Genomic DNA, 55991 nt, shown 5'->3' on the forward strand with positions numbered 1-55991 from the left:
GTAGAGGTTCTCGCCGAGGGTGTGTTTCGCGGCCTTGCCGGTACGTCTTTCGTAGCGGGCGCGGGCCCGGTCGGCGCCCAGGTAGTGCCAGGGCGCCCACTCGTGACCGCCCCACGGGGAGAGCCAGTTGGTGAACGAGACGTAGATCAGACCGCCCGGCCTGGTGACCCTGACCAGCTCGCTCAGGAAGGTCTGGGGGTCGTCGACGTGCTCCAGGACGTTCGAGGAGAAGGTGACGTCGGCGACGCCGTCCGCGAGCGGCAGCAGATAGCCGTCCGCGACGACCGCCCCCTCGGGCGGCTTGGTGCCGTGGGCCGTCATCTCCGAGAGGTCCGGCTCGAAGAGGAAGCTCTGCGCGCCGCGCCGCCGGAACTCCTCGGTGAAGTAGCCGCCCCCGCCGCCCACGTCGACGACGACGCGGTCCTTCACGCGTCCGTACGCCTCGACCTGGTCGGCGGCGTCGCGGGCGAGCAGGGTGTAGCAGTGCTCCGGCTCCCGCTGTTCGTTCAGGAAGGCCCGGAAGAGGGTGACGGAGCGCCGCAGCGAGGGGTCCTTCACGGGGACCCCTGGGGGGCCTGCCGCAGGGCCACGGCCTCGGTCGCCACCGCCTGGAACTGCCGGACCGTGTTGGCCCAGCGGAACCCCACGGCACGCTCGCCCGCGGCCTTGCCGAACGTCTCGCGCCGCTCGGTGCTCAGCGCCAGCGTGCACCACGCGGCGGCGAAGGAGCTCTCGCCGGGGGCCAGTAAGCCGGTGACGCCGTCCTCGACGGCGTCGCGGACCCCGGGGACGTCGAAGCCGATCGCCGGGGTCGAGCGCGTCGCCGCCTCGGTGATGACGAGGCCCCAGCCCTCCACGGCCGACGGATGGAGCAGCAGCCACGCCTCGCAGAGCAGCCTGTGCTTCTCCGCCTCGGAGACATGGCCTCTGAACTCCACGCCGGGCCCCGCGAGTTGTTCGAGGCGGCCGCGCTCGGGCCCGTCTCCCACGATCACCAGGCGGCCGCCGGTGACGGGTCTGACGCGCTCCCACAGCCGCAGCAGCAGATCGATCCGCTTGTACTCGACGAGGCGTCCCATCGCGAGGAACAGCGGCTCGTCGGAGCGGGCGTGCAGCGGCCCCGGCTCCTCGACGCCGTTGTGCACGATGCGGATGCGCTCGCGCTCGACCCCGATCGTGCGCAGGGCCGTGGCCGTCGACGGCGAGACGGCCACCAGCAGATTGCCGCGCTGCGCGCCCGAGAGGGCCCAGTGTTCAAGTCTTCGGCCGAGCCTGGCCGCCGGGGCGAGCGGGCCCTGGAAGCGCATCCCCCACAGGTCGGTGTGGACGTGGTTGACCAGACAGAGGGTGGGGCCGCGGTGCCACAGCGGCGCCAGGTACGGCATGCCGTTGCAGACCTCGACCAGCAGATCGCAGTCGCCGACCTGCCGGGTGAACGCCGAGCGCGCCCGCAGGTAGTGGCCGAGGTCGCCGCCCGCGGACACCACGCGGTAGTCGCGGAAGGCGGCCGGGCCCCCGCACAGCAGGGTGACCTGGTGGCCCTGCTTGCTGAGCCCGTCGGCGAGCTTGTCGACGAGGAGTTCGGAGCCGCCCGCGGCCGGATTGCCGAGGTCGCGGTGGGCCAGGAAGACGATCCGGCGCGGCTGTGGGGGAGGCGCCGGAAGATACTCCGCGCGGCGTGGGGCGGCCGCGCGCAGCGAGGACGGTACGTGCTGGGGCATGCGTGCTCCAACTCGTCTCAGGGTGCGGAACTGTGGGGGGCGGTCGGGCGGAACGGTCCTGCGGTGGTGCGGCGGAGCGATGGTGCGGCGGAGCGGTCCTGCGATGGTGCTGCTCGTGCTGCCGTGCCGTGCTGCCGGGCCCGCCGCGCAGCCGTGGGGGCGCTGTGCGGAGGTGCTGTGCCCGGCCTGTGGGCGCTGTGCTCGGCCTGTGCGGGGGCGGTGCGCGGACTGTGCTCGGGTGGGGTGGACAGTTTTCGCCGCCCCGTTCTGCGCGGCTACTCACCGAGGTGACAATTTCCGGGCTTTTAAGAGCTGACGTCTCATCACATCGTGGTGGGTTGCAGGGCGGTTGGGGACGTATCAGGATTCGGACCGCCCGGCTCCGCCGATTCATCGCCCCTTCCACGGCCGTTCGCCCCGTCGTCGTTCCGCCCGCGCAGAACCAGTACGATTCCGGCCACCGCGAGCAGCGCGCCGAGGATTCCCGCGCTCACCGGCAGCGTCTGCCCGACCAGCTTCAACCGGCTGCTGTCGTCGTCCGCGAGCTTCACCTGGGCCTTCTGCGTGGCGGGGGTGAACGCGATCCGCTCGCTGTCGAGCAGCACCGTCGAGTCCTTGCTCGAACCCGGCGCGCGCAGCGTCTTGCGGGGCCCGATCGCGGCGTAGATGATCCGGCCCGTGCGCTGGTCGGCGACCAGCTCGATGGCGTGGTTGGCGTAGTACTCGTCGGCCATCACCTGGCTCTTCTCCGGCTGCCCGACCATCAGGCCAGGCACCTGCCGGGTACCCGTCTTGGTGGCCTTCACCGAGCCGGTGAACCGGTAACCCTCGTACCCCTGGATCTTCTTGGTGCCCCGGTAGGTGAGCGGCACCGTCGCCCCCAGCGTGCCGTCCCACCAGCGGTAGGAGCGCTTCTCCAGGTCGAAGGGGAACTTCAGGTACGCCTCGCCCTCGAAGTACGGCTCCTCGCCGCAGCAGTGCACCGGCGCGTTGGTCTTCCGGTCGGTGACCCAGCGCTCCAGGGTCCACTGGAGGGAGTCGTGCGGATCGGCCGCGGGCAGCGACTTGTCCGGATCGACGGAGGTGGACACGTCCCAGATCGCGCGCCCGCTGTCCTCGCTGTCCTCGACGTCGCCGCGGACCTGTCGGGTGATCGTGAGGTTTTTGTCGTGGACCGTCTTGACCTTCTCGGTGTCGAAGTAACTCCCCTTGCCCTTGAAGACGGTGACGACGTCGATGTCCACGGGCGTGCGTTTCGCGCGTGGCTCCACGTACCAGGCGAGCATCGGTGCAAGGACCAGAAGGAACGCGCCAAGACCGAGAAGGATCAGGGAGAGCGGTGAGGCCGTGCGGCGCATGGGGTCACTCCTGGGCTGAGGGCGGGAGAGTGTTACCGAGCCGTATGGGCCGGGAACCGTAGGCGCACCCTTGACGAGGTGTCAATGCATTGCAGAGACTGGGCACTTGCCGGACGGGGCCCGGCGCGTGGCGTGCGACCAGGACCGCGTACGGATGCGGCCGGGGCGCGCGCGAGGACCGTGTGACCAGGGTGGGGACGACCTCCGACCGAGAGGCTGACCCTCGCATGCACCGACTGCTCGCCGCTTCACTCACCGTCGCCGCCGGGGCGCTGCTCGCCGTGGCCGCCGCGCTCGGAGTCGTCGCGCTGCTCAACGCCACACCGGATCAGCCCAACACACCCCTTGTGCACTACGAGGCACCCACGCGGGGGCAGTGAGTGACCGTGGCCGCGACCGACACCGAGACCTCGCCCGCCGCCGAAGGCCAGGCCTCCGCCGGCCGCTCCGCCTGGCGCGACGTGCCCCCGATGCAGGTGCGGCAGTTCGCCGCGCTGGCCATGGAGGAGGTGCCCGCCCTCGCCCACGACATCCTGCGGGAGATCCGCGCCGAGTACCCGGGGCTGCCCGTCGTGCTCGACGACTCGGGCGAACCGATGGCGCTCATCGGCATCCGCCGTGCCCTGGAGGGCTTCGTCCAGCAGCTCGCGTCCCAGGAGGGGCGTCCCCGCTACCACCTGGAGGTCTTCCAGGAGTTCGGCCGCGGCGAGGGACTGCACGGCCGCAGCCTCGACTCGCTCCAGGCGATCTACCGGCTCGGCGTGCGCCTGGCCTGGCGCCGCCTCGCCGAGATCGGCCAGCAGATCGAGATCCCGCCGCCCGCCATGTACGAACTCGCCGAGGCGGGCTTCGAGTACCTCGACGGCCTCGTCGACCAGTCCGTACGCGGCTACGCCGAGGCCGCGGCCCGCGAGGCGGGTGAACGGCTGCGGCTGCAAAGGAAGTTGATGGAGCTGCTGCTCGCCGAGCGGCGCCCCGACGGCGGCGGCCCCGTGCACGGCACGCTCGCGGGCCCGCTGCCCGGCTCGGGCCACGGCACTGCCTCGACGGCGGGACACGCCTCCCTCGGCAACGGCCTGGGCGAACGGGCCGCCCGGGTCGGCTGGCAACTGCCCGAACGCGTCGCCGTGGGCGTCCTGTTGCGCCCCGCGCGCGAGGCCGTCGCGCCCGCCGTCGGACAGGGCGTACTGCTCGACATGGAGGCCGAACAGCCCCGCATGGTCGTGCCCGACCCCGACGCCGCGGGCCGCCCCGAACTCCTTCGCCGCGCCATGGCGGGCTGGTCGGGCGCCATCGGGCCGCCGGTGCCGCTCGCCGACGCGGCGAAGTCGCTGCGCTGGGCGGAGGCGGCGGTCCGGCTCATGGAACGCGGGCTGCTGCCCGCGGGCGAGGTCCTGCACTGCACCGAGCACACCGAGGCGCTCGTGCTGCTCCAGCCCGAGGAGCTCATCGAGGACCTGGCCCGCCGGTGCCTCGCCCCCCTCGCCCACTGCGGACCCGCCCACGGCCGCCGCCTCGCCGAGACGCTCCTCGCCTGGCTGGAGACCCGCGGCGGCGCACCGGAGGTGGCGGCCCGGCTCGGCGTCCACCCGCAGACGGTCCGCTACCGCCTGCGCCAGATCAGGGAGCTGTGGGGTGACGAGATCGACGACCCCGACCGCCGCTTCGAACTCGAACTGGTCCTGCGGGCGCGGCGGCTGCGAGGGCAGCTGGGCAGGGCATAGCGCCGGGCTGTTCGATCTCGCACACAACTTTCACAGGGGCGGCTTCCACTGTTACCGGCGCGGCACCTAGCCTCCATGCCTCATGGACTACTGCCACCCGTGCCGCAGGCACCTCAACGGCGCCCTCGCCTGCCCGGGGTGCGGAACTCCCGCCGAGTCCTGCCGGGAGTACGCGCGGTCCGTCGCCGCCGAGCGGGAGGAGCCGGCGGAGCGCGGGGACGCGTACGACGAGGAGTCCCCGCGCACGCGGGGGCGCGGTCGTGGCCGCCGGGTGCATCGGCGCCGGCGCCGCAAGGTCCTGCTCGTCACCGCGGGGCTCGCGCTCGCGGCGGGTGGGCTGAGCCTGGCGGAACTCGGTACGGAGGGGGCCGCGGAGGAGCCCGCGGTGGCCTCAGCACCGGACGAGGCCCCTCCGTCGCCCACGGCCGACGACTCGTCGCCGTCGACCCCCTCGGCGTCGCCCCCCTCCGCCGCCACCACCGCTACCGCCCCCTCCACATCCTCTGCCTCCCCCGGGCGGGAGACGAAGGATGCGAGGAAGCCCCCCGCCAAGCGCACGACACCGAGCCAGCCCGGCGACGCCCCCACCACCCCCTCCCCGCCCACCTCACCAACCACCCCCGCGCCCCACCCCACCTCACCCCCGGCCACATCACCGCCCCACACCCCGGAACCGTCCCCGTCGGAGACGTGTGACCGGTTCTTGTGGTGGTGTACATAGCGTCGACTGCATCCTGCGGGCGCGTCGTGGTTGCTCGCGCAGTTCCCCGCGCCCCTGATCGGGGCCCACCTGTCCGGCGCCGAGGGGGACATGCTTTTAGGGGCGCGGGGAACTGCGCGAAACCCCGTGTGACCCGAGCCTTACGGGGGCAGGGAGGTTAAGGGGCGCGGGGAACTGCGCGACCGGCCCCGCACGGCACGAGCCCGACGTGCAGGTCAGCCCCGGAGCGGACCCTCACGCCCCCGCACCGAGCATCCTCCGCAAAAGCCCCCGCAAGGAAACCCGCTCCTCCCGCGAAAGCTCAGCCAACGGCTCGCGCGCGAAGTCGAGGGAGTCCCGGAGCCCCCGCGCCACCCGGACCCCCTCCTCCGTCGGCGCCGCCAGCTTCACGCGGCGGTCCGCCGGGTCAGGGCGCCGTTCGACGAGGCCCCGCGCCTCCAGGCGGTCCACGATCCCCGTGATGTTGGACGGCTCGCACTTCAGTTTCTGGGCTATCCGCCGCATCGGCATCGGCTCGACGGAGAGCAGCCCGAGCACCCGCGCCTGCGCCCCGGTCAGCGCGTGCTCGCCCGCCGCCGCCTCGTACTCCTCGTAGTAGCGCGCGACGACCGTGCCGATCAGCTCGACGACTTCGAGCGTCAGCGGGTCGGCGCGGCGGTCGACGGAGGCGTCGGACTCGGCGCGTTCGGGGGAGCTGCTGGTGGCCATGGTGCAAAGGCTACCCGTTTACTTGACAACATGAAATATCTAGGAGCATGGTTGTTTCAGTACGTGAAGCATTTCTGAACGTGAAGCATTCTGAGGCAGCGAGCGGCGGCCCGAGCCGGCGCCGGCCAGTAACTGGAGGACGCCCCCATGTCCGTCACCCCCGAGCAGCTCCCCTCCGTAAGCCGCGAATGGCACCTCGTGCGCCGCCCGAACGGCTGGCCCGTGCCCGAGGACTTCGCGCTGCGCGAGGCCCCCGTGACCGCCCCCGCGGAAGGCCGCGTCCTCGTCCGGAACCTGCACTTCTCCGTGGACCCGTACATGCGGGGCCGGATGAACGACGTGAAGTCGTACGTCCCGCCGTTCCAGCTCGACCACCCCATGGAGGGCGGCGCGGTCGGCGAGGTCGTCGCCTCCAACGCCGAGGGCTTCGCGGTCGGCGACCACGTCCTGCACTTCGCGGGCTGGCGCGAGTACGCCTCGGTCCCCGCCCAGCACGCCACCAAGGTCGACGCGGCCGCGGCCCCGCTCTCCGCCTACCTCGGCGTACTAGGCATGACGGGCCTGACCGCCTACGCCGGGCTCCTGGAGGTCGCCTCCTTCAAGGAGGGCGACTCGGTCTTCGTCTCCGGCGCGGCCGGTGCCGTCGGCAGCCAGGTCGGCCAGATCGCCAGGCTCAAGGGCGCCTCGCGCGTCATCGGCTCGGCGGGCTCGGACGAGAAGGTGAAGCTGCTCGTCGAGGAGTACGGCTTCGACGCGGCCTTCAACTACAAGGACGCCAAGCCGGTCGTCGAGCAGCTCAAGGAGGCCGCCCCCGACGGCGTCGACGTCTACTTCGACAACGTCGGCGGCGAGCACCTGGAGGCCGCCATCAGCCGCATGAACGTGCACGGCCGCGCCACCATCTGCGGCATGATCGCGGGCTACAACGACACCGAGCCCACCCCGGGCCCGCGCAACCTCGCCATGGTCATCGGCAAGCGCCTGCGCCTGGAGGGCATGCTCGTGCAGGACCACAGCGCGCTCCAGCCGCAGTTCGTCAGCGAGGTCGGCGCGTGGGTGCGCTCCGGCGAGCTCAAGTACGGCGAGACGGTCGTCGAGGGCGTGGAGAACGGCGTGGACGCCTTCCTCGGCATGCTCCGCGGCCAGAACACCGGCAAGATGATCGTCTCCCTTGGCTGAGGCACCGGAGGCACCGGAGGCACCGGCGCACCGGAGGCATCGGCGGTACGACGGCACCGGCTCCGTGGACAGGTTTCCGGTATCCGATAACCTAATTCCACAAGCCGTGGTTGTGGGCGCGCACCACGTCACATCTCAGGAGGAACAGGCACCTATGTCCATCCAGAAGATCGACGTCAAGTACACCGCTGTCGCCACCGCCGAGAACGGCCGCGACGGCCGTGTGGCCAGCGACGACGGCAAGCTCGACGTCGTCGTGAACCCCCCGAAGGAGATGGGCGGCAGCGGCGCGGGCACCAACCCCGAGCAGCTCTTCGCGGCCGGCTACAGCGCCTGCTTCCAGGGCGCCCTCGGCGTGGTCGCCCGCAAGGAGAACGCCGACATCTCCGGCTCGACCGTGACCGCCAAGGTCGGCATCGGCCAGAACGAGGCCGGCGGCTTCGGCCTGGAGGTCGTGATCACCGCCTCCATCCCGAACGTGGACGCGGCCACCGCGCAGTCCCTGGTCGAGAAGGCGCACCAGGTGTGCCCCTACTCGAACGCCACGCGCGGCAACATCAAGGTCGAGGTCTCGGCTGCCTGACCGCGGTCGTACGTCACGGAGGGCCGCACCCCGGCGGGGGTGCGGCCCTCCGTCGTGCTCCGGGCCGAGCGGCGGGCCGGATCAGCCCGTCGCGAGCGCCGCCTCGTGCACCGCGCGCGCGAGCCGCGCGTTCTCGGGCGCGGGACCGCCGGGGAACGCGAACCGCCGCCGGGTGTAGCCGTACGCCAGACCGGCCCGCGGATCCGCGAACGCCTGCGAGCCGCCCGCGCCGCTGTGCCCGATCGAACCCACGCCGAGGAACGGGTACCAGACCTCCGAGGTGGCCTGGAAGCCGACCGCGAACGCCTTGTGGGTCCGCGCCACCAGGTCGTACCCGATCGACTGGACCTGCCCGAACGCGGCGAGCGTGTCCGGCTTCAGGAGCGCCTCGCGCCCTTCGGCGCCGGTGGCCGCCGCCGCGTACATCCCCGCGAGGCCGCGCGCGGAGGCCACGCCACCGGCCGAGGCGGGCCCCTTGGCGCGTACGGCACGGGAGTTGGGCAGCGACTCCAGGTCGGTGGGGTGCGCGGCGTTGCGGTTGAAGGCGATCGAGTCGAGGGTGTGCGGCCCGGTCGGCCGCGCCTCGATGAGCTCCCGCTGCTCGGGCGTCGGGACCATCGGCAGGACCGAATGGAAGCGGCCCTCGTGCTCCTCGGGCAGGCCGAGGAAGAAGTCGAGCCCGAACGGGGCGCGCACCCGCTCCTCGTACACCTCCTGCAAGGTCCGACCGGTGGCGCGGAACACCACCTCGCCGGAGAGTGCCCCGATGGAGAGCGCGTGGTAGCCGAACGCGGCGCCGGGGCGCCAGAACGGGCGCTGCGCGGCCAGGCGCGCGGCGATCACCCGGTCGTCGGCGAGCTCGTCGGGCGAGAACCCGGCGTCGGCGCCCACGACGCCCGCGCGGTGCGCGAGCAGCTCCCGCAGGGTCACGGCACCCTTGCCCTCGGCGGCGAACTCCGGCCAGTAGTGGGCGACTTCGCGGTCCAGGTCGAGCACGCCGTCCTGGACGAGCAGGGCGACGACGAGGTGGGCCGCGCCCTTGGTGGAGGAGTAGACCCCGTACAGCGTGTCGCCGTCGGTGTCGGGCCCGACCCACAGGTCGACGACCCGACGACCCCCGACGTACGCGGCCAACTGGCCCGCGTAGTGCGGCTCCTCGACCGCGAGGACGGCGGTGAACTCGTCGCGCACGCCCTCGTATCCGTCGGCGACGGTGCCCTGTACGCGGATCTCACGGGTCATGGTGATGGCCTCCAGGGTGGCGCGGCGGAATGATCTCCACCCGATCAACCGCCGCGCCACCGTGGGTATTTCCAGGCTTCAGCCGACCGTCAGCAGGGCCCTTCCGACCTGCGGGAACACGCCCTTGGGATGGTCGCGGAAGAGCGGTTCCGTGCCGAAGAGGACCACGTCCGTGCGGCCCGCGGTCCCGCTGATCACCGAGGCCCGGCCCGCGGCGGCCACGGGGCCTCCGGTGCCGTCCTCGGTGGCCCGCCAGTGCCCGGACAGCAGCGGATTGCCCGTGCCGTACTTCTGCTCCACGCGCACTCCGGGGCCGAGGTCGGTGAACCACATCGGCGCGTAGACGAAGCTGTGCTCCGGAGCACCGCCGGTGATCGCGCCGCCCGAACTGGTCACCCGCACCACGCCGTTGGCGTCGCCGTTGCCCTCCACGGGCTTGGCGGCGAGCAGCTTCGCGTCGGCGTTCAGCCCGGCGCCGGTCGCGCCCCGCCCGACCAGGCCGCCGCCCCGGGCGAGGAACCGGTCGAGCCCGGCCTTCGCCGCCGCGTTCAGCTCACCGCGGTCCAGCCCCGCCGATACGAAGAGGACATCCGCCTTCTTCCAGTCGAAGCCCACGTTCAGCACGGCGTTCGACACCGGCACCACGTCGAAGTTCATCTCCCGCAGCGCGAACAGCTCACCCGGCGTGACGGCGGCGGCGACCCGGGTGCGGTGCAGCGCGGCGCCGCCCTTGGCCTTGGTGGCGTCGAAGGACACGTCGTACTTCTTGGCCGCGGCGGTCGCGGCACGGCGCGCGGACGACGGCAGGACGGCGCTCCCGTCACGGTCGCGGCGCACAGAAACACCCTGCGACAGAAGGGAGTTGAGGGCCGCGATCTCGCGCGGGTCGTCGAGTCGCAGGCGCAGATCGCCGCGCGGGGCGACGTAGCCGACGCGGGAGGCGGCGTGCACCGGCCGGGCCCGGACGCCGTCCAGGTCACCGCCCTTGACCACGTCCACGCTCGCGCCCCACAGCCGCCCGAGGCTCCAGCCCGAGATGTCGTACATGGTCGACACCTTGTCGCTGATGTCCCGGCCGTCCGCCAGCATCACGTTCGCAAGGCCCCGCTTGGGCTGGTGCATGTCGACGACGTACGAGCCCTTCGGGTACGTGCGGCCGCCGAGCCGGAAGGAGTCCTTCGCGCGCTCCACGCGTACGTCGTTGGCGAGCAGATGGTCCACCAGGCGCGCGGCCGCCGTCGCCGAGCGCTGGCCACGGCCCTCGGCCGGAATCACGTACGCGCGCGGGAACTCGGTCGTGTAGACGTCCTCGGGACCGATCCCCGGCACGCCCGGCACGGTCTCCTCGGACACCGGCACCTGCTTCGCGCCGGTCGCGCCCCGCCGGAAGACCTCGATCTGGTCGGCGATGACCGAGCGCCGGTGCGCGGCCGTGTAGTCGAGGGTGGCGCGCATGGCGGCGCCCGCGATGTCCACGTTGATGGCGGCCCTGCGGCGCAGCTCGGCGGCCGGCTGGGTGTCGTACTCCTCGTTGTTCACCTGCATCGGGAACTCGATGGTGTGCGTGGCGACCGCGCCGTGGAACGGCATGTACTGCGGGGTGAAGATCGGCGGCCAGTCGTCCCAGCCCTCCTGCTGGTCGCGGAAGGGGATGACGGGCGGCTTCACGCCGTCCTTCTCCTCGGTGTAGCCGAGGCCCTTGATGGCGGCCTCCATGCCGAGGGCGTTGGCGTAGGAGTTCTTCAGGAAGAGGTCGTACTCGTAGTTCTCGCCGTGCGGGGGAGTGGTCGGCTCGATCAGCGTGCCGTTCACGTACCCGTGCAGGTCGATCATGACGGCGGGCTGCTTGGCGACGGCGATCCGCCGGACCGCGCGGGCCTCGGGCTGGGACGCGGTGATGAAGTCGCGGTTGAGGTCGAAGCCGTTGGCGTTGGCGCGGGTGCCCGCGATGCGCCCGTCGGGGTTGGTGGTGATGTTGAAGTAGAGGCGGTTGTGGGCGAGGAGGTCCTCGCTCTTCGCGTCCTTCGCCTTCGCGAGCTTCTCGATGAGCTTGAGGGCCGCGTCGGTGCCCTCCCACTCGTTGCCGTGGATGTTGTTGTTGATGAAGACCGGCGTCTTGTACGAGGACTTGATCGCCTTGTCCTTGGCCGCCGCGGCGGGGGAGTCCTCGATGCGCTCGCGCATCCGCTCCTGGCGGGCGGTCTCGCGCGCGGACTCGGGCGCGGTGACGGTCACGAGATAGAGCTGGTGCCCGCCCGCGGAGCGGCCCGCGATCTCCACGCTCACGCGGTCGCCCACGTGTTGCAGGGCGTTCAGCTTCGGGGCTATGCCGCGGTACGGCGTCAGCCCCAGTTTTATCGACTTGTCGGCCGGATTCTCCGGTGGCGGATCGAGCTTGCGCACGCGGGGATAGCCGCGCCCCCTGTCACCGGTGAGCTCCGGGGCCCCGGCCTCCGCGAGGGCGCGGCCCGCGGCCTCCGCCGGGGACTTGGCCGCCCGGTCGGCACCCAGCGGCGAGCCCTCGCGGGTGACCGGGCGCGGCGTCGGGTCCGCGGTCGCGCTGCCCGGGGCGAGCGCGGTGAACAGCAGCGCGCCCGTGGCGGCGGCGGTGGTGACCAGAACGGGTCTTGATGGCCGGGACATACCCATATGTACCTCCGGGAGATCGTTGAGCGAGGTCTTACCGGTTCAACTCCCGTACAACAAGAGGGCCTTGCGTCCCGGCTGTGACAGTCCTGGCACACGGCACCGCGCAAACCCCCGGCCACCTGCGGCTAAGGTGTGCCGCATGCGCGATCTGGGTGTGGGCTTCGGCTACTTGATGAAGGGGCAGCGCTGGGTCGCCCAGCACGGCAAGCAGTACGGATGGGGGCTGCTGCCCGGCCTCATCACGCTCGTCCTCTACGCGGCCGCGCTCGTCTCGCTGGCCTTGTGGGGCGTCGATCTGGTCGGCTGGGCCACGCCCTTCGCCGACGACTGGTCCTCACCCTGGCTCGGCCTCTTCCGCGGCTTCCTGACGGCGCTCCTCTTCGCCCTCGCGCTGCTGCTCTCCGTCGTCACCTTCACCGCGGTGACGCTCCTCATCGGCGAGCCCTTCTACGAGTCGCTCTCCGAACAGGTCGACATCTCCGAGCGCGGCCACGCCCCCGAGTCGGGCCTGCCGCTCTGGCGCGACCTGTGGATCTCCGCCCGCGACAGCCTGCGCATCGTCGTGCGCGCGATGGTGTGGGGCATCCTGCTCTTCGCGCTCGGCTTCATCCCGGTCGTCGGCCAGACCGTGGTCCCGGTCATCGGCTTCTGCGTGACGGGCTTCTTCCTCGTCGAGGAGCTCAGCGCGGTCGCGATGCAGCGCCGCGGCATCCAACTCCGTGAGCGCCTGGCTCTGTTGCGCGGCCGCAAGCAGCTCGCCTGGGGCTTCGGGACGCCGCTCGCCGTCGCCTTCCTGGTGCCGTTCGTCGCGGTGTTCCTGATGCCGGGCGCGGTCGCGGGAGCGACGCTGATGGCACGGGACCTGCTGGGCGAGAACGGCTCGGGCGACGACGGCGAGGGCGCCGCCGCTCAGGACGACGAGGCGGCCGCCCCGAGGATCCCGCGCACCTGAGCGACGATGTCCAGCCGGTTCCGTACGAACTCGGGATCGGTCACGGCACCCGTCGCCGGATCGGTGTTCCCCGCGCCGAACTGCAGGACCGGCGTGTGGACATGGCCGCCCGGCAGCCGGTCGTGCAGGCCGAGCCGGTCGCGCAGGAGCGTCGCCCGGTAGGCGATCTCGTTCGACAGGTAGTTCCCGCCGCCGCCCTCACGGGCCGTGGACCCCTCGGTCGGCCCTTCCGGCCTGACCACGGGCGTGGTGCCGCCCGCCGGGATCTCCGTCACCGACGTGTTGTCGTACACCGGGAAGCGCCCGGTGTCGGCGGCCACGATCTCCTTGTACGGCAGGGTCGTCGACGTCCACTGCGGCTGCGAGGCGGGATCGGACACCGGCACGGTCTCCGTGCGCGAGAGGTTCTCGTTGTCCGGGAACCCGCCCCGCCAGGCCCCGTTGGTCCGCTCGACGTCGAAGCGACCCACGCGCCCCTGGCTGATGGTGGTGAACAGGTCGACGCGCGGCAGCTGCGGCCGCAGCGCCCGCTCCACGGCACCGTCCCCGAAGTCCTGCCAGCGGACCGGGAAGGTGACGGCCTCGATGCGCGCGGGCCCCTCGGCGGTCCGGATCGTCGTGCCGTCCAGGGCGAGCGCGGCGGCGCCCGACGGATTGCTGATCCGTACGTCCCGGTCGAGCGTGAACGGGTCGAAGCCGGTGACCAGGATGCGCTTGACGTGCTTGTGCCCCCGGGGGTACGCGACGGCGTCCTGCCCGCGCGACGAGGTCTCCAACGCGCGCATCAGCCGCGCCCGTTGGGTATCCGACAGCCGGAAGCCGCTCGGCTCCCACTGCCGCAGCTCCCGCGTCATCCCGAGCCTGGCCCAGTAGAGCGGCCGGTCGTCGTCCCTGCTGAGATCCCCTCCCGCGGGCCCGCGCCCCTGCACCCGGTCCACGGCCCGCCGCCACAGCTCGCCGCCCTCGCGTACGACGAGCCGCCTGGCCTGCGCGTACGAGCGGGTCTTGGCGAGCGCGCGGGCCAACTGCGGTGCGCGCGAGTCGAATCCGCTGCGGCGCAGGATCTCCTGGGGCGCGGCGCGGTCGAGCCGTTGCTCTTCGGCGGTGGCGGCGGACGGGCCGCCCGCGGCTCCGGCGGGCGCGGCCGACGCGGGTGCGGCGGCGCCGAGCCCGACCAGCAGGGCGGCGGCGCCGAGGGTGCCTATACGAGGGAACACACGAATCCTTCCGTGGCCGGTCACCAGTGGATCAACGACTGGTGGGGTGGCGGAAGTATCGCGGGACGGAAGGGGTGAGCGCTACGGCGCCCTGCGGGTGAACCGGCGCCGCGCGGCCAGCGCGAGCAGCGCGCAGCCGAGCGCCCCGACCACCAGATCGGTCCAGGCGGGGGCGCCGGCCTCCCGCAGCAGGGCGGAGACGCCGAAGCTGGTGTCCCATCCCGACTCGGTGATCGCGGAGCCGAAGCCCTGTGCGATCAGGATGAACCCGAAGAGGGTGAGCGTCCCTTCGCCGGAGGACGTGCCGGGCCGGGCGGACTTGGGCTGTGCGGACTTGGGCCGTGCGGGCATGGCGTATCTCCCCGAGTGCGGCGCCGTGGTGACGGCGCCCTCTTTTCCGATGCGGTCGCATCAGATCATGCATCGGAGGCGGGATATGATGCAACCGCATCGAAAAGCTGGAGCCGGCTGAACCCGGCTGAACCCGGCTGGAACCGGCTGAACCCGGCTGGCACCGGCCCGAACGCCCGAAGGAAGGCCCCGCACGTGCCCAAGCAGGTCGACTACGAGGACCGGCGCCGCCGCATCGCCGAGGCGGTCCGCCTGCTGATCGCCCGTTCCGGGATGGAGTCCGTCAGCCTGCGCGACGTCGCGGCCGAGGCGGAGGTCTCCATGGGGGCGGTCCAGCGCTGCTTCCGCACGAAGGACGAGATGCTGCTCTTCGCGCTCGAAGACATCTCGCAGCGCGTCGCGGACCGGGCGAAGGCCCGCATCGAGGCATCGGACACGCCCCAGTCGGCCGCGACCCTGCTGGACCGCACGCTCTCCGCGCTCGCCCTGGTCGACCCGGAGGACAGGACGGAGGCCCAGGTCTGGGTGGCCTTCGTGGCCCACGCGACGATCAGCGAGAGCGTGGCGCCGGTACTACGCGACACCTACGCCAAGCTCCACGACCTCCTGGTCTGGCTGCTGGACTACGGCAGATCCACCGGCGAGTTCACCCCCGACGTGAACGCCCCCGCGGAGGCCCGCGCGCTGCTCGCCCTGACGGACGGTCTCACCGCGCAGGTGCTGGTGGGGCATGTGACGCCGGGGGAGGCGAGGGGGGTCTTGCGGGGGAGGACGGAGCGCCTGATGGCTGACGCCTCGCAAGGGGCGCGGGGAACTGCGCAATACCCCGTGTGACCCGGGCGGTACGGGGGGGGCAGGGGACCGTCTTCCCCCGCGGGAGCATCGTGGCCGCTCGCGCAGTTCCCCGCGCCCCTAGGCGGGGCCGGCCTGTCCGGTGCCGAGGGGGGACGTGCTTTTAGGGGCGCGGGGAACTGCGCAAAACCTCGTGTGACCCGAGCCTTACGGGGGGGCAGGGGACCGTCTTCCCGCGCGGGTGCGTCGTGGTTGCTCGCGCAGTTCCCCGCGCCCCTAGGCGGGGTCGGCCTGTCCGGTGCCGAGGGGGGACGTGCTTTTAGGGGCGCGGGGAACTGCGCAAAGCCCCGTCCCGCCCGCAGGGAACCGCGAGACCACCCACGACCACCGCCCCAAAGTAAAACCGGTTGCGGCGACAAGACCACCCCCGCGAGGCTCAGGCACATGACCACGCCCCCGCCCCCCGCCACCCCGCTCCCGCTGACGTCTCCCGAAGCCCGACCCGCACGGGGCCAGCAGCAGGCCGACCGGCACCGGAGGCCGATCCACGCGCACGCGTGAACGCGGTCCTGGTCGCCGGCCTCCTCGCCGGATACGGCATCGCCATGCCGGTCGGCGGAGTCGCGACCTACCTCGTCGCCCTCACGGCCCGCACGACCCTGCGGACCGGCGCCTGCGCCGCACTCGGCGTCGCGACGGCCGACGGCCTCTACGCCCTCGTCGCCACGGTCGGCGGCACCTCGCTCACCCACCTCCTGACACCGTTCATGACCCCGCTGCGCTGGGCCTCGGCCCTGGTGCTGCTCGCGCTCGCGGCACGCGGCGCCGTCACGGCGGTCCGCCAGTACCGGGGACGCACGGCCGTCACCGGCAGGCCGGACACCCCCGTCGGCCCCGGCCGCGCCTACGCCGCGCTGCTCGGCATCACGCTCCTGAACCCCGCCACGGTCGTCTACTTCGCCGCCCTCGTCCTCGGCAGCCCGGCCACCACCTCACTGACGGGCCCCGAACAGGCGCTGTTCGCGCTCGCCGCGTTCGCCGCCTCCGCGAGCTGGCAACTGCTCCTCGCGGGCGGCGGCGCACTCCTCGGCCGCGCGCTCACGAGCAGCGGGGGCCGCCTCCTCACGGGTCTCGCGTCGAGCGCGCTGATCGCGGGACTTGCGGGGCACCTGGCGGTGTCGGCGGGGTGAGCCGACAGAACCCTGTCAGCTCAACTCAACGTCCGGCTAAGTCAGTTCAACGTCCGGCGACGTCAGTTCACCGATCACATGCCGCGCCGTATCCGCCATCCACGGATTCGTCTCGCGGTAGTACGAGAGCTCGTTGAGGGCGATCGTCAGGGCCCAGCCACGGCCCCGCGCCCACATGGCGTCGTCCGTGGCCGGGCCGAGCGCGGTGCGGAACGCCCGGCGGGCCGCGCCGTCCATCAGGTACCACCCGGCGATCAGGTCCACCGCCGGGTCGGCCGTACCCATGCACTCGAAGTCGATGACGGCACTCAGCCGGCCCCCGGTGACCAGCACGTTCCCCGGCTGGAGATCCCCGTGCACCCACACACCGGGCCCCCGCCACGGCCCGGCGCGCAGCGCGTCCCGCCACACGGCGGTCACGGCGTCGGCGTCGACGACCCCGCGCAGCCCGGCGATCACCTCGCGCGTGCCGGCATCGCGCGACGCCAGCGGATCGCCGCGGAAGGAGACGGGCGCGCCGTCGGTGCCGACCCCGCGCAGCGCGGTGACGAACGCGGCCATGTCCGCGCCGAACAGGGCGGGTTCGGCGAGCGGCCGCCCCGCGACGGGCGTCTCGCCGTCGAGCCACCGGAAGACGGACCACGGGTACGGATAGCCCTCACCCGGCGTGCCCGTGCCGAGCGGCGCGGGCACGGGGACCGGCAGCTCCGCCGCGAGCCTGCGCAGCCACCCGTGCTCGCGCCGCACCTCGTCGAGGTCCCCCGGGTGACGCGGCAATCGCACCACCAGGTCGGTGCCGAGCCGGTACATGGTGTTGGAGGTCCCTGCGGACCCCACCAGCTCCACGGGCAGCCCGGCCCACGCGGGGAACTGGGCATCGACCAGGCGGCGTACGAGAGCGTCGTCGATGTCGGGTTCGTCGGCGTGCATCTTCGGTGCGGCGGGCATCGGTGACTCTCTGGCTCGGGGCTCGGTGGAAGCGGCGGTCGGCCGCGCGCCGATGAAAGCCGCCCGCCCCGGCGTGGGTCAACCGATTTCGCCCGCACCGTCCCCCGTCCGCCGCACGCGGGCAGGACCTCCCGCCCGTACTCCGGCCGGGCAGGCCGCCCGCAGCGCCCGCAGGAACGGCACGGCGGCGGGCGGTGCCGAGTGACCCCGTGGCGTCGCCGCGTACACCGCGCGGGCGGGGGAGCCCTCGTCGCGGAGGGGGACCAGGGCGATGTCGGGCCGTACCGACTCGGCGGCGAGCGCCGGGATCAGCGTCACGCCGAGCCCCGCCGCGACGTAGCCCTGCTTGGCTGTCCACTCCGCGACGACGTGGGCGACGCGCGGCCGGATGCCGTGGCGCGCCGCCAGGTCCAGGAGGGTCCCCTCGGTCCTGGGGCTGCCGGATATCCAGTCCTCGGCGGCGAGTTGGGCGAGCCCGAGCTCGGGCAGCGCGGCCAGCGGGTGGCGGGCGGGCAGCGCGACGTAGAGGGGTTCGTCGAGGAGATGGTGCAGTTCGTACGCGTCGGCGGGCAGCGCGCCGCCCGTGGTCGACACCACGGCGAGGTCGAGTCCGCCGTCCGCGACGCGGGCGAGGAGCGCGGGCGTCAGGCCCTCCTCGCGGACGAGGGTCACACCGGGGTGCGCGGCACGGAACTCCGCGATGGCCCGTGGCACCAGCCCCGCGTCCGCCGTCGCGAACGCGCCGACCCGCAGCAGCCCGCCCGCCGCGTCCCGCAATGCCGTCAACTCCCTTCCCAGGGAGGCGAGTCGGGCCGTGAGGTCCGTCGCGTACGGCAGCAGGGCGCGCCCGTGCGCGGTCGGCCTGACGCCGCGCGGCAGCCGGTCGAAGAGGGCCGCGCCGCCCAGCGCCGCCTCCAGCGCGGCGATCTGCCGCGAGACGGCGGACTGCGTCCAGCCGAGCTCCCGCGCCGCCACGGTGAACGACCCGTGCCTGGCCACGTCGAGGAACGTGCGGAGCCAGACGGTCGAGAGGTCGGGGGGCGTGGTGTCCGCCGGGTGTGCGGCATGCGGGTTCGGCATGGCTCACATGCTAGAGATTCGCTTGTCGCATCCCGTGGTCGGGCCTAGCGTCGAGGCATGGAAAAGATCGCATTCCTCGGACTCGGCCACATGGGTGAGCCGATGGCCCGCCAACTCCTCGCCGCCAAGCACGAGTTGACCGTCTGGAACCGCACCGCGGCGAGGGCCGACGCCCTGGTCGAGGCGGGCGCCACGCGCGCCGCGAGCCCCGCCGACGCCGTGCGCGACGCGGACGTCGTCATCACGATGCTCGCGGACCCCGCCGCCGTACGCGCGGTGGCCGAAGCCGTCGTCCCCGCGCTGCGCCCCGGCGCGTACTGGGTGGAGATGTCGACCGTGGGCCCCGACGTCGTCGCGGAGCTCGACGCGCTGGTCCCCGCCGGGATCACCCTGGTGGACGCCCCCGTGATGGGCAGCACGGACAAGGCGGCCGCCGGGCAGCTCGGCATCCTCGCGGGCGGTGAGGCGGGCGGCGTCGAGCACGTGCTCGCCCACTTCGGGCCCGTCACCCGCACCGGCGCCCTCGGCTCGGGCGCCGCCCTCAAGCTCGTCGTCAACACGGCGGTCCTCGGCGGCGTGGCCCTGGTCGCCGAGGCCATGAAGCTCGCCGACGCGCTGGGGCTCACGGAGGAGACCGCGAAGGACGCCCTGGCCAAGGGGCCGCTCGGCGGCGCCGTCACCCGGGCCTTCGCGGACGGCGTGCACTTCGGCAACGACCTCGCCGTCAAGGACGTCGCCCTGGCCACAGACGCCGCCGAACTCCCCATGATGCAAGCGGCGTTGGCCCACTACGAGGCGGCGGCCGCGATCCCCTCCCTCGCCCACGAGGACGTCGCCCGCGCCGTCCCGCACATCCGCGGCCACCACGCCACATGAACCCGTTGGCCACCACGCCCCATGAACCCGTTGGCCACCACGCCCCATGAACCCGGTGGCCACCGCGCCCCCCCCTGGCCCCCGCGGCCACCGCACGCCCCGTGACCCCGCCGAACCGCCCGGAGGAACCCGGCCCATGCAGATCACCCTCGACAACCCGGCCGGGGCGCAGCAGCCCCTCGGCCCCTACTCCCAGGTCGCCCGCGTCCAACTGCCCGACGGGGGAGCCCTGTTGTACCTCTCGGGCCAGATAGCCGAGGGCGCCGACCTCGCGACCCAGTCGCGCGGCGTCTTCGAGATGCTGACGGCCCTGCTCGACGCCCACGGCGCCACCCTGGCGGACGTGATCAACATCCGCACGTTCCTCACCGACATCGACGAGCTGCCCGCCTACGCCGCCGTGCGACGGGAGTTCCTCACCGGGACGCCGCCCACCAGCACCACCGTCGAGGTGCCGCGGCTCTTCCGGCCCGAGGCCCTAATCGAGGTCGAGGTGGTGGCCGCCGTCGCCGGTCCCGCCGGTCCGCGCCCGGCCCCCCGGCTCGCCCAGTAGCGTCAGGAAGTCCCTGAACGCCCCCGGCATGTCCACCGATTCGGGGTCGAGCAGCCACTGGTACTGGAGTCCGTCCATCACCGCGACGAGCAGCGGGGCGGCGGCTTCCGGGGTGAGCCCGCCGGGCAGCCGCTCCCCGTACTCGGCGCGCAGCACCTCGGCGAAGTTCTCGCGCACCGCCCCGTACCGCTTGGTGAAGAAGTCCCTGGCCGGATGCTCGTCCGTGACGCTCTCGCCAAGCAGCGCGGAGAAGGTCTGCACGAGCCCCCCGCGCATCGTGTTGTACTCCACGAGCGAGCCGAGCAGGTCGAGCCGCCACTGGCCGCGCGGCACCGCGTCCCACTGGTCGCGGGCCTCCAGTACGGCGACGAGCAGGGCCTCCTTGGTGGGGAAGTAGTGCAGCAGGCCCTGCTGGGTGAGCCCCACCCGCTCGGCGACCGCGCCGAGGCTCGCGCCCCGGTAGCCGCGTTCGGCGATCACTTCCAGGGCGGCACGGAGGATCTCCGCGCGCCGCTCCTCGCTCCTGGTCCTCGCCGCCATGGCTCGTACCCCTTCCCCGTTGGTCTCCGCGGACCGGCCCGTCCGGCAGGCGGGCCGCCGCATCCCTGCTCGGAGGACCGTACGACATCTCCCGATGCCCCTCTTGATAACAGCAAGATAACGAAACCTACCGCTCTACAGGTAGTCGATGCACGATGAGAGGAAGGAACGGACTTCTACGAGGAGGCACCGCCATGGCGGGACGCAAGGCCACCGAGGGCACGCAGGCGGACCAGGCGCGTGAGGCGGCCGTCGAGGCGGCGCTCGGCAAGCTCGATCTCGACACCAAGGCCAGGCTGCTCGGCGGCCGCGACATGTGGTCGCTGCACGCCCTGCCGGAGATCGGCCTGGAGCCCCTCGTGATGTCCGACGGGCCGATCGGCGTGCGCGGCATCCGCTGGACCGCCGACGACCCCTCGATCGCGCTGCCCTCCCCGACCGCGCTCGCCGCCACCTGGGACCAGGACCTGGCGCGCCGCGCGGGCGCGCTGCTCGCCCAGGAGGCCCGCCGCAAGGGCGTCCACGTCCTGCTCGCGCCCACCGTCAACCTGCACCGCTCCCCGCTCGGCGGCCGCCACTTCGAGGCGTACAGCGAGGACCCGTACCTGACCGGCGTCATCGGCACCGGCTACGTCCAGGGCGTGCAGAGCGGCGGCGTCGGCACGACCGTCAAGCACTTCGTCGGCAACGACGCGGAGACCGACCGCTTCACCGTCGACAACAAGATCGGCGCGCGGGCCCTGCACGAGCTCTACCTCGCCCCCTTCGAGGCGATCGTCGCCAACGCCCACCCCTGGGGCATCATGACCGCCTACAACCGGGTCAACGGCGTGACCATGACCGAGCACCGCTACCTGGTCAACGAGGTCCTGCGCGGCGACTGGGGCTTCGACGGCTGCAACGTCTCCGACTGGATGGCCGCCCGCTCCACCGGCGGCGACATCGAGGGCGGCATGGACGTGGCCATGCCCGGCCCGCAGACCGTCTACGGCGAACCGCTCGCCGCCGCGGTGCGCGCCGGCGAGGTCGCGGAGGAGGCCGTCGACGAGGCCGTCCGCAACGTGCTGCGGCTCGCCGCCCGCGTCGGTGTCCTCGCGGGCGCCGAACCGGTCGTCACCGAACCGCCCGCCGAGATCGACGGCGAGGCGCTGGCCCGCGAGATCGCCCGGCGCGCCTTCGTCCTCGTACGCAACGAGGGCGGCGCCCTCCCGCTCGCGCCCACCGGCAACGTGGCCCTGATCGGCGCGGCCGCCCGCGACGCGCGGATCCTCGGCGGCGGCTCCGCCACCGTCTTCCCCGCGCACATCGTCTCCCCGCTCGACGGCCTGACCGCCGCGCTGCCCGACGGCGCCCTCACCTACACCGTCGGCGCCGACCCCAGCGACGAACTCGTCCCCGCCGACAAGGGGTTCGAGCTGCGCGCCGTCTGCCGCGACGCCGAGGGCGAGCTGCTCGGCGAGGGCCGCCTGCCCACCGGCCAGGTCCAGTGGATCGGCGACGACCTGCCCGCGGGCGTCACCTACGAGACCATGGCGAGCATCGAGGTGACCGGCACCTTCACCCCGCGCGAGAGCGGCGAGCACTCCTTCGGCACGCGCGGCCTCGGCGCCTTCACCCTGACCGTCGGCGGCGAGGTCCTCTACGACGGCGTCCAGGAGATGGGCTCCGCCTCCGACCCCTTCGAGGCGTTCTTCGGCTCCCCGGTCGAGCGCGGCAAGGTCACGCTCACCGCGGGCGAGCCCGTCGAGGTCTCCCTGCTCCACCCGCTCAGCGCGGAGTTCAAGGCGCCGCTGCCCGGCGTCATGTTCTCCTTCGTCCACCTCGGCCCGCGCCGCGACGCCGACGAACTGATCGCCGAGGCCGTCGAGGCCGCCCGGCACGCCGACACCGCCGTCGTGGTCGTCGCCACCACCGAGCGCGTCGAGTCCGAGGGCTTCGACCGCCAGGACCTCGCCCTCCCCGGCCGCCAGGACGACCTGGTCCGCGCGGTCGCCGCGGTCAACCCGAACACCGTGGTCGTCGTCAACTCCGGTTCCCCGGTGGAGCTTCCGTGGCGCGACGAGGTCGCCGCGATCCTGCTCAGCTGGTTCCCCGGCCAGGAGGGCGGCGCGGCCCTCGCCGACGTCATCCTCGGCGCCGAGGAGCCCGGCGGCCGACTCCCCACCACCTGGGGCGACTTCGCCGCGGCGCCGGTCACCGACGTCACCCCGGTCGACGGTGAACTCACCTACTCCGAGGGCGTTTTCATCGGCTATCGCGCCTGGGAGCAGGCATCCGCGACCCCTTCGTACGCCTTCGGTCACGGCCTCGGCTACACCGACTGGACGTACGAGTCGCTGACGGTCGAGGGCAGCACGGCCACGGTCCGGATCCGCAACTCCGGTGCACGCGCGGGCCGCGAGGTCGTCCAGGTCTACCTGTCGCCCGTCGACAACGACGACACCCGCCCCGCCCGCTGGCTCGCCGGCTTCGCGAGCGTGGCGGCGGCCCCGGGCGAAAGCGTCGAGGTCACCGTCGAACTCCCGCGCCGCGCCTTCGAGATCTGGGACGAACGCCTCGACACCTGGGCCCACCAGATAGGCGCCTACGAGGTCCAGGCAGGCCACTCCCTCACGGACCTGCGCCTGACGGAAACGCTGGCGGCGTAGCGCTCGGTTCGTGTTTCCAGGCGCACGGGGCTGAGGGCAGTGTCTTTGGGGGCACGGGGCTGAGGTCGCTGTCTTTGGGGGCGCGGGCTGAGGGCCGCGTTTCAGGGACGTGGGGCTGAGGGGCGTGTTTCAGGGGCGCGGGGCCGAGGGGGCCTGTTTTTAGGGGCGCGGGGAACTGCGCGACCAGCCACGACGAACCCGCGCCTCCCCACCGGGCACCGGCCCCCCGCCCCCTCACCGAGCAGAAAACGCATACACACTCTCGGACGAGAAGACCTCACCCACCCGCAGCACCGCAGAGGGAAACCCCGACTGATTGGGGGAGTCGGGAAAGCGCTGCGTCTCCAGCGCGATCCCGCCCCCCGGGGCGAACGGCAGATCCCCCGCGAAGTGGTCCGCGGTGTAGAGCTGAAGCCCCGGCTCCGTCGTGGCGACGCTCAGCACCCGCCCGGACCCGGGATCACACAGCCGGGCCACCTCCACGGGCCCGGCCGTGACCCCCTTGTCGAGCACGTAGTTGTGGTCGATCCCGGCCCCCACCGCACGCGCGACGCGGAAGTCGAACCGGGTCCCGCCCACCTCCTCGTACGCCCCGGTGGGAATCCCCGTGCCGTCCACCGGCGTGAGCCGCGCCGCCGCGATCCGCACCTCGTGCCCGAGCGCGCTGCCCGTGCCCGCCCCCGCGAGGTTCCAGTACGTGTGGTTGGTGAGGTTCACGACGGTCGGCGCGTCCGTCGTCGCCTCGTACGCGATCCGCAGCGCACCCGTACCGCCCGGCGCGTCCGCCGGTTCGAGGGAGTACGTCACCGAGACCGCGAGCCGCCCCGGATAGCCCTCCTCGCCGTCGGGCGAGACCCGCGACAGCCGCACCCCGTGCGCCCCTTCCGGCTCCGCGTGCCACACGTGTTTGTCGAAGCCGCGCTCGCCGCCGTGCAGCCCGTTGGGACCGTTGTTGCGCGCGAGCCGGTACGTCCGCCCGTCCAGCGCGAAGGCGCCGCCCGCGATGCGGTTCGCGTACCGTCCCACCAGCGCTCCGAAGTACGGCCCGGGGTGCGCGAGATACCCGTCGAGCCCCTCGAACCCCAGTGCCACCTGCGCGGTTCGCCCGGAACGGTCGGGAACTTCCGCCGACTGCACGATCCCGCCGTACGTCAGGACGCGTACCCGCACCCCGTCCCTTTCCAGGGTCCAGCGGTGGACGGGCGTGCCGTCGGGGAGCGTCCCGAAGAGTTCACTGCGCATGATCGCGACCCTACGCCGGGGCCGCGGCCGCCGGGGAGCGCGGGATCTAGGCCGTGGGCTTGGCGGCCGTGACCCGGCGGTAGGCCAGCTCGGCGAGGCGCGACTGGCCGTTCTTGCTGGGGTGGAACCAGTCCCAGTGACTCAACTGGTCGCCGTCGAAGCGGTAGTCGAAGACCGCCCCGCCGTCGTACCGGCAGCGCTTGTCCTTGCCGCACACGTCCTTGAGCACCTTGTTGTACGCGACCACCCGGTCCCGCACCGCGTCGCGCCGCTCGCTCGCCGCCGCGTTCAGATCGTCCGGATCGGCCAGCATCGAGGAGCAGATGCCCAGCTTCCACACCTGCTTGCCCAGCGGGTTGGTGCGCCCCTGGGACCAGAGCCGCTTGAGGTCGGGGACGGACGCGACGTACACCTGGGTCTTGGGCAGCGAGCGGCGCAGCGTGCGCATGGCCTGCTCGAAGCCGGCCCGGAACTCGGCGACCGGCGTCATCGACGCGGCCGTCGAACGGCAGGCGTCGTTGGCGCCGACCATCACGGTCAGCAGCTCGGGCCGCTCCGTCGCGGCCTGTTCGACCTGGCCGTTGAGATCGTCCATGCGGGCGCCGGTCTTGGCGTGGTTCCAACTGTGCGAAGCGGCCCGCCGCTTCCCGAGCAGACGGGTCGCCAGGCTCCGCACCTCGCCGTCCGTGCCGGTCGCCCAGGACACCTCGGGGCAGTCGGAGAGCACCGAGCAGGCGTCGAATCCGCGCGTGATGGAGTCGCCGACCGCGGCCACCGAACGGGGCGAGGTGTCCCAGGTCGGAGTGGGTTTCGGGGACGGCCTGTCATGGGCGGCCGAGCCGCCGGGAGCGGAGGCCTCGCCGCCCTGCGCGTCACACGCCGTGAGGACGGTGGTGCCGAGAAGAGCCGCCGTCGCGACGGCGACGACGGCACGCGAGCGGTGCCTGCGATTCCGCATCCCCTGGTCCCCTCTGTCGTTCAACGTGACGTCGTGTGCGTGCCCGGGGTTGCGCCCCGCCGGGTGAAAGGTCGGAGTTTCCTGGCCCCGGGACCGACGGTACGTCACACTCCTTGCGCCGCCGCACGGTAGCCTCGGCCCGTAGCTGCCGGGCCACTGCTGTCACGGCGGCGACATGGCGGGAGATCCACCCGGTGGCGCACCGCCGCATTGGTTCCGCTAAATTACATCACGTCAGATCTGTCCCCTTTTTCTAGATTTCTCTAGTCTTTGGGAAAAATGCTCGGCACGGGCGCGAGGCCGCTGGGGAAGGCGAACCTCGACCCACACTGGAGGTCCCGGTGACGACACGTGGAGTTCTGTACGTGCACTCCGCACCGCGCGCGCTGTGCCCACACGTCGAGTGGGCCGTCGCGGGCGTGCTCGGCGCGCGTGTGAGCCTCGACTGGATCAGGCAGCCCGCGGCGCCGGGCACCTGGAGATCCGAATTCTCCTGGCAGGGCTCGGTGGGCACCGCCTCCAAGCTCGCCTCGGCGCTGCGCGGCTGGGATCTGCTGCGCTTCGAGGTCACGGCGGAGCCCTGTGCCAGCGCGGAGGGCGAGCGCTACAGCGCCACGCCCGAGCTCGGCATCTTTCACGCGGTGACCGGCATCCACGGCGACATCCTGATCCCCGAGGACCGGCTGCGCGCCGCGCTCGCCCGTTCCCAGCGGGGCGAGAGCGTCCTGGAGGCCGAGCTCGCCAAGCTGCTCGGCAAGCCCTGGGACGACGAACTGGAGCCGTTCCGGTACGCGGGCGAGGGCGCCCCGGTCCGGTGGCTGCATCAAGTGGTGTGACCTACGCGAAGGGGCCCCACCGAGCGGTGGGGCCCCTTCGCGTAGGTACGGCCGGGTCAGACGGTCCGGAACGCCAGGACGACGTTGTGGCCGCCGAAGCCGAACGAGTCGTTCAGCGCCGCGATCCTGCCCTCGGGCAGCGCGCGGGCCTTGTCGCGGATGATGTCCGCGTCGACCTCGGGGTCGAGGTTCTCGATGTTGATCGTCGGCGGGGCGATGCGGTTCTTGAGCGCGAGGACCGTGGCCACGGTCTCCACGCCGCCCGCGCCACCGAGCAGGTGACCCGTCATCGACTTGGTGCTGGCGATCGCCATGTGGTCGACGTCGTCGCCGAAGGTCTTGCGCAGCGCCTTGATCTCGGCGACGTCGCCCTGCGGGGTCGAGGTCGCGTGCGCGTTCACGTGCATGATCTCGGCCGGCTTGAGGTCGGTCGTCTCGATCAGGTTCTGCAGTGCCGCGGCGATGCCGTTGCCGGACGGCTCGGGCTGCGTGATGTGGTGCGCGTCGGCCGAGATGCCCTGGCCGACGGCCTCCGCGTAGATCTTCGCGCCGCGGGCCTTGGCGTGCTCCTCGGACTCGAGGATGATCACGCCGGCGCCCTCGCCGAGCACGAAGCCGTTGCGGTCGGCGTCGTAGGGACGCGAGGCGCCCTGCGGGTCGTCGTTGTTCTTGGACATCGCCATCATGTTGCCGAACGCGACGATCGGCAGCGGGTGGATCGCCGCCTCCGTGCCGCCCGCGACGACGACGTCGGCGCGGCCGGTGCGGATCATCTCGATCGCGTAGCCGATGGCCTCCGCGCCCGAGGCGCAGGCCGACACCGGGGTGTGGACGCCCGCGCGGGCGCCGAGCGCGATGCCGACGTTGGCGGAGGGCGAGTTGGGCATCAGCATCGGCACGGTGTGCGGGGAGACGCGGCGTACGCCCTTCTCCTTGAGCACGTCGTACTGGTCGAGCAGCGTGGTCACGCCGCCGATGCCGGAGGCGATGACCGCGCCCAGGCGGTTCGGGTCGATGGACGTGTCCTCGCCCGCCTTGGCGGTGTAGCCCGCGTCGGCCCAGGCCTCCTGGGCCGCGATCAGCGCGAACTGCGCCGAGCGGTCCAGCTTGCGGGCCTGCGGACGCGGGATGATCTCGCCGGGTTCCACGGCGATCTGACCGGCGATGCGGACCGGCAGCTCGGCTGCCCAGTCCTGCTCCAGCAGGCTGACGCCGGAGCGTCCGGCGAGCAGCCCCTCCCAGGTCGAGGCTGCGTCACCACCCAGCGGTGTGGTTGCGCCGATACCGGTGACGACCACGGTGCGATTGGTCGAGTTCACAGGAAATTTCTCCACGGTGTTGAGGGGATCAGCGGCGCCACCGCCGGGTGGCGACTGAGCATCGCCTTGATCAGGCCTGGTGCTCGAGGATGTACGTGGTCGCGTCGCCGACCGTCTTGAGGTTCTTGACGTCGTCGTCCGGGATCTTGACGTCGAAGCGCTCTTCGGCGGCGACGACGACCTCGACCATGGACAGCGAGTCGACGTCCAGGTCGTCGGTGAAGGACTTGTCCAGCTGGACGTCCTCGACCGGGATGCCGGCGATCTCGTTGACGATCTCGGCGAGACCGGCGACGATCTCTTCCTGAGTGGCGGCCATGTTGGCGCTCCTTCTTATGTATCCAGAGGGTGTGGCGCCCGCCGCGGCAGCGGCAGGTTGGTTACAGCTGCCCGGATCGGATGATCCAGACGTGATGCCTAGGGGAGGGTAACGACCGTGGCGGCGTACACGAGACCCGCCCCGAAGCCGATGACGAGCGCGGTGTCGCCGCTCTTCGCCTCGCCGGTCGCCAGGAGCCGCTCCATCGCGAGCGGGATCGAGGCGGCCGAGGTGTTGCCGGTGGTGCGCACGTCACGGGCGACCGTGACGTGTTCCGGCAGTTTCAGAGTCTTCACCATCGAGTCGATGATTCGCTCGTTGGCCTGATGCGGAATGAAGACATCCAAGTCGTCCGCGGTGATTCCGGCCGCGTCCAGCGCCTGCTGGGCGACCTTCGCCATCTCGAACACGGCCCAGCGGAACACCGCCTGGCCCTCCTGCGTGATGGCAGGGAACTTGTCGGGGGAGCCCTCGCGGTACTCCTCCCAGGAAATCGTCTGCTTGATCGTGTCGGACTTGTCGCCCTCGGAGCCCCAGACCGTCGGGCCGATCTTCGGCTCCTTGGAGGGTCCCACGATGACCGCGCCGGCCCCGTCACCGAACAGGAACGCCGTCGCGCGGTCGTGCAGGTCGGTGAGGTCGCTGAGCCGCTCCACGCCGATGACCAGGACGTACTCGGCGGAGCCCTCGACGACCATGCCCTTGGCGAGGGTGAGGCCGTAGCCGAAACCGGCACAGCCCGCGGAGATGTCGAACGCGGCGGGCTTGCCCGCGCCGATCTTGTCCGCGATCTCGGTCGCGATGGCCGGGGTCTGCTTGAAGTGCGAGACCGTCGAGACGATCACGCCACCGATCTGCTCGGGCGTGATGCCCGCGTCGGCGATCGCCTTGCCCGCCGCCTCGACGGACATCGCGGCCACGGTCTCCTCGTCGGAGGCCCAGTGGCGGGTCGCGATGCCGGAGCGGGAGCGGATCCACTCGTCGGACGAGTCGATCGTCTCGAGGATCACCTCGTTCGGCACGACGCGGGTGGGCCGGTAGCCGCCGACGCCCATGATCCGCGCGTACGGGGCGCCCTGGCTGGGCTTGATCTTCGACATGCGCTACGGCTCCTTGTCTCGCTCAGGAATGCTCGGCGACGAGCGTGCGGGCCGCGTCGAGGTCGTCGGGGGTCTTCACCGCGAGCGTCTGGACGCCCTTGAGGGCACGCTTGGCCAGACCGGTCAGGGTGCCGCCGGGGCAGACTTCGATCAGCGCGGTCACGCCGAGTTCCTGGAAGGTCTCCATGCACAGGTCCCAGCGGACCGGATTGGCGACCTGGCCGACCAGGCGGGAGATCACGTCGGCACCGGCGGAGACCGCCTTGCCGTCGCGGTTCGAGACGTAGGTGATCCGGGGGTCCGCGGGGGTCAGACCACCCGCGGCCTCCTCAAGGGCTGCCACGGCGGGGGCCATGTGCTCGGTGTGGAACGCGCCGGCCACCTTGAGGGGGACCACCTTGCGTACGCCCTCGGGCTTGTCCTCCGCGAGCGCGGCGAGCTGCTCCAGGGTGCCCGCGGCCACGATCTGGCCCGCGCCGTTCACATTGGCCGGGGTCAGACCCAGCTTCTCCAGGTGCGGGACGGTGACGTCGGGGTCGCCGCCGAGCAGCGCCGCCATGCCGGTCTCCGTGACGGCGGCCGCCTCGGCCATCGCCAGACCACGCGTGCGCACAAAACGCAGCGCCTCGTCCTCGGTGAGCACACCGGCGTACGCGGCGGCCGTGATCTCGCCGACGCTGTGTCCCGCGACGGCGCCGGGCGTGATGTCACCCAGTGCCGTGGCGGAGAGCAGACCGGCCGCGACCAGCAGGGGCTGGGCCACGGAGGTGTCGCGGATGGCGTCCGCGTCGGCCTGCGTGCCGTAGTGGGCGAGGTCGAGCCCGATGGCGTCCGACCAGGCGGCGAGCCGGTCGGCGGCACCGGGGAGGTCGAGCCAGGGGGTCAGGAAGCCGGGCGTCTGAGCGCCTTGGCCGGGAGCGACGAGTACGAGCACTCTCACACTCTCTCTTGTGGACGGTAGGGGCCGCCCGTGGGGACAGGGACGAAGAACGGCTGGGGGAATTGTAGGGGGCCGACAAAATCCTACGATTGAGGATCGCCGTCGGCCAGCCGTCCCAGGATCAGCGCGATCCGCAGCGTGAAGGCGGAGCGCACATCGGAAGGTGACCAGCCGGTGACGTCAGTCACACGTCGGAGCCGGTAGCGCACGGTATTGGGGTGCACGAAGAGCATCCGGGCCGCGCCTTCGAGGCTGCTCGCCTGCTCCAGATAGACGCTGAGCGTCTCCAGGAGCGCGGAGCCCGCTTCCTCCAGTGGTCTGTAGATCTCCTCCACCAGCTGCTCGCGGGCCGCCGGATCCCCCGCCATGGCGCGCTCCGGCAGAAGATCGTCCGCGAGGACGGGCCGGGGGGCATCCTGCCAGGCGGCGCTGGCCTTGAGTCCGGCGGCCGCGGCCTGCGCGGAGCGGGTGGCGGCGAGCAGGTCGGGCACGATGGGACCGGCCACCACGGGACCCGCGGCGTACGGCCCGATCAGCGCCTTCGCGACCGCCAGCGGATTGTCGTTGCCACCCGCGATGACGACCAGCCGGTCACCGAGCACGCCCGTGAGGACCTGCAGCTTCGCGTGCCGGGCGGCCCGGCGGATGGCCTCGACGGTGAGCTCGCTGTCGCCGTCGGGGGCGGTGCCGAGGACCACGCAGACATGTTCGGGGGAGTTCCAGCCGAGCGCGGCGGCGCGGGACACGGCCCCCTCGTCGGCCTCTCCGGAGAGCACCGCGTTGACGACGAGCGATTCGAGCCGGGCGTCCCAGGCACCGCGTGCCTCGGCGGCCTGCGCGTACACCTGCGCGGTCGCGAAGGCGATCTCGCGGGCGTACACGAGCAGCGCCTCGCGGAGGATCGACTCGTCACCGGGGGCCGCGACCTCGTCGATCGCGGACTCCATCACCTCGATCGTCGTACGCACCATCTCCACGGTCTGGCGCAGGGTGATCGCCCTGGTCAGCTCGCGGGGGGCGGTGCCGAAGACGTCGGTCGAGATGGCCTGCGGCGCGTCCGGATGCCGGAACCACTCGGTGAACGCGGCGATACCGGCCTGGGCGACCAGACCGATCCAGGACCGGTTCTCCGGCGGCATCGCCCGGTACCAGGACAGCGTCTCGTCCATGCGCGCGATGGCCTGCGCCGCGAGGCTGCCGGACGACTTCTCCAGGCGCTTCAGGGTCGCGGCGTGCGCGTGCGGGTTGCGGGCGTCCTGGCGGGACCCCGGCTCGGGCTCCTGATGGGCTGCGTTCGCTGAGGGTTCGGGCACGGGGACAAGACTGCCTTATCGGGGCGGGGAGATGCGGTGCCGGGGCTAACGTGGGGTCCGTGATTGATGTGCGGCGCTCCGGCGACCGGTACCGCGGCGGGGAGGCGGCGGCCGGTATCGAATCCTTCCACGCCTTCTCCTTCGGGCCCCACTACGACCCCGACAACCTCCGCTTCGGCGCGATCCTGGCCTGCAACGAGGAGCGGCTCGGCCCCGGCGCGGGCTTCGACGAACACCCGCACAGCCACACCGAGATCGTGACCTGGGTGGTCTCCGGCGAGCTCACCCACCGCGACTCGGCGGGCCATGTGTCGCGGGTCGCGCCCGGTGACGTGCAGCGCCTGTCCGCGGGCGGCGGCGTCCGGCACGTGGAACGCAACGACGGCACCGAACCACTGGTCTTCGTCCAGATGTGGCTCGCCCCGCTCGAACCCGGCGGCGAACCGTCCTACGAGGTGGTGCACGGCATCGCCGACTCCACCCCCTACGCGGTCCCCGCGGCGGGCGCGCTGCTCCACGTGCGCCGCCTGTCGGCGGGGGAGCGCCTCGCACTCCCGGAAGCGCCGTTCGTCTACGTCCATGTGGTGCATGGGGAAGTCGGCCTGGGGGAGTCGGAGTTGGGCCCCGGCGACTCGGCACGTCTCACCAGGGAATCGGGCCTGGAAGGGGTGGCTTCGGGCGGCGCCGCGGAACTCCTGATCTGGGAGATGGCGAGCGCCCCGTAAGGGGCGCGGGGGAGCGGCGCGATCAGGCCCCGAGAACGGCCGGTCGGCAACGAACCGTACCCCGCCACGGCGAGTGACCGCTCACCCGCTCACCGGCTCACCCGCGCAGCTCGGAAAGCACCGCGTCGGTGAACGCGGGCCACACCTCGGCCGCCCACGGGCCGAAGGGGCGGTCCGTCAGCGCCACGCAGGCGGCCCCAGCGTCCGGGTCGATCCACAGGAACGTACCGGCCTGCCCGAAGTGCCCGAAGGTCCGCGGCGAGGACGAACTCCCCGTCCAGTGCGGCGACTTGGAGTCCCTGATCTCGAACCCGAGCCCCCAGTCGTTGGGGTTCTGATGCCCGTAACCCGGCAGTACGCCCTTCAGCCCCGGGTACGTCACCGTCATCGCCTCGGCCACCGTCCGCGCGTCGAGCAGCCGCGGCGCCTGCACCTCGGCGGCGAACCTGACCAGGTCGTCGACCGTGGACACACCGTCCTTCGCGGGCGAGGCGCCGCCCGTCAGGGAGGTGGCGCTCATGCCGAGCGGTTCGAGGACCGCCTGGCGCAGATACTCCGCGAAGTCCATCTCCGTCGCCTTGGCGATGTGGTCCCCGAGCACCTCGAAGCCCGCGTTCGAGTACAGCCGCCGCGTCCCCGGTGCCGACGTCACCCGGTGCTCGTCGAAGGCGAGCCCACTGGTGTGCGCGAGCAGATGCCGCACGGTGGAACCCTCGGGCCCCGCGGGCTCGTCGAGCTCGATCGCCCCCTCCTCGTACGCGACGAGCGCCGCGTACGCCGCCAGCGGCTTGGTGACCGAGGCGAGGGCGAAGCGATGCCCGGTGGGTCCATGGGCTCCGACGATCGTGCCGTCCGCACGGACGACGGCGGCGGCAGCGGTCGGGACCGGCCAGTTCTCGATCAACGCCAGGCTCTGCATGCCCCGAGCCTAAGCGCCCGCCAGGTTCAGCCGCATCGAGGGGTCGGGCTCCGCGCACCTCACTCATCTCCGGCACGGTAATGACCAAGCAGTGAGACATCTCCCGGATTTCCTCGGTGGGCGCTTGCTTCGAGTGCACTCCAAGGTTCTAGCGTGAGGGCCATGACGGTGACGGAGACCACGCTCGCGCCAGCCCCCACCCCCTCCACGGCCGACGCGGCGGACGTCTGTCGCTCGGTACCGGCAGGACCGCCCCGCCCGGACGGCCAGGACCTCTACACGATCAGTGAGGTCGTCGACTTCACCGGCCTGACGGCGCACACCCTGCGCTGGTACGAGCGGATCGGTCTGATGCCCCACATCGACCGCTCCCACACGGGCCAGCGCCGCTACCGCAACCGCGACCTGCGTTGGCTCGCCCTCGTCGGCAAGCTCCGCCTGACCGGCATGCCCGTGGCCGACATGGTCCGCTACGCCGAACTGGTCCGCGAGGGCGAGCACACCTTCGCCGAACGCCAGGACCTCCTGGAGCGGACCCGGCGCGACGTGCGCACGCGGATCGCCGAACTGCAGGACACCCTCGCCGTCCTCGACCACAAGATCGACACGTACGCCGGTGCCCGCCGCGCGTCGGAAAGGCCCTGACACCCCATGACGACTGAGAACACGACGCCCGACAGCGGTAGGGCTGACGGTGGGACCGCCGGCAGTGGTCCCGCCGGCAGTGGGACGGCGGGCAGCGTGGCGGCCGGCCATGTGACGGCCGGGGCCATCGCACGGACGCGGCTCGGTGCCGAGGGGCCCGAGGTCGGCGTCCAGGGCCTGGGCTGCATGGGCATGAGCTTCGCCTACGGCCCCACGGACGCCGACGAGGCCCGCGCCACCCTGGAACGCTCCCTGGAACTGGGCGTCACCCTCTACGACACCGCCGACGTCTACGGCATGGGCGACAACGAGCGGTTCCTCGCCCCCTTCGTCAAGGCCCACCGCGACGAGATCGTCATCGCGACCAAGTTCGCCCTGTCCATCGATCCCGCCGACCCCACGAAGCGGACCATCGACAACACCCCCTCCTACATTCGCTCCAGCGTCGACGCCAGCCTCAGCCGCCTGGGCACCGACGTCATCGATCTCTACTACATGCACCGCCGCAACCCCGAGGTGCCCATCGAGGAGACGGTCGGCGTCCTGGCCGAACTCGTCGCCGCGGGCAAGGTCAAGCACCTGGGCCTGAGCGAGGTCACCGGCGCCGAACTGCGCGCCGCCCACACGGTCCATCCCATCGCCGCCCTTCAGTCGGAGTGGTCGCTCTTCAGCCGTGACATCGAGCGGGGCGTGGTCCCGGCCGCCGCCGACCTCGGCGTGGCCCTCGTGCCCTACTCACCGCTCGGGCGCGGCTTCCTCACCGGCTCGTTCGTCAGCGCCGACAAGGAACTCGGCGAGGACGACTTCCGCCGCCAGCAGCCCCGCTTCACCGGCGCCAACGCCTCGGCCAACGCGGCCCTCCTCGACTCGGTCCGCACCGTCGCCGACGCCCATGGCGCGAGCCTCGGTCAGATCGCCCTGGCCTGGGTGCAGCAGCGGGCCACGGTCCACGGCGTCTCCGTCGTCCCGATCCCCGGCACCCGCAGGCGCGTTCGCGTCGAGGAGAACACCGCGGCCACTCGCATCACCCTCACCGAGGCCCAACTCGCCCTGCTGGACCCGATCGCCGACGCCGTCGCGGGCGACCGCTACGCCGACATGACGTACACCTCGGCGGCCCGGGAGCGGCTGGAGTCATAGGCGGCTCGGCTTCGCGTCCCGGTACTCACGCGAGCCCCAGTGCGAAGATCGCGAACCCGGCCGCGAGGAGCCCGGCCAGCGCCCGGCGCGCATGGGTCGCACGCTGCCACGGGGCCTCGAAGGCGCGGGCGTACCGGGCTATCAGGACCAGCAGGGCCGCGAAGACCGGGAGCCAGGCCACCCGGGCGGCTATCCAACCGAGCGTGTCGGGTCCCGCGGTCAGCCCCGGCACCGTGCCGACGAACGAGCCGGGGACGGCCGCGGCGAGCAGTGCCGTCTGGTGCCAGCACAGGATCGTCATCGCCGACAGGTTGATGATCACCACCGGTGCCCACAGGGCGGGCCTGCGCAGCAGCCTGCCGATGCGGTCCCGCAGCAGGATCGCGGCGCCGCTCTGCGCGGCTGCCAGGGCCAGGACGAGCAGCGACGGCGGATGCGAGTTCGTCCTGGCCTCACCGGGGACACCGACCATCGAAGCCGGGTAGTGGAAGACGAGGAGCAGCGCGGCGAAGAGCGCCGTACCTCCGGCGAGCAGCAGCCACGCGCCGCGCCTGCCGAGCTTCTTCTCGCTCCAGCAGACGCCCAGTTGGTAGGCGAACACCCAGCCGGGCAGCAGGTTCAGCAGACTCAGCCAGGAAGGCATGGCGTCCGCGAACGGCCCGTAGCGCAGGAAGTCCACGACGGCCACCGACCCGAGCAGGGGCACCACGGCCCAGCCCTTCATCCGCTCCGCCGCGCGTATGCACCAGGGCGTGAGGGCCGTGATCACCGTATAGACGCCCACGAACCACAGGGGTTGGATGACGAGCGTCGACCCGGTGCGCAGTGTTGTGCCCGGCACTCCCAGCGCGTACAGGACCGGGATCAGCGTGGCCCACACGGCTGTCACGCCGAGCACCGGCCGTCCCAGCCGCGCCAGTCGGCCGCGCAGCCAGCCGCCCGTGGACTCCCCGCGGGCCACCGCCCTGCGATACGACAGCGCGGAGGCATAGCCGCCGACCAGGAAGAAGATGCCCAGCATCTGGAGCCCCCAGCTGATGGGTGCGAAGAAGCCGAACGAGGCCAGCGGGCTCGCGTTGTGCAGTGCGCCCTGGGAGTCGAGGGTGAAGCCGCCCAGGAGCCAGTGCCCGGTCGGCACGGCGAGCAGGGCCAGGGCCCGCAGCCCGTCTATGGCCCGGTCGCGGTGGGCGGGGGTCTTGGCGTCGACGGCGGCCGCGGCCGTGCGCAGTCCGCTCAGGGTGGGCAGGCTCATGTCCGCTCTCCGGTGGGTCGGGCGCCGACGGTGGACGGGTCCGCGTCGGCGATGCGGGCGAAGGCCCGCAGGGAGTCGGTGCCGGGGGCGAAGTAGCCGGTGTGGCCCTCCGCCTTCTCCGCAGGGACGGGACGTGCGCCGAAGTCGGCGGTGGTCGGGTCCTCGCCGTGGCCGAGGCCGAAGAGCTCGACGTTCGGGACCTTGCCGATCCAGTCGCTGTCGTCCTTGGCGGCCCAGACACGGGCGGTGGTGTGCAGATCGGCGACGCTGTCCGCACGCATGCCGGGGGAACCGAGCACCACCAGATCGGCCGCGGGCAGGTCAGGGGCGGCGAGGCCGCACACCACCGAGCCGTAGCTGTGGCAGAACACGGAAGGCCGCGGGGTGCCGACCGCGGTCAGGCCCTGGGTGAAGCGGGCGAGCCGCGGGGCACCGGCCGCCGCGAGCCGTCCGGACGCGGCGTCGGGGCCGAGGCCGACCGGCGTGGTGTAACCCACCCAGGCCACCACGGCGGTCCGTTCGTCGGCCGTGGCGCGCAGGGCGCGGCCCATGCCGGCCGGTGTGCCGTACTCGTCGTTGGTGCGGTCGAAGGTGCTCAGGTCGATGTCGGATCCCGGCACGACGACCGAGACGTGCTCCGCGTGTGCCAAGTCCCCGTACACCTCGGCGATTTGGCCGCGTCCACGTGGATCGAAGGCCAGTATCTGACGGCCGGGTGTGAGCAGTTCGGTGTAGCGGGTGACCAGGGAGCGGGCCCTCTCATGGTCCTGGAGGGTGAGGTCCGGGTCGGTCGAGCGGGCCTGCTCGCGGGTGCGCTCGGCCTTCAGGGAGCGGGAGTTGGCCTCGTACCGCAGAGCGACGGGTGCGCCGTCCAGATTGCCGACGACCGAAGGATGGCGTGCCACCAGCTCCTGTCGCTGCGCGTCGCTCAACGAGTCGAAGAACGCGGCGACTCGGGCGGGAGACGCGGTCGCGGGGTCCGGCAGGCGCAGCCCCAGCGCGTGGTCCGCGCGCCAGGCGGCGGTCCCCGGCGGCGGTCCCGTGATCGGCTGCTGTTCATTGCCGACGGCCCAGCCCGCCGTCCCGGCCACGACCGTCGTGGTGAGGGCGGCGGCGACCAGTGCCCTCTTGCTCCGTGCTTTCCAGGACCGAAGCCGCATGGCTCGTCTCCCTCCCCGTTTCGTGGCGCGCAGTGGCCTGACGAAGCGAAAGGTAGAAAGACGGTGGGATGCGACACGTCACACCGGGGAGCCAACTCCGAGGTGATACCGGGGTATGCGGTGGTGATACCGAGGTAGGGGGTGGGCCGGGGGAGAGCTACTGCTCGCCGGGGGTGACCAGGCCCGACTCGTAGGAGAAGATCACGGCCTGGGCGCGGTCGCGCAGGTCCAGCTTGTTGAGCACGCGGCCGATGTGGGTCTTGACCGTCTGCTCGGCGAGGACCAGGCGCTCGGCGATCTCCTGGTTGGATAGACCGCGCGCGATCAGCACCAGTACCTCGGTCTCACGCGGCGTCAGACCGTTCAGTCTGAGCGACTGGTCCTGGCGGGGCGCCTGTCGCTGCTTCGCGAAGTCCGCGATCAGCCGGCGGGTCACCGACGGGGCGAGCAGCGCCTCCCCGGCCGCCACCACGCGCACGGCGGAGATCAGATCGGCGGGCGGCGCGTCCTTGAGCAGAAAGCCGGAGGCTCCGGCACGCAGCGCCTCGTACACGTAGTCGTCCACGTCGAAGGTGGTCAGCATGAGGACCTTCGGCAGGTGCACCACGCCGGGCGGCGGGTCCAACAGGGCGCGGGCCGCGGCGAGTCCGTCCATCTCCGGCATGCGGACGTCCATCAGGACGACATCGGGGTGGGTGCTACGGCTGACCTCGACGCCCAGCTTGCCGTTCGGCGCCTCGCCCACGACGTCGATGTCGCTCTGTGCGGCGAGGAGGGCGGCGAATCCCGCCCGCACCATGGCCTGGTCGTCGACGATGATCACGCGGATGGTCATGCGCTGCCGGAGTCCTTCGGAAGGAGGGGGAGTCGGGCGGCCACGCGGAAGCCGCCGTCGGGCAGCGGTCCGACGTCGACCGTGCCGCCGACCAACCGTACGCGCTCGCGCATCCCGACGAGTCCGTGGCCCGTGCCACCGCTCTCCAGCGGGGCCGACGCCGCCGTGGACGGGCCGTTGACCACGAGGATCAGCAGATAGGCGTCGTCGAGGCTGATCGTGATCTCGGTGCGGGCGCCCGGCGCGTGGCGCATCACGTTCGACAGGGCCTCCTGCACGATGCGGTACGCGGACAGGTCGACGGCCGGTGACACCTTGGCCAGCCGGGTGAGCAGGGCCAGCTCGGGACGTGACAGGTCGATCGGGAGGCCGGCCCGCACGGTGGCCTCCACCAGGTGTGGCAGGCGGTCCAGGCCCGGTTGGGGCGCCCGCTCGCCGTCCGCGCCCTCGCTGCGCAGCACCGCGAGGAGCCGGCGCATCTCGGTGAGGGACTCCCGGGCGCTCGCCGCTATGCTCCCGAACTCCTCGCGTGCCGCGTCGGGAAGGCCGTCGAGGCGATAGGGCGCGGAGTCCGCCTGGACCGTGATCACCGACATGTGGTGGGCGACGACGTCGTGCAACTCCCTGGCGATGCGGGCCCGTTCCTCCAGGAGCGTGCGCTGGGCGCGCTCGGCCTCGCTGATGGTCTCCTGCTCGACGAGCCGGCGCCGGGCGTCCCCGCGCTCGCGAAGGAGCGTGCCGAGCAGCAGCACGGCGCCGCTGAGGACGATCAGCAGAACGCCGGTGTCCTGACTGTCCGTCCCGCGGAAGGGGCCGAGCACGATCCCGGCGACCACGGTGACCAGCCAGATGCCGAGCAGCGTACGGCGGCTCTCGCGCAGTGACAGGGCGCAGCACAGCATCACGTACCCCACGACGATCATGGGGGTCCAGGGCGCGGGGCGGCTGGAGTCCGCGGACATCGTCGCGATCGCCCCGCAGATGTCCGCGACGATCACGATCCACCACGCGGGCAGCGGCCTGGTGACCGCGAGGAGCAGCGGGGCGGACTGGGCGACGGCCAGGCCACCTGCCAGGCCGCCGTTCACGCCGTAGTCGTTCGTCAGCACCTGGACGGTGACCGGGATGAGCACGACGACGAAGCACAGCGCGACCCCGTAGGGCAGCATGCGCACCCAGCGATTGGGCGCGTGGGCGAGGAGCGGCTCGGTCGACACCGCGGGAGTCGCGAGCGAGCTGCCCGCCGCCCGCAGTCCGTCGACGACCGCCACGGCCGTACGCCGAGAGGCGGCCCCGCGGCCGCTCCGCTCGGAGCGGGGGCGGCGGGGTTCCTGGTCCGGTGGTGGTGTCGATGCGCTGCTCATGGCCTGCTCAGCGTAGGCATGAAGCCACCCTCGTGCCGTCATACCAGGGAGCTGGACCGCACCTCATACCCAGGTATCACCCGCGGTCCCGGACACCCAAATGCCACCCGCGGTCCCGGACACTCAGGTATCACCCGCAGTCCCGGCCGGGGACCACCTGTGGCCCGGGGCCGTGAGCATCCCGCTCACAGCTCCGCGAGCAGCTCGGCCTTCTTCGCCGTGAATTCCTCGTCGGTGAGCAGGCCCGCCTGGTGCAGCTCGCCCAGGTGTCTGATGCGGTCGGCGATGTCCGCGGGATCGCGGCGGACGGCCGAGAGGACGGCAGGTGCGGACGCCGCGCCCGTGGCGACGCCGCCCTCGGGCGTCAGCAGGGCAGGGCCCGAGGCCCGCACGGCGGCGAGCACCGACGCCGCGAACGGCAGCGACTCGTGGACCGGGCCGTAGCCGAGGCCGAACACCACGGCCGCCGGATCCTGGTCGGCCTGGCCGGGCTGGGCCACCGGGCTCGCGCGGCGCAGCAGCCGCAGATGGCCTTCGAAGAGCTCCGGGGAGCGCCACTCGATGCCGCACAGATCGGTGATCGGAAAGCTCTGGTCGCCCGCCTTCCACTTCGCCGACGAGGCACCCGTCCAGAACCACCGGAAGGACACCAGCTTGCCGTCGAAGGAGGCCTTCCCGTCGTACGCCTTGAACTGCAGCGGAGCCTCGGGCGCGGCCACCAGATAGCGGTCGGTCGGCTCGTCGTCGGCCGGGGTGAGCTGGGCGCGCAGCTCGTCCGCGTAGTACTCGGCGAGCGTCTCCCGCTCGGCGGGCAGCACCAGGCGGTACGGGTCGCAGCCCTCCTTGAGCTGGCCCGCGGCGGCCTCCATCAGAGGATCGGCGCCCGGTCTCGGCACGGCATGCAGAACGACCGTCCCGCGCTTCCCCGGGGCGAGTGTCACCGCCGCGATCGCCTCATGCGGGATACGCCGTTCACCGAGTGCCTGGAAGAGCTTCGGTGTGCGGATTCCCCGTTCGAAGCGGATGAGCACGGAGTCGGACTCGAACTCCCAGGCGGCATGAAATCCGGCCAGTACGTCACCCATGCGGCTCATCGTAGGCGGCACGCGCGCCTCCGTCCCTCCTGCGGCGGGCCGCTGTTTCATCGATTTCTACGCGCGTCAGGCCGCCGCCCTGCCGGAAATGCCCTTCCGACAGGCAGCGTCCGCGCTCGCGCACCGCACTCCGTGGTACGCGCCGGTCCCGATTTCGGCGAAGTTGCGCAGGCTCTCCGTACCCGGCTCGAAATAGCCCGTGTGCCCCGAGGCGCCCGCCGCCGAGAGCACCCGCGCGCCGAAGCCGCCGGACACCGGGTCGGCGCCGTGGCCGAGCCCGCCGACCTCCATGTACGGCACATCCTGAATCCAGTCGTCGCTGTCCCGGGTGGCCCAGATCCGGGCCCTCGTACCCAACTGCCCCGCTCGGTCGGCGCGCATGCCGGGGCTGCCCGCGACCGCGATGTCGGTGACCCGGGAGGGCAGCTTGCGCGCGGCCACGCCGCACACCACGGAGCCGTAGCTGTGGCAGTACAGCGCGACCGGGGTGTTCCCCGGCAGGCCCCGCACCATGGAGTCCAGACGGACGGAGCCGTCCTCGGCGCGCATGGCCGTGGCCGCGTCCACGCCGATGCCGACGGGCGCGGTGTAGTCGGCCCAGGCGATCACGGCGGTACGCGTGTGTGGCTTCGCCGAGCGCTCCGCACGGTAGAGCGCCTTCGCCATGCCCACCGGCGCCGAGTACTTACGGAACGTGCGCTCGAAGGTCAACACGTTCGTGTCGACTCCGGGCACCACCACGGAGACCCGCTGCGCCTTGTCGAGGTCTCCGAAGACCTCGGCCATGCGTCCGGAGCCCATCGGGTCGAAGGCGATGACCTGGCGTCCGGGGCGCATCATGACCCCGAACCGCTTCATCCTGCGCTCGGCCTCCTGCTTGCCCACAGGGGAGAGGCGTTTGTCGTGCATGCGCTCCCGCTCGACCTTGCGGGCCTGCCCCAGGGCGATGTGGTTCGCGCGATAGCGCAGCGTGGCCGGCGCACCGTTCATGTTGCCGACCGCGAGGGGATAGCGGGCGGCGAGACGGTTGCGTTGGTGCACGTCGAGCGAGGCGAAGAAGTGGCCGAGGCGACCGGCGGTGGAGTCGGGGTCGGGCAGCGCGTGCCCGTCTATGCTCCCTCGCTCCCACGCGGAGAGCGCGGCTTGGAGAGGGGACGCGTCGCCTCTGTGGTGACGCACGGCGGTCCAGCCCGTGGTCGCCAGCATGACGAACACGACGGCGAGCGCAAGCAATGCGCGCCATGCGCTGAGTTGGGGGGATGAGTCGAAGGAAGTCACTGCGGAACACCCTAGGAGAACCGTGACGCCCACCGTGCATCGCGTGAGACAGATCACGTTTCTTGAGGGGTAATTGAGGCAAAGCGGGCGCATCTTGAACGTTGCTGTCACGCTACGTAGGCGGCGCATGTGCGCGGCGCGACAGGGGTGACAGTCGCTTTGGGTGTGCGTTCGAGCGCTCAACGTGTGCACAGATTCCAAGTGTTGGACATCCGGTGATGTCGGCAGCCCTCGCCCCTCCCGTTCGTCGGGTGTGAGCGTCGCGCGCTGCTACGGAGTGCGCCAGTCCTCCGCCAACGAGGGCCCCAGGCGGTCGAGATACTGCTCCGTGAGCTCACGGATCGAATCCACGCTGGTGTCCTCGCCCGCGCCCCACAGCCGCCCCGTGACCCGCATGACCCCGCTGAACGCGGCCACCGCCACACGCGGTCGCGGATCGGATTCCACGTCGAGCCCCTCGCGCTCGGCGATCAGGCGCGCGATCTCCTCCTCCATCTCGATGGAGCGGCGCAGATGGATCGCGAGCAAGGAAGGGGTCGATTCGATCATCTGGTAGGTGCGCATGTGGAGTTCGACGGGGACGACCTCCTCGACGGACTGTCCCATCGCCTCCCAGGCGCCGAGCACGGCGCCGCGCAACGCCACGAACGGTGCCTCCTCGGCGGGCCGTTCGCGCAGCGCCTGGATGAATCGGCCCTCCACCATGTGCTGCACGGCGAAGGCGGCCTCCTCCTTGTTGGTGAAGTGCCGGAAGAACGTGCGCTGGGAGACGTCGACGGCCTCGGCGATCTCGTCGACGGTCGTCTCCTCGTACCCCTTGGTCGTGAAGAGTTCGAGCGCCGCGCGCAGGAGCGCGTCCCGGGTGCGCTGCTTCTTGAGCTCGCGCAGCCCCGGCCTCGGGGGCTCGACGGAGGTCTCGTCGGGGCCCTCGGGCCGCGACTCCACGGGGTCCGCTGCTCGCTGCTCGGTCTTCACGTCATGGTCCTCTTTCCGCCTGTTTGCCCAGCTCACCATACCTGTGAGCTACGTGACAGCTACCGACTTGTGAAAAGGTTTGTCAACTGTCAGCCGCTGTCATTAGCCTCGATCCATGACTAGTCAGACCACCGTCGACATGGCGGACAAGGCGCCGGAGCCCCCTTCTGCTCCGGCCCCGGCCAAGGGGCTTCGCGGCCACCCCTGGCTGACGCTCTTCTCCGTCGCGATCGGCGTGATGATGGTCGCCCTGGACGGCACCATCGTGGCGATCGCCAACCCGGCCATCCAGAAGGATCTCGGCGCCTCGCTCGCGGACGTCCAGTGGATCACCAACGGCTATCTCCTCGCGCTGGCCGTCGCGCTCATCACGGCGGGCAAGCTCGGTGACCGCTTCGGCCACCGGCAGACGTTCCTCATAGGCGTCGTCGGCTTCGCCGCCGCCTCCGGTGCCATCGGCATCTCCGGGAGCGTGTCCCTGGTCATCGCCTTCCGCGTCCTCCAGGGCCTGTTCGGCGCGCTCCTGATGCCCGCCGCGCTCGGCCTGCTGCGAGCCACCTTCCCCGCCGAGAAGCTGAACATGGCCATCGGCATCTGGGGCATGGTCATCGGTGCCTCCACGGCGGGCGGCCCGATCATCGGCGGCGTACTGGTCGAGCACGTCAGCTGGCAGTCGGTCTTCTTCATCAACGTGCCCGTCGGCATCGTCGCCCTGGTGTTCGGCTTGGTGATCCTCAAGGATCACCGCGCGCAGAACGCCCCGCGCTCCTTCGACATCCCCGGCATCGTGCTGCTCTCCGGCGCGATGTTCTCGCTGATCTGGGCGCTCATCAAGGCCGGTGACGCATGGGGCTGGGGCAGCGGCAAGACCTGGGGATTCCTGGGCGCCGCCGTCGTGCTCTTCGTGCTCTTCGCCGTCTGGGAGACCAAGGTCAAGGAACCGCTCATCCCGCTGGGCCTGTTCCGCTCCGTGCCGCTCTCCGCGGGCACGGTGCTCATGGTGCTGATGGCCTTCGCCTTCATGGGCGGGCTGTTCTTCGTCACCTTCTACCTGCAGAACGTGCACAACATGAGCCCGGTCGACAGCGGACTGCACCTCCTGCCGCTGACGGCCATGATGATCGTCTCGTCGCCGATCGCGGGCGCGCTGATCACGAAGTTCGGCCCACGGGTGCCTCTGGTGGGCGGCATGGTCCTCACGGCCGTCTCGATGTTCGGCATGACCACCCTGACGACCGAGTCCGGCACCCTGGCGATGTCGCTCTGGTTCGCCCTGCTCGGACTCGGCCTGGCCCCCGTCATGGTCGGCGCCACCGAGGTCATCGTGGGCAACGCCCCGCTGGAGCTCTCCGGCGTCGCGGGCGGTCTCCAGCAGGCCGGCATGCAGGTCGGCGGCAGCCTCGGCACCGCCGTACTCGGCGCCGTCATGTCCAACAAGGTCAACGCCGACCTGGCGGGCAACTGGAAGGACGCCGGGCTGCCGGACGCGCCGCCGCCGGGCCTCGAGAAGGCCGCCGCGATCGGTGCCGTGCCCGAGCAGGTGGCCAAGGCGCCGAACGTGAACGAGGGCGTCCTCACCAAGATCACGGACGCGGTCCACGACACGTTCATGTCGGGCATGGGCCTCGCCTTCACCGTCGCGGGCATCGTCGCCGTCATCGCGGCCTTCGTCGCCACGCTGACGAAGAAGGGCGCCAACGCCGAGGCGGGCGCGGGAGTCGGACACATCTAGACCCCTTCGGGACCTCTCCGACAGACCTCTTCAGGACCTCTCCGAGCGGGAAACCCCCTCGGCCGGCACCCGTTTCAGGGAAAACCCCTCAGGGACAACCTGGGGGGTTTTCGCCTATCAGGGTGACGCACATTCGTACCCCTTCCGATGGCGCGGTCGGCCGGTCCACAGTGCAGACATGGCGATCCGCACGACGCGGACAACTGAGCCATACGACACGGGGGTTGAATCCAGATGCCTACGACCATGCCCAAAGCCGCCACGACCGCCGCGGCCGCCGCGCTCGCCGCGGTGCTCCTGACAGCCACGCCCGTCGGGGCGACTGCCTTGCTCACACCCGCCGGGGCGACGACCCCGCTCACGCCCGCCGGGGCGACGGCCCCGCTCACGCCCGCCGGGGCGACGGCCCCGCTCACGCCCGCCGCTGCGATGACCACTCTCACGCCCGCCGGAGCGACAGCGCCGCTCACGCACGCCGGAGCCGCCGCGCCACCCACGCTCACCGGATGCGGTCCCGGCGAGCTCTGCCTCTGGGGAAAGGCCGGGTTCAAGGGCGCGCGGCACACCTATGAGCTCGCCGACATCGACATCGAGAGCTGCGTCGCGCTGCCGGAGGGGGGCAGCGCGGAGTCGCTCGCGAATCGCACGGGCCGGCCCGTCACCGCGTACCAGTCGGCGGAATGCGCCGAGACCGCCGAGTTCGACACCTATCCGGGCGGCGGCACCTGGGCGCCCGAATCTCCTTACCGCGTACGGGCCTTCAAGGTCTGGGAAAGCTGAAGAGGGGTACTCGCGGAGCCGAGCCCGAACGGGCCGACTCGAAGGAGTGATGATGGCGGGCTTCGGACACACCACGCGCAAGCACCCCCGCTCACGCGGCCGTACGTGGTCGCGGACCGGGCCGGACCGCGCGACGCTCGGAATCGTCGGAACCGTCTGCGCGATCGCCGGATTCTTCGTGCTGGGGATCATCCTCGGCCCCATAGCGATCGTCTGCGGCTGGCTCGGCATGGGCCGCAGCTGGGCCGGTGCCCGCCCGGTACCGGCCCTCGTCGCCCTAGTCCTCGGCGCGATCGACACCGTACTCGCGCTCATCTGGATATCCGGGGCGTTCACCATGAACGGCGTGCTCTGACCTGAGTTGTTCCAGGAACGGAACGCTCTGACCTGAACCCCGGCCGGAATTCCGGCCGGAGTCAGTCAGGACACCCCCGTCCCGTCGAGAGCCTCCGTCCCCGTGACGACGGCCTCGGCGGGCACGGGTCGGGGCAGCACCGCGCCCGGCTCCAACGAGCCGGACAGTGCCGTGACTTGGGCGCGCAGCGCCTTCACCTCCGCCGTCAACTCCTCGATCGCCGCTGTCTGCCGTCGCTCCTCGACGTCGTCCTTCTCGAAGCGGGCGATGAACCAGGCCGCGATGTTCGCGGTGACGACACCGAGGAGCGCGATGCCCGACAGCATCAGACCGACCGCGATCACCCGGCCGAGCCCCGTGGTGGGCGCGTGGTCGCCGTAGCCGACGGTGGTCATCGTGGTGAAGGACCACCAGACCGCGTCACCCAGCGTCTTGATGTTCCCGTTCGGTGAATCGCGCTCCACGGAGAGCACCGCCAGCGAACCGAACATCAACAAGCCCACCACCGAGCCCGCGACATACGTCGTCAGCCGTATCTGCGACGCCATCCGGGCCCGCCGGCCGACCAGCATCAGCGTGGAGACGAGCCGCAGCAACCGCAGCGGCTGCAGCATCGGAAGGATCACGGCGACCAGGTCCAGCCAGTGGGTGCGGACGAAGTGCCTGCGGTGATCGGTCAGGAGGAGACGTACGACATAGTCCAGAGCGAACGAACCCCAGACGAACCACTCCACCATCGTGCAGAGCCTCGTCACGGACCTGCTCGCGTCGGGCGCCACGATCGGCACGGCGTAGGCGACGGCGAACGCCACCGCGAGCGCGAGGAGCGGGCGTTGGGTGCGGCGCTCCCAACGGATCTGTGCCGGTTGTTCCTTCATGGCGGCATCGTAGAAAACGCCCGAGGGCGACGGGACCCATGGCCCGTCGCCCTCAGGAGAAGACGTATGCCGCACACCGGGCGTCGGCGCCCGGCGTGCGCGGTCGTCCTTACGCGTCGCCCCCAGCGGCGCCCGGGTCGGCGGCCGTGACGTCGAGGAGCTGGTAGCGGTCGATCGCCTGCTTCAGGACGGACCGGTCGACCTTGCCCTCGCGGGCCAGTTCGGTCAGCACGCCGACCACGATCGACTGCGCGTCGATGTGGAAGAAGCGGCGGGCCGCACCACGCGTGTCGGCGAAGCCGAAGCCGTCCGCGCCCAGCGACTGGTACGTGCCGGGCACCCAGCGGGAGATCTGGTCGGGGACGCTCCGCATCCAGTCGGAGACGGCCACGAACGGGCCCTCGGCGCCGGACAGCTTCTGCGTGACGTACGGGACGCGCTGCTCCTCCTCGGGGTGCAGGAGGTTGTGGCGCTCCACGTCGACGGCCTCGCGGCGCAGTTCGTTCCAGGAGGTCGCCGACCAGACGTCCGCCTTGACGTTCCACTCCGTGGCGAGGATCTGCTGGGCCTCGACCGCCCACGGCACCGCGACACCGGAGGCGAGGATCTGGGCGGGGATGGCGCCCTGCTCGGCCTGCTTGAAGCGGTAGACGCCCTTGAGGATGCCTTCGACGTCCACGTCGGCGGGCTCGGCCGGGTGCTGGATCGGCTCGTTGTAGACGGTGAGGTAGTAGAAGACGTCCTCACTGTCCGGGCCGTACATCCGGCGCAGGCCGTCCTTGACGATGTGCGCGATCTCGTAGCCGAACGCGGGGTCGTAGGCGACACAGCCCGGGTTGGTGGAGGCGAGCAGCTGCGAGTGACCGTCCGCGTGCTGCAGGCCCTCGCCGGTCAGGGTCGTGCGCCCTGCGGTCGCACCGAGGACGAAACCGCGCGCGAGCTGGTCGGCCATCTGCCAGAACTGGTCGCCGGTGCGCTGGAAACCGAACATCGAGTAGAAGACGTACACCGGGATCAGCGGCTCGCCGTGGGTGGCGTAGGCCGAACCGGCGGCGATGAGGGACGCCGTGCAGCCCGCCTCCGAGATGCCGTCGTGCAGCATCTGGCCCGTCGGCGACTCCTTGTAGGCGAGGAGCAGATCGCGGTCAACGGCCTCGTACTGCTGGCCGAGCGGGTTGTAGATCTTCGCGCTCGGGAAGAACGCGTCCATGCCGAAGGTGCGGTACTCGTCGGGGGCGATCAGCACGAAGCGCTTGCCGATCTCCTTGTCCCGCATGAGGTCCTTCAGGATGCGGACGAACGCCATGGTGGTGGCGATCGACTGCTGACCCGAGCCCTTCTTCGCGGTCGCGTACGTCTTGTCCTCGGGCAGCTGGAGCGGCTTCGAGCGCACCACGCGGGTCGGGACGTAACCGCCGAGGCCCTTGCGGCGGTCGTGCATGTACTGGATCTCTTCGGAGTCGCGGCCCGGGTGGTAGTACGGCGGGGCGCCGTCCTCCAGCTGCTTGTCCGTGATCGGGATGTGCAGACGGTCGCGGAAGCCCTTGAGGTCGTCGACCGTCAGCTTCTTCATCTGGTGCGTGGCGTTGCGGCCCTCGAAGTTCGGGCCGAGGGTCCAGCCCTTGACCGTCTGGGCGAGGATCACGGTCGGCTGGCCCTTGTGGGCCTTGGCCGCGGAGAACGCCGCGTAGACCTTCTTGTGGTCGTGACCGCCGCGGCCCAGGTGCAGGATCTGCTCGTCGGTCATGTTCTCGACCATCGCGCGCAGGCGCTGGTCGTCGCCGAAGAAGTGGTCGCGGATGTACGCGCCGGTCTCCGTGGCGTAGGTCTGGAACTGGCCGTCGGGCGTGGTGTTCAGCTTGTTCACCAGGAGGCCGTCGCGGTCCTGCGCGAGCAGCGGGTCCCAACTGCGGTCCCAGACCAGCTTGATGACGTTCCATCCGGCGCCGCGGAACTGCGACTCCAGCTCCTGGATGATCTTGCCGTTGCCGCGCACCGGGCCGTCCAGGCGCTGCAGGTTGCAGTTGACGACGAAGGTGAGGTTGTCCAGGCCCTCACGGGCGGCGATGGAGAGCTGGCCGAGCGACTCCGGCTCGTCCATCTCGCCGTCGCCGAGGAACGCCCAGACGTGCGACTTGGAGGTGTCGGCGATGTCGCGCGCCTCCATGTAGCGGTTCATCCGCGCCTGGAAGATCGCGCCGAGCGGGCCGAGGCCCATGGAGACGGTCGGGAACTCCCAGAAGTCCGGCATCAGCCGCGGGTGCGGGTACGACGAGAGGCCGTTCGGCGCCTTGGACTTCTCCTGGCGGAACGCGTCGAGCTGCTGCTCGGAGAGCCGGTCCAGGAGGAAGGCGCGGGCGTAGATGCCGGGGGACGCGTGCCCCTGGAAGAAGATCTGGTCGCCGCCGTCGCCCTCGTCCTTGCCCCGGAAGAAGTGGTTGAAGCCCACGTCGTAGAGCGATGCGGAGGAGGCGAAGGTCGCGATGTGACCGCCGACCCCGATGCCGGGGCGCTGGGCGCGGGAGACCATCACCGCGGCGTTCCAGCGGGTCGCGTTGAGGACCTTGCGCTCGATCTCCTCGTTGCCGGGGAAGAACGGCTCGTCCTTGGTGGCGATCGTGTTGACGTAGTCCGTGCTGCGCATCTCGGGCACGGCGACGCGCTTCTCGCGCGCTCGCTCGATCAGCCGGAGCATCAGGTAGCGGGCCCGCTCGCGGCCGCGTTCGTCGACCGCGGCGTCGAGGGAGTCCAGCCACTCCTGGGTCTCTTCGGGATCGAAGTCCGGGACCTGACTCGGCAGGCCGCCAATGATGATCGGGTTGCGATCGGATCCGGAAGCCACGCTGTTCCTTCGCTGTTGAGGGCCTTCGCCTGGGTTCTGCCTGGCCGTGCGCCGTTTCCCCATCGTGGACCGCGGGGGCGCAAACGTCATCTCTACCGAGAGGTAACCGAGGCGGTGATCCGGCGACCCTGCGGTAGGCTCGGCCAAATCGCAACGATACGCCCATCCTGCCTAGCCGCTTCGCAGAGCCGTTCGGTCCCGGACGGATGTGGCGGCAGTTGCGGCGACACGGTCGGGAACGTCACCGTTTCGGCGGTCTCGGCGGCCGGGTACTTGCGCGATCCGCCCCGCCCGTGTGGACTACGGCCAACGCCCCGCGCACGCGCGTGGCTGACAGGCATTCCCAAAAACATGATCAGGAGGCAATCCGTGAGCGCGACCGCGGACCACGCGGAGACGAACCTGGCCGTAAGGCTTGGTTTCCAGCCCGACCAGGTGGTCCAGGAGATCGGCTACGACGACGACGCCGACCAGGAGCTCCGCGAGGCCATTGAGGCTGCCACAGGCACAGAGCTCGTCGACGAGGACTACGACGACGTGGCCGACGCCGTGGTGCTCTGGTTCCGTGAGGACGACGGGGACCTCACTGATGCGTTGGTGGATGCCATCGCGTACATGGAGGAGGGCGGCTCGATCCTGCTGCTGACTCCGAAGACCGGTCGTGACGGCTACGTCGAGCCGAGCGAGATCGGCGAGGCGGCCACCACAGCGGGCCTCTCCCAGACCAAGAGCATCAACGCCGGCAAGGACTGGAACGGCAGCCGGCTGATCACCCCCAAGGGAGCTGCGAAGAAGCGGTAGCGCTCCACTGATGACGCGGGTGTGCGTCCTGCGGGTCCGCTCCGGCTGATCGCGCGGTTCCCCGCGCCCCTTACGAGCGCCCCTGAGGCCCCTCGACGGCACATGTAGCCGACGGGGGGCCTCAGGCATGCGTGAGGCCTGATCGACGGACGTAGGGTGGTATCACCCGAACAGCCCCATCCGAGGGGCTCTGTCGAAGGGATGCGTACTCATGGGGCTCGCTGGAATTGCGACCGGCACCAAGGCGCCGGAATTCGAGCTGAAGGACAACCACGGCCGGTCCGTGAAGCTCTCCGACTTCCGCGGCGAGAAGAACGTGGTGCTGCTCTTCTACCCGTTCGCCTTCACCGGCGTGTGCACGGGCGAGCTCTGCGCGCTCCGCGACGAGCTGCCGAAGTTCGTCAACGACGACACCCAGCTCCTCGCCGTCTCGAACGACTCCATCCACACCCTGCGCGTCTTCGCCGAGCAGGAGGGCCTGGAGTACCCGCTGGTCTCCGACTTCTGGCCGCACGGCGAGGTCTCGCGCGCGTACGGCGTCTTCGACGAGGAGAAGGGCTGCGCGGTGCGCGGCACCTTCATCATCGACAAGGAGGGCGTCGTGCGCTGGAGCGTCGTCAACGGCCTGCCCGACGCCCGTGACCTGAACGAGTACGTCAAGGCGCTCGACACCCTGTGAGGTGACCGGGCCCGGGACCGCCGCGGAGCCCTGAGTTTCCTCAGGGATGACACCCTGTGATTCTTCAGGTGCAGAGCCTGTGGCGGCCGGGAACCGGTCACTAGGATCCACTCGTTGATCCGATGGCAACGCAACGCTTGGGGCTCCCCGCCCCTGGACACCAATTGGGAGGACTCGTGGGAGTCAGCCTCAGCAAGGGCGGCAACGTATCTCTGAGCAAGGAGGCGCCGGGCCTGACCGCAGTCCTGGTCGGCCTCGGCTGGGACGTGCGGACCACCACCGGCACCGACTTCGACCTCGATGCCAGCGCGATCCTGACGAACGCGGAGGGCAAGGTCAGCAGTGACCAGAACTTCGTGTTCTTCAACAACCTGAAGAGCCCCGACGGCTCCGTCGAGCACACCGGTGACAACACCACCGGTGAGGGCGAGGGCGACGACGAGGCGATCAAGGTCGACCTGGCGGCGGTCCCCGCCGACGTCGAGAAGATCGTCTTCCCGGTCTCGATCTACGACGCCGAGAGCCGCCAGCAGTCGTTCGGCCAGGTGCGCAACGCGTTCATCCGCGTCGTGAACCAGGCGGGCGGCGCGGAGATCGCCCGTTACGACCTCTCCGAGGACGCCTCGACGGAGACCGCCATGGTCTTCGGTGAGCTGTACCGGCACGGTGCCGAGTGGAAGTTCCGCGCGGTCGGCCAGGGCTACGCCTCGGGTCTGCGCGGCATCGCGCAGGACTTCGGCGTCAACGTCTGAGCCGAGCCACACCCCTTTGCCCGTCGTCCGGCGCCGCACACACACCAGTGCGGCGCCGGACGCGCTCAATCTGCACTCGTCACCTCGGGGAGGACCAGCAACATGGGCGTCACGCTCGCCAAGGGAGGCAATGTCTCCCTCTCCAAGGCCGCACCGAATCTCACCCAGGTCCTTGTCGGGCTCGGCTGGGACGCGCGATCCACCACCGGCGCCCCCTTCGACCTCGATGCCAGCGCACTGCTGTGCAACGCGGGCAAGGTGCTCGGCGACGAGTGGTTCGTCTTCTACAACAACCTCACGAGCCCCGACGGCTCCGTCGAACACACCGGCGACAATCTCACCGGTGAGGGCGAGGGTGACGACGAGTCGCTCCTGATCGACCTCTCCAAGGTCCCGGCCAACTGCGACAAGATCATCTTCCCTGTCTCGATCCATGACGCGGACAACCGCGGCCAGACCTTCGGGCAGGTCAGCAACGCCTTCATCCGTGTGGCGAACCAGGCGGACGGCCAGGAGCTCGCGCGCTACGACCTCAGCGAGGACGCCTCCACCGAGACCGCGATGATCTTCGGCGAGGTCTACCGCTATGGCGGAGAGTGGAAGTTCCGTGCAGTCGGGCAGGGGTACGCGTCGGGACTGCGGGGCATCGCTCTAGACTTCGGGGTCAACGTTTCGTAAAGCAGGGGACCGCCGCGGGGGAGACCGCTAAACGGGAGCCCGTACACACACGATTGGGTAGCCAGTGCTTCTGAAAACCTTCGGCTGGTCGTTCGCGGTCACCGCGCTCGGCCTGGTGGCCGCGGTGTTCTACGGGGGGTGGACAGGCTTCAGCGTCGTGGCGATCCTGTCGATCCTCGAGATCTCGGTGTCCTTCGACAACGCGGTGGTCAACGCCGGAATCCTGAAGAAGATGAATGCCTTCTGGCAGAAGATCTTCCTCACCATCGGCGTGCTGATCGCGGTCTTCGGCATGCGCCTCGTCTTCCCCGTCGTGATCGTGGCCATCAGCGCCCAGCTCGGCCCGATCGAGGCGGTCAAGCTCGCGTTCGACGACAAGGAGCAGTACCAGCAGCTGGTCACCGACGCGCACCCGTCGATCGCGTCCTTCGGCGGCATGTTCCTGTTGATGATCTTCCTCGACTTCATCTTCGAGGACCGGGACATCAAGTGGCTGGGCTGGATCGAGCGGCCGCTCGCCAAGCTCGGCAAGGTCGACATGCTGTCGGTCTGCATCGCCCTGATCGTCCTGCTGGTCACCGCGATGACCTTCGCCACCAATGCCCACCAGCACGGCGGCGTGCACGTGGACAAGGCGCAGACGGTCCTCATCTCCGGTATCGCGGGTCTGATCACCTATCTCGTGGTGGGCGGCCTCTCCAGTTACTTCGAGAACAAGCTCGAGGAGGACGAGGAGCGCGAGCACGAGGAGGAGGAAGAGGCCAAGCGGACCGGCAAGAAGGTTCCTGCTGTCGTGATGGCGGGCAAGGCCGCGTTCTTCATGTTCCTCTACCTCGAGGTCCTGGACGCGTCCTTCTCCTTCGACGGCGTCATCGGCGCCTTCGCGATCACCAACGACATCGTCCTGATGGCGCTCGGCCTCGGCATCGGCGCCATGTACGTCCGTTCGCTCACGGTCTACCTGGTCCGCCAGGGCACCCTCGACGACTACGTGTACCTGGAGCACGGCGCGCACTACGCGATCGGCGCCCTCGCCGCGATCCTCCTGGTCACGATCCAGTACGAGATCCACGAGGTGATCACCGGTTCCGTCGGTGTCCTCCTGATCGCCTGGTCCTTCTTCTCGTCCGTGCGCCGCAACCGCGCACTGGCGGCGGCCGAGGGAAAAGCGGGATCGGACGAGAAGCCTGAGGTCTCGTCCGGGGTCTGACACTGTCTGAATCCCGCGCCGCCGTGTCCGGTTCCGACTTTCGGAGTGTGACGGCGGCCGGGGTGAGGAACGCTCTGTTCGGGGCGGCCGTCGAGGGATGTCCTCGTGGCCGCCCCGTTCGGTATTCGTACGTGACACAGGATTCGTAAGAGGCACAGGGCCCGTATCCGTACGTGGCACGAGGCACTTGGGGGCGGCATGTCCTTCTGGGACGGTCTGTGGCGTGGGCGTTCGATGGACTACGAATCGGGCAGCGCCGCGACCAACTCCATCGAACTGACCAAACGACACCCGACGGTCTCGCTCAGCAAACAGGGCGCGGCCAGCGGCAACCTGCGCGTCAACCTCTCCTGGCAGATGCGCACCTCCGACCTCCTCGGCAAGCAGCGCGGCGGGGGCCTGCTGCGGCACCCCTTCCAGATGTTCCGGCCCGAGCCGGTCCAGGCGCACACCCAGAGCATGGTCAACGTCGACCTCGACCTCGGCTGTCTCTACGAGCTGACCGACGGCGAGAAGGGCGTGGTCCAGCCGCTGGGCCACTTCTTCGGGAGCCTGAACTCGCCGCCGTACGTGAAGGGCAGCGGCGACGACCGGTTCGGTTCGGGCTCGGGCGAGACGCTCTACGTCAATCTCGACCACCGCGAGGCGATCAAGCGGCTGCTGATCTTCGTCTACATCTACGACCAGACGCCGGCCTTCGACCGTACGCACGCCAAGGTCACGCTCTACCCCAGCAACGGCCCGCGGATCGAGATCGACCTGGACGAGCGCCAGCCGCAGGCGCGCTCGTGCGCGGTGGTCTCCGTCGAGAACGTCAAGGGCGAGCTGATGGTGCGCCGCGAGGTGAAGTTCGTCTACGGCTTCCAGGCGGAGCTCGACCGGCTCTACGGCTGGGGCCTGCAGTGGGGCAGGGGCTACAAGTCCAAGGTGGGCTGAGCCGCCCGCCCGGTGCGAGCCCGCTCGGTGCGTGGCCGTCCGGCGAGCCCTCGCGGGCCCGCCGGACGCCGCCTCAGCGCGGCAGGAACTGCGGCCCCTGCGGGGGCAGCCGGAAGTTCGGGTCCGGCATCGGGGTGACCGGCTGCGGATAGCCGTACGAGGGCTGCGCGACCGGCGCCGCGGCGACGACCGGTGTGGGCTGCGTGGGAGCCGCCGGCGGGTAGCCGTAGGCGGGCTGGGGTGCCGGGTGGGACGGCGCGGGCGGATAGCCGTACGCGGGCCCCGGGGCCGTCTGCGGGGCCGGCTGGGCCATCGACGGCTGGTGCGCGGGCTGCTGCGGCGGCAGCGGGAACGAGGCGGGCGGCGGCTGCGACCCGGCCGAGTCCGTGTCGTCCACGGAGATCCCGAAGTCGGACGCCAGGCCCTCCAGGCCGTTGGAGTACCCCTCGCCGAGGGCCCGGAACTTCCAGCCGTCGCCGCGCCGGTAGAGCTCCCCGCAGATCAGCGCGGTCTCCTCGCCGGTCTGCGGAGTGATGTCGAAGTACGCGAGCGGCTCGGCGTCGGCGAGCGCCGCGTCGTAGAGCAGGATGCGCAGCGCCGGTACGTGCTGGAAGGAGACGCCCTCCGCGGAGGCGGCCAGGAGCACCCGGCCGACGGCCGGATCCATGCCGGCCAGATCCGTCTGGATGGTGTCGGTCAGGCCCTCGGCCACCCGCTTCTTGCCGAGCCGCCAGACCTTGCCCGCGGGGTGACGCGGCTGGTTGTAGAAGACGAAGTCCTCGTCGGAGCGGACCCTGCCGTCGCCGCCGAGCAGCAGCGCGGAGGCGTCGACGTCGGGGACGCCCTGGCCCGGTGTCCAGCGCAGCACGGCGCGCACCGCCGTGGCTTCGAGCGGGACGTTCGACCCCTTCAGCATCGCGTGCGTCATGCGGTCATCCTGCCTTCCCCCGCCCTGGCGGGACAACGTGGGGGCCTCAAGGCCCCGGTCGCGTCGGCAGGTGCCTGACCTGCGGGTGGTGCGAGCGTGCGACGGTTGTGTGGTCTGCGTGTGTGACATGGCCGGGTTACCTGAAGTTCATGCCCGGCGGGAACCCCCGACAGGCCTCTCTACGTACTATTACCGGCCACATCACGTCGGGCCGAGTCGACGAAACCGGCGATATCAGGGGATCACATGCGTCATTTCGGGCACATCGCCCCAGAGGTGCGGGAGCGCCTCTTCCACCGGGAGCCGTGTGCCTTCACCGCGGACTCCGCGCCACATCTGCTCGCCCCCGCCCTGGGCGGCACGCTGTACAGCCCGGCCACCCGCCCCCGTCTCGCCGACGACATCCTCAAGCAGGCCGGGCGCGGCGTGACCTCCATGGTGCTGTGCCTGGAGGATTCCATCGACGACGCGGACGTCGCGGCCGCCGAGGAGAACCTGGTCGGGCAATTCACCGACCTGGTCGAACGCGGTGTCGAGCCGCCGCTGCTCTTCATCAGGGTCCGGGCCGCCGAACAGATACCCGACCTCGCCCACCGGCTCGGTCCCGGCATCCGGTTGTTGTCCGGATTCGTACTGCCCAAATTCACCGAGGAGCGGGGCGTCCCCTTCCTCGAGGCGCTCACCGAGGCCGAGGGCCTCGCGCCGCCGGGCCGCAGGCTCTTCGCGATGCCCGTCCTGGAGTCGCCCGAGCTGCTCCACCTGGAGAGCCGCGCCGAGACGCTCGCCGGGATCGCCCGCACCGTCGACAAGTACCGCGACCGGGTGCTCGCGCTGCGCCTGGGCGTCACCGACTTCTGCTCGGCGTACGGCCTGCGCAGGCCGCCCGACATGACCGCCTACGACGTGCAGATCGTGGCGTCCGTCATCGCGGACGTGGTGAACGTCCTGGGCAGGGCCGACGGCACGGGCTTCAC

At 71.2% G+C, this 55991-nt stretch carries 53 protein-coding genes (2 of these 53 only partly in view); 24 read left to right on the forward strand and 29 right to left on the reverse strand.

Annotated elements, in window-relative coordinates; translation table 11 throughout:
- From ACIO9J_RS17935 to ACIO9J_RS17945, 3 genes are all read right to left on the reverse strand, one after another.
- On the reverse strand, positions 1-558 hold the 5' portion of the coding sequence (locus tag ACIO9J_RS17935) for a class I SAM-dependent methyltransferase (RefSeq protein WP_401999751.1). The gene continues 171 nt to the left of window position 1, outside the view; only the first 558 of its 729 coding nucleotides appear in the window; its start codon is at positions 556-558; its stop codon lies beyond the left edge, outside the window.
- Positions 555-1721, reverse strand: coding sequence for a glycosyltransferase family 4 protein (locus ACIO9J_RS17940; protein WP_401999754.1), 1167 nt, complete (start codon positions 1719-1721; stop codon positions 555-557). The genes ACIO9J_RS17935 and ACIO9J_RS17940 overlap by 4 nt, the downstream gene beginning before the upstream one ends.
- A 323-nt stretch (positions 1722-2044) precedes the next feature.
- The gene (locus ACIO9J_RS17945) at positions 2045-3079 is read right to left on the reverse strand and encodes a DUF3068 domain-containing protein (protein WP_401999757.1); all 1035 of its coding nucleotides are present in this window, start codon (positions 3077-3079) and stop codon (positions 2045-2047) included.
- A gap of 227 nt (positions 3080-3306) precedes the next feature.
- On the opposite strand from ACIO9J_RS17945, the gene ACIO9J_RS17950 reads away from it, so the two are divergent.
- Positions 3307-3459: a hypothetical protein gene (locus ACIO9J_RS17950; RefSeq protein WP_401999760.1), complete on the forward strand. Its 153-nt coding sequence runs from the start codon at positions 3307-3309 to the stop codon at positions 3457-3459.
- Between the two features lie 90 nt (positions 3460-3549).
- Complete coding sequence (locus tag ACIO9J_RS17955) at positions 3550-4803, forward strand: helix-turn-helix domain-containing protein (protein ID WP_402001068.1); 1254 nt, start codon at positions 3550-3552, stop codon at positions 4801-4803.
- 955 nt (positions 4804-5758) lie between these two features.
- Here the strand turns inward: ACIO9J_RS17955 and ACIO9J_RS17960 are convergent.
- Positions 5759-6232, reverse strand: a complete 474-nt coding sequence (locus ACIO9J_RS17960; RefSeq protein WP_401999763.1) for a MarR family winged helix-turn-helix transcriptional regulator — start codon at positions 6230-6232, stop codon at positions 5759-5761.
- A 147-nt stretch (positions 6233-6379) separates the two neighbouring features.
- On the opposite strand from ACIO9J_RS17960, the gene ACIO9J_RS17965 reads away from it, so the two are divergent.
- Both ACIO9J_RS17965 and ACIO9J_RS17970 read left to right on the forward strand, forming a co-directional pair.
- Complete coding sequence (locus ACIO9J_RS17965; RefSeq protein WP_401999766.1) at positions 6380-7411, forward strand: NADP-dependent oxidoreductase; 1032 nt, start codon at positions 6380-6382, stop codon at positions 7409-7411.
- 154 nt (positions 7412-7565) lie between these two features.
- Positions 7566-7994, forward strand: coding sequence for an organic hydroperoxide resistance protein (locus tag ACIO9J_RS17970; RefSeq protein WP_401999769.1), 429 nt, complete (start codon positions 7566-7568; stop codon positions 7992-7994).
- An 81-nt stretch (positions 7995-8075) separates the two neighbouring features.
- Here the strand turns inward: ACIO9J_RS17970 and ACIO9J_RS17975 are convergent, their stop codons facing one another.
- Both ACIO9J_RS17975 and ACIO9J_RS17980 read right to left on the reverse strand, forming a co-directional pair.
- On the reverse strand, positions 8076-9236 hold the full coding sequence (locus tag ACIO9J_RS17975; protein WP_401999772.1) for a serine hydrolase domain-containing protein: 1161 nt from the start codon (positions 9234-9236) through the stop codon (positions 8076-8078).
- Positions 9237-9314: 78 nt separating this feature from the next.
- The gene (locus ACIO9J_RS17980; protein ID WP_401999775.1) at positions 9315-11885 is read right to left on the reverse strand and encodes a M14 family zinc carboxypeptidase; all 2571 of its coding nucleotides are present in this window, start codon (positions 11883-11885) and stop codon (positions 9315-9317) included.
- Between the two features lie 139 nt (positions 11886-12024).
- Between ACIO9J_RS17980 and ACIO9J_RS17985 the strand changes: the two genes are divergently transcribed.
- Entirely contained in the window at positions 12025-12837 is an 813-nt protein-coding gene (locus ACIO9J_RS17985; RefSeq protein WP_401999778.1) for an EI24 domain-containing protein, read from the forward strand.
- On the opposite strand, the gene ACIO9J_RS17990 is transcribed toward ACIO9J_RS17985, so the two are convergent.
- Together ACIO9J_RS17990 and ACIO9J_RS17995 are read right to left on the reverse strand one after the other, a co-directional pair.
- Positions 12795-14060 carry a pyroglutamyl peptidase gene (locus ACIO9J_RS17990; protein WP_402001071.1) on the reverse strand — a complete coding sequence of 422 codons (1266 nt, stop codon included), beginning with the start codon at positions 14058-14060 and terminating at the stop codon, positions 12795-12797. The genes ACIO9J_RS17985 and ACIO9J_RS17990 overlap by 43 nt on opposite strands.
- A 75-nt stretch (positions 14061-14135) precedes the next feature.
- Positions 14136-14405 carry a hypothetical protein gene (locus ACIO9J_RS17995; protein WP_401999781.1) on the reverse strand — a complete coding sequence of 90 codons (270 nt, stop codon included), beginning with the start codon at positions 14403-14405 and terminating at the stop codon, positions 14136-14138.
- Positions 14406-14600: 195 nt separating this feature from the next.
- Between ACIO9J_RS17995 and ACIO9J_RS18000 the strand changes: the two genes are divergently transcribed.
- The gene (locus tag ACIO9J_RS18000; RefSeq protein WP_401999784.1) at positions 14601-15239 is read left to right on the forward strand and encodes a TetR/AcrR family transcriptional regulator; all 639 of its coding nucleotides are present in this window, start codon (positions 14601-14603) and stop codon (positions 15237-15239) included.
- A 515-nt stretch (positions 15240-15754) separates the two neighbouring features.
- On the forward strand, positions 15755-16387 hold the full coding sequence (locus tag ACIO9J_RS18005) for a LysE family transporter (RefSeq protein WP_401999787.1): 633 nt from the start codon (positions 15755-15757) through the stop codon (positions 16385-16387).
- Between the two features lie 36 nt (positions 16388-16423).
- Here the strand turns inward: ACIO9J_RS18005 and ACIO9J_RS18010 are convergent, their stop codons facing one another.
- Positions 16424-17335 (reverse strand): aminoglycoside phosphotransferase family protein, encoded by a 912-nt coding sequence (locus ACIO9J_RS18010; RefSeq protein WP_401999790.1) that lies wholly within the window; start codon positions 17333-17335, stop codon positions 16424-16426.
- Between the two features lie 78 nt (positions 17336-17413).
- Complete coding sequence (locus ACIO9J_RS18015; protein ID WP_401999792.1) at positions 17414-18415, reverse strand: LysR family transcriptional regulator; 1002 nt, start codon at positions 18413-18415, stop codon at positions 17414-17416.
- A 57-nt stretch (positions 18416-18472) separates the two neighbouring features.
- Between ACIO9J_RS18015 and ACIO9J_RS18020 the strand changes: the two genes are divergently transcribed.
- Together ACIO9J_RS18020 and ACIO9J_RS18025 are read left to right on the forward strand one after the other, a co-directional pair.
- Positions 18473-19291 (forward strand): NAD(P)-dependent oxidoreductase, encoded by an 819-nt coding sequence (locus tag ACIO9J_RS18020; protein WP_401999795.1) that lies wholly within the window; start codon positions 18473-18475, stop codon positions 19289-19291.
- 136 nt (positions 19292-19427) lie between these two features.
- Positions 19428-19844, forward strand: a complete 417-nt coding sequence (locus tag ACIO9J_RS18025; RefSeq protein WP_401999798.1) for a RidA family protein — start codon at positions 19428-19430, stop codon at positions 19842-19844.
- Here ACIO9J_RS18025 and ACIO9J_RS18030 read toward each other — a convergent pair.
- Positions 19770-20384, reverse strand: coding sequence for a TetR/AcrR family transcriptional regulator (locus ACIO9J_RS18030; RefSeq protein ID WP_401999801.1), 615 nt, complete (start codon positions 20382-20384; stop codon positions 19770-19772). The two genes, ACIO9J_RS18025 and ACIO9J_RS18030, sit on opposite strands and share 75 nt — an antisense overlap.
- 194 nt (positions 20385-20578) lie before the next feature.
- Here ACIO9J_RS18030 and ACIO9J_RS18035 point away from each other — a divergent pair, with 194 nt between their 5' ends.
- A complete protein-coding gene (locus ACIO9J_RS18035; protein ID WP_401999804.1) occupies positions 20579-23032 on the forward strand; it encodes a beta-glucosidase H in 2454 nt (817 codons plus the stop codon).
- Between the two features lie 234 nt (positions 23033-23266).
- Here the strand turns inward: ACIO9J_RS18035 and ACIO9J_RS18040 are convergent, their stop codons facing one another.
- A complete protein-coding gene (locus ACIO9J_RS18040; RefSeq protein WP_401999807.1) occupies positions 23267-24274 on the reverse strand; it encodes an aldose epimerase family protein in 1008 nt (335 codons plus the stop codon).
- Between the two features lie 46 nt (positions 24275-24320).
- Positions 24321-25232, reverse strand: coding sequence for an SGNH/GDSL hydrolase family protein (locus ACIO9J_RS18045; RefSeq protein ID WP_401999810.1), 912 nt, complete (start codon positions 25230-25232; stop codon positions 24321-24323).
- Positions 25233-25573: 341 nt separating this feature from the next.
- Between ACIO9J_RS18045 and ACIO9J_RS18050 the strand changes: the two genes are divergently transcribed.
- Complete coding sequence (locus tag ACIO9J_RS18050) at positions 25574-26068, forward strand: DUF3145 domain-containing protein (protein ID WP_055554651.1); 495 nt, start codon at positions 25574-25576, stop codon at positions 26066-26068.
- Positions 26069-26124: 56 nt separating this feature from the next.
- Here ACIO9J_RS18050 and fabF read toward each other — a convergent pair whose 3' ends face one another.
- From fabF to ACIO9J_RS18075, 5 genes are all read right to left on the reverse strand, one after another.
- On the reverse strand, positions 26125-27387 hold the full coding sequence (fabF, locus tag ACIO9J_RS18055; RefSeq protein WP_401999813.1) for a beta-ketoacyl-ACP synthase II: 1263 nt from the start codon (positions 27385-27387) through the stop codon (positions 26125-26127).
- 70 nt (positions 27388-27457) lie between these two features.
- Positions 27458-27706 (reverse strand): acyl carrier protein, encoded by a 249-nt coding sequence (locus tag ACIO9J_RS18060; protein ID WP_127827902.1) that lies wholly within the window; start codon positions 27704-27706, stop codon positions 27458-27460.
- 98 nt (positions 27707-27804) lie between these two features.
- Complete coding sequence (locus ACIO9J_RS18065; protein WP_401999816.1) at positions 27805-28806, reverse strand: ketoacyl-ACP synthase III; 1002 nt, start codon at positions 28804-28806, stop codon at positions 27805-27807.
- A gap of 22 nt (positions 28807-28828) precedes the next feature.
- On the reverse strand, positions 28829-29740 hold the full coding sequence (locus ACIO9J_RS18070; RefSeq protein ID WP_401999819.1) for an ACP S-malonyltransferase: 912 nt from the start codon (positions 29738-29740) through the stop codon (positions 28829-28831).
- Between the two features lie 89 nt (positions 29741-29829).
- On the reverse strand, positions 29830-31059 hold the full coding sequence (locus ACIO9J_RS18075; RefSeq protein WP_401999822.1) for a PucR family transcriptional regulator: 1230 nt from the start codon (positions 31057-31059) through the stop codon (positions 29830-29832).
- A gap of 59 nt (positions 31060-31118) precedes the next feature.
- Between ACIO9J_RS18075 and ACIO9J_RS18080 the strand changes: the two genes are divergently transcribed.
- Positions 31119-31784 carry a pirin family protein gene (locus ACIO9J_RS18080; protein ID WP_401999825.1) on the forward strand — a complete coding sequence of 222 codons (666 nt, stop codon included), beginning with the start codon at positions 31119-31121 and terminating at the stop codon, positions 31782-31784.
- Between the two features lie 97 nt (positions 31785-31881).
- Here ACIO9J_RS18080 and ACIO9J_RS18085 read toward each other — a convergent pair whose 3' ends face one another.
- A complete protein-coding gene (locus ACIO9J_RS18085; RefSeq protein WP_401999828.1) occupies positions 31882-32703 on the reverse strand; it encodes a serine hydrolase domain-containing protein in 822 nt (273 codons plus the stop codon).
- 162 nt (positions 32704-32865) lie between these two features.
- Here ACIO9J_RS18085 and ACIO9J_RS18090 point away from each other — a divergent pair, with 162 nt between their 5' ends.
- The gene (locus ACIO9J_RS18090; protein ID WP_401999831.1) at positions 32866-33348 is read left to right on the forward strand and encodes a MerR family transcriptional regulator; all 483 of its coding nucleotides are present in this window, start codon (positions 32866-32868) and stop codon (positions 33346-33348) included.
- A 186-nt stretch (positions 33349-33534) separates the two neighbouring features.
- A complete protein-coding gene (locus ACIO9J_RS18095; RefSeq protein WP_402001074.1) occupies positions 33535-34488 on the forward strand; it encodes an aldo/keto reductase in 954 nt (317 codons plus the stop codon).
- Between the two features lie 25 nt (positions 34489-34513).
- Here ACIO9J_RS18095 and ACIO9J_RS18100 read toward each other — a convergent pair whose 3' ends face one another.
- From ACIO9J_RS18100 to ACIO9J_RS18130, 7 genes are all read right to left on the reverse strand, one after another.
- Positions 34514-35740 (reverse strand): acyltransferase, encoded by a 1227-nt coding sequence (locus ACIO9J_RS18100; RefSeq protein WP_401999834.1) that lies wholly within the window; start codon positions 35738-35740, stop codon positions 34514-34516.
- Positions 35737-36900, reverse strand: a complete 1164-nt coding sequence (locus tag ACIO9J_RS18105; protein ID WP_401999837.1) for an alpha/beta hydrolase — start codon at positions 36898-36900, stop codon at positions 35737-35739. Before ACIO9J_RS18105 ends, ACIO9J_RS18100 begins: the two co-directional genes overlap by 4 nt.
- 157 nt (positions 36901-37057) lie before the next feature.
- Positions 37058-37735 (reverse strand): response regulator, encoded by a 678-nt coding sequence (locus tag ACIO9J_RS18110; protein WP_401999840.1) that lies wholly within the window; start codon positions 37733-37735, stop codon positions 37058-37060.
- On the reverse strand, positions 37732-39099 hold the full coding sequence (locus ACIO9J_RS18115; protein ID WP_401999843.1) for a sensor histidine kinase: 1368 nt from the start codon (positions 39097-39099) through the stop codon (positions 37732-37734). The genes ACIO9J_RS18110 and ACIO9J_RS18115 overlap by 4 nt, the downstream gene beginning before the upstream one ends.
- A gap of 185 nt (positions 39100-39284) precedes the next feature.
- Positions 39285-40184 (reverse strand): DUF4429 domain-containing protein, encoded by a 900-nt coding sequence (locus tag ACIO9J_RS18120; RefSeq protein WP_401999846.1) that lies wholly within the window; start codon positions 40182-40184, stop codon positions 39285-39287.
- Between the two features lie 75 nt (positions 40185-40259).
- Positions 40260-41471, reverse strand: a complete 1212-nt coding sequence (locus ACIO9J_RS18125) for an alpha/beta hydrolase (protein ID WP_401999849.1) — start codon at positions 41469-41471, stop codon at positions 40260-40262.
- A 270-nt stretch (positions 41472-41741) separates the two neighbouring features.
- Positions 41742-42359, reverse strand: a complete 618-nt coding sequence (locus tag ACIO9J_RS18130) for a TetR/AcrR family transcriptional regulator (RefSeq protein ID WP_402001077.1) — start codon at positions 42357-42359, stop codon at positions 41742-41744.
- A gap of 226 nt (positions 42360-42585) precedes the next feature.
- Here ACIO9J_RS18130 and ACIO9J_RS18135 point away from each other — a divergent pair, with 226 nt between their 5' ends.
- The 3 genes from ACIO9J_RS18135 to ACIO9J_RS18145 all read left to right on the forward strand — a co-directional run bounded on the left by ACIO9J_RS18135 (position 42586) and on the right by ACIO9J_RS18145 (position 45313).
- A complete protein-coding gene (locus ACIO9J_RS18135; protein WP_402001080.1) occupies positions 42586-44178 on the forward strand; it encodes an MFS transporter in 1593 nt (530 codons plus the stop codon).
- Between the two features lie 429 nt (positions 44179-44607).
- Positions 44608-44958, forward strand: a complete 351-nt coding sequence (locus tag ACIO9J_RS18140; RefSeq protein ID WP_402001083.1) for a peptidase inhibitor family I36 protein — start codon at positions 44608-44610, stop codon at positions 44956-44958.
- Between the two features lie 49 nt (positions 44959-45007).
- Positions 45008-45313, forward strand: a complete 306-nt coding sequence (locus ACIO9J_RS18145; RefSeq protein ID WP_401999852.1) for a small hydrophobic protein — start codon at positions 45008-45010, stop codon at positions 45311-45313.
- Between the two features lie 65 nt (positions 45314-45378).
- On the opposite strand, the gene ACIO9J_RS18150 is transcribed toward ACIO9J_RS18145, so the two are convergent.
- Both ACIO9J_RS18150 and aceE read right to left on the reverse strand, forming a co-directional pair.
- Positions 45379-46191 (reverse strand): potassium channel family protein, encoded by an 813-nt coding sequence (locus ACIO9J_RS18150; protein WP_401999855.1) that lies wholly within the window; start codon positions 46189-46191, stop codon positions 45379-45381.
- Between the two features lie 109 nt (positions 46192-46300).
- Entirely contained in the window at positions 46301-49033 is a 2733-nt protein-coding gene (aceE, locus tag ACIO9J_RS18155) for a pyruvate dehydrogenase (acetyl-transferring), homodimeric type (RefSeq protein WP_401999858.1), read from the reverse strand.
- 369 nt (positions 49034-49402) lie between these two features.
- Here aceE and ACIO9J_RS18160 point away from each other — a divergent pair, with 369 nt between their 5' ends.
- The 6 genes from ACIO9J_RS18160 (at position 49403) to ACIO9J_RS18185 (ending at position 54089) form a co-directional block, all read left to right on the forward strand.
- Positions 49403-49834: a DUF3052 domain-containing protein gene (locus tag ACIO9J_RS18160; RefSeq protein ID WP_401999861.1), complete on the forward strand. Its 432-nt coding sequence runs from the start codon at positions 49403-49405 to the stop codon at positions 49832-49834.
- Positions 49835-50045: 211 nt separating this feature from the next.
- The gene (locus ACIO9J_RS18165; RefSeq protein WP_401999864.1) at positions 50046-50513 is read left to right on the forward strand and encodes a peroxiredoxin; all 468 of its coding nucleotides are present in this window, start codon (positions 50046-50048) and stop codon (positions 50511-50513) included.
- A gap of 176 nt (positions 50514-50689) precedes the next feature.
- On the forward strand, positions 50690-51265 hold the full coding sequence (locus ACIO9J_RS18170) for a TerD family protein (protein WP_401999867.1): 576 nt from the start codon (positions 50690-50692) through the stop codon (positions 51263-51265).
- 102 nt (positions 51266-51367) lie between these two features.
- Positions 51368-51943, forward strand: coding sequence for a TerD family protein (locus ACIO9J_RS18175; protein ID WP_401999870.1), 576 nt, complete (start codon positions 51368-51370; stop codon positions 51941-51943).
- A gap of 64 nt (positions 51944-52007) precedes the next feature.
- Positions 52008-53153 carry a DUF475 domain-containing protein gene (locus ACIO9J_RS18180; RefSeq protein ID WP_401999873.1) on the forward strand — a complete coding sequence of 382 codons (1146 nt, stop codon included), beginning with the start codon at positions 52008-52010 and terminating at the stop codon, positions 53151-53153.
- 198 nt (positions 53154-53351) lie between these two features.
- The gene (locus ACIO9J_RS18185; protein WP_401999876.1) at positions 53352-54089 is read left to right on the forward strand and encodes a Tellurium resistance; all 738 of its coding nucleotides are present in this window, start codon (positions 53352-53354) and stop codon (positions 54087-54089) included.
- 73 nt (positions 54090-54162) lie between these two features.
- Here the strand turns inward: ACIO9J_RS18185 and ACIO9J_RS18190 are convergent, their stop codons facing one another.
- Positions 54163-55017: a TerD family protein gene (locus ACIO9J_RS18190; RefSeq protein ID WP_401999879.1), complete on the reverse strand. Its 855-nt coding sequence runs from the start codon at positions 55015-55017 to the stop codon at positions 54163-54165.
- 246 nt (positions 55018-55263) lie between these two features.
- Between ACIO9J_RS18190 and ACIO9J_RS18195 the strand changes: the two genes are divergently transcribed.
- Positions 55264-55991, forward strand: the 5' portion of a protein-coding gene (locus tag ACIO9J_RS18195; RefSeq protein ID WP_401999882.1) for an HpcH/HpaI aldolase/citrate lyase family protein. Its footprint extends 442 nt past the window's final position; the window shows 728 of its 1170 coding nt (coding positions 1-728); the start codon lies at positions 55264-55266; its stop codon lies beyond the right edge, outside the window.

This window comes from Streptomyces sp. NPDC087300 (genome assembly GCF_044744425.1).
Taxonomy (GTDB): Bacteria; Actinomycetota; Actinomycetes; order Streptomycetales; family Streptomycetaceae; genus Streptomyces.

What these genes read in the sequence shown, in the direction of transcription:
- ACIO9J_RS17940 (WP_401999754.1), bottom strand. Translation starts at nt 1,721, where the DNA reads ATGCCCCAGCACGTACCGTCCTCGCTGCGCGCGGCCGCCCCACGCCGC.
- ACIO9J_RS17945 (WP_401999757.1), bottom strand. Translation starts at nt 3,079, where the DNA reads ATGCGCCGCACGGCCTCACCGCTCTCCCTGATCCTTCTCGGTCTTGGC.
- ACIO9J_RS17950 (WP_401999760.1), top strand. Translation starts at nt 3,307, where the DNA reads ATGCACCGACTGCTCGCCGCTTCACTCACCGTCGCCGCCGGGGCGCTG.
- ACIO9J_RS17955 (WP_402001068.1), top strand. Translation starts at nt 3,550, where the DNA reads ATGCAGGTGCGGCAGTTCGCCGCGCTGGCCATGGAGGAGGTGCCCGCC.
- ACIO9J_RS17960 (WP_401999763.1), bottom strand. Translation starts at nt 6,232, where the DNA reads ATGGCCACCAGCAGCTCCCCCGAACGCGCCGAGTCCGACGCCTCCGTC.
- ACIO9J_RS17965 (WP_401999766.1), top strand. Translation starts at nt 6,380, where the DNA reads ATGTCCGTCACCCCCGAGCAGCTCCCCTCCGTAAGCCGCGAATGGCAC.
- ACIO9J_RS17970 (WP_401999769.1), top strand. Translation starts at nt 7,566, where the DNA reads ATGTCCATCCAGAAGATCGACGTCAAGTACACCGCTGTCGCCACCGCC.
- ACIO9J_RS17975 (WP_401999772.1), bottom strand. Translation starts at nt 9,236, where the DNA reads ATGACCCGTGAGATCCGCGTACAGGGCACCGTCGCCGACGGATACGAG.
- ACIO9J_RS17980 (WP_401999775.1), bottom strand. Translation starts at nt 11,885, where the DNA reads ATGGGTATGTCCCGGCCATCAAGACCCGTTCTGGTCACCACCGCCGCC.
- ACIO9J_RS17985 (WP_401999778.1), top strand. Translation starts at nt 12,025, where the DNA reads ATGCGCGATCTGGGTGTGGGCTTCGGCTACTTGATGAAGGGGCAGCGC.
- ACIO9J_RS17995 (WP_401999781.1), bottom strand. Translation starts at nt 14,405, where the DNA reads ATGCCCGCACGGCCCAAGTCCGCACAGCCCAAGTCCGCCCGGCCCGGC.
- ACIO9J_RS18010 (WP_401999790.1), bottom strand. Translation starts at nt 17,335, where the DNA reads ATGCCCGCCGCACCGAAGATGCACGCCGACGAACCCGACATCGACGAC.
- ACIO9J_RS18015 (WP_401999792.1), bottom strand. Translation starts at nt 18,415, where the DNA reads ATGCCGAACCCGCATGCCGCACACCCGGCGGACACCACGCCCCCCGAC.
- ACIO9J_RS18020 (WP_401999795.1), top strand. Translation starts at nt 18,473, where the DNA reads ATGGAAAAGATCGCATTCCTCGGACTCGGCCACATGGGTGAGCCGATG.
- ACIO9J_RS18025 (WP_401999798.1), top strand. Translation starts at nt 19,428, where the DNA reads ATGCAGATCACCCTCGACAACCCGGCCGGGGCGCAGCAGCCCCTCGGC.
- ACIO9J_RS18030 (WP_401999801.1), bottom strand. Translation starts at nt 20,384, where the DNA reads ATGGCGGCGAGGACCAGGAGCGAGGAGCGGCGCGCGGAGATCCTCCGT.
- ACIO9J_RS18035 (WP_401999804.1), top strand. Translation starts at nt 20,579, where the DNA reads ATGGCGGGACGCAAGGCCACCGAGGGCACGCAGGCGGACCAGGCGCGT.
- ACIO9J_RS18040 (WP_401999807.1), bottom strand. Translation starts at nt 24,274, where the DNA reads ATGCGCAGTGAACTCTTCGGGACGCTCCCCGACGGCACGCCCGTCCAC.
- ACIO9J_RS18045 (WP_401999810.1), bottom strand. Translation starts at nt 25,232, where the DNA reads ATGCGGAATCGCAGGCACCGCTCGCGTGCCGTCGTCGCCGTCGCGACG.
- ACIO9J_RS18060 (WP_127827902.1), bottom strand. Translation starts at nt 27,706, where the DNA reads ATGGCCGCCACTCAGGAAGAGATCGTCGCCGGTCTCGCCGAGATCGTC.
- ACIO9J_RS18065 (WP_401999816.1), bottom strand. Translation starts at nt 28,806, where the DNA reads ATGTCGAAGATCAAGCCCAGCCAGGGCGCCCCGTACGCGCGGATCATG.
- ACIO9J_RS18085 (WP_401999828.1), bottom strand. Translation starts at nt 32,703, where the DNA reads ATGCAGAGCCTGGCGTTGATCGAGAACTGGCCGGTCCCGACCGCTGCC.
- ACIO9J_RS18090 (WP_401999831.1), top strand. Translation starts at nt 32,866, where the DNA reads ATGACGGTGACGGAGACCACGCTCGCGCCAGCCCCCACCCCCTCCACG.
- ACIO9J_RS18095 (WP_402001074.1), top strand. Translation starts at nt 33,535, where the DNA reads ATGGGCATGAGCTTCGCCTACGGCCCCACGGACGCCGACGAGGCCCGC.
- ACIO9J_RS18100 (WP_401999834.1), bottom strand. Translation starts at nt 35,740, where the DNA reads ATGAGCCTGCCCACCCTGAGCGGACTGCGCACGGCCGCGGCCGCCGTC.
- ACIO9J_RS18105 (WP_401999837.1), bottom strand. Translation starts at nt 36,900, where the DNA reads ATGCGGCTTCGGTCCTGGAAAGCACGGAGCAAGAGGGCACTGGTCGCC.
- ACIO9J_RS18110 (WP_401999840.1), bottom strand. Translation starts at nt 37,735, where the DNA reads ATGACCATCCGCGTGATCATCGTCGACGACCAGGCCATGGTGCGGGCG.
- ACIO9J_RS18115 (WP_401999843.1), bottom strand. Translation starts at nt 39,099, where the DNA reads ATGAGCAGCGCATCGACACCACCACCGGACCAGGAACCCCGCCGCCCC.
- ACIO9J_RS18120 (WP_401999846.1), bottom strand. Translation starts at nt 40,184, where the DNA reads ATGGGTGACGTACTGGCCGGATTTCATGCCGCCTGGGAGTTCGAGTCC.
- ACIO9J_RS18135 (WP_402001080.1), top strand. Translation starts at nt 42,586, where the DNA reads ATGGCGGACAAGGCGCCGGAGCCCCCTTCTGCTCCGGCCCCGGCCAAG.
- ACIO9J_RS18140 (WP_402001083.1), top strand. Translation starts at nt 44,608, where the DNA reads ATGACCACTCTCACGCCCGCCGGAGCGACAGCGCCGCTCACGCACGCC.
- ACIO9J_RS18145 (WP_401999852.1), top strand. Translation starts at nt 45,008, where the DNA reads ATGATGGCGGGCTTCGGACACACCACGCGCAAGCACCCCCGCTCACGC.
- ACIO9J_RS18150 (WP_401999855.1), bottom strand. Translation starts at nt 46,191, where the DNA reads ATGAAGGAACAACCGGCACAGATCCGTTGGGAGCGCCGCACCCAACGC.
- ACIO9J_RS18165 (WP_401999864.1), top strand. Translation starts at nt 50,046, where the DNA reads ATGGGGCTCGCTGGAATTGCGACCGGCACCAAGGCGCCGGAATTCGAG.
- ACIO9J_RS18175 (WP_401999870.1), top strand. Translation starts at nt 51,368, where the DNA reads ATGGGCGTCACGCTCGCCAAGGGAGGCAATGTCTCCCTCTCCAAGGCC.
- ACIO9J_RS18185 (WP_401999876.1), top strand. Translation starts at nt 53,352, where the DNA reads ATGTCCTTCTGGGACGGTCTGTGGCGTGGGCGTTCGATGGACTACGAA.
- ACIO9J_RS18190 (WP_401999879.1), bottom strand. Translation starts at nt 55,017, where the DNA reads ATGACGCACGCGATGCTGAAGGGGTCGAACGTCCCGCTCGAAGCCACG.